At 41.0% G+C, this 45,088-nt stretch carries 36 protein-coding genes; 15 read left to right on the top strand and 21 right to left on the bottom strand.

What is annotated here, in order from left to right:
- Positions 1–23: 23 nt before the first annotated feature.
- On the bottom strand, positions 24–410 hold the full coding sequence (locus A1QO_RS12615; protein ID WP_017041037.1) for a tautomerase family protein: 387 nt from the start codon (positions 408–410) through the stop codon (positions 24–26).
- A 236-nt stretch (positions 411–646) separates the two neighbouring features.
- Here A1QO_RS12615 and A1QO_RS12620 point away from each other — a divergent pair, with 236 nt between their 5' ends.
- Positions 647–1,612, top strand: a complete 966-nt coding sequence (locus A1QO_RS12620) for an integron integrase (protein ID WP_083249896.1) — start codon at positions 647–649, stop codon at positions 1,610–1,612.
- A 144-nt stretch (positions 1,613–1,756) separates the two neighbouring features.
- On the opposite strand, the gene A1QO_RS12625 is transcribed toward A1QO_RS12620, so the two are convergent.
- The gene (locus A1QO_RS12625) at positions 1,757–2,437 is read right to left on the bottom strand and encodes an efflux RND transporter periplasmic adaptor subunit (RefSeq protein ID WP_017041038.1); all 681 of its coding nucleotides are present in this window, start codon (positions 2,435–2,437) and stop codon (positions 1,757–1,759) included.
- Between the two features lie 482 nt (positions 2,438–2,919).
- Here A1QO_RS12625 and A1QO_RS12630 point away from each other — a divergent pair, with 482 nt between their 5' ends.
- The 3 genes from A1QO_RS12630 (at position 2,920) to A1QO_RS12640 (ending at position 8,402) form a co-directional block, all read left to right on the top strand.
- Positions 2,920–4,209, top strand: coding sequence for a hypothetical protein (locus tag A1QO_RS12630; protein ID WP_017041039.1), 1,290 nt, complete (start codon positions 2,920–2,922; stop codon positions 4,207–4,209).
- Between the two features lie 185 nt (positions 4,210–4,394).
- Positions 4,395–5,531, top strand: coding sequence for a hypothetical protein (locus tag A1QO_RS12635; RefSeq protein ID WP_017041040.1), 1,137 nt, complete (start codon positions 4,395–4,397; stop codon positions 5,529–5,531).
- Positions 5,532–5,759: 228 nt separating this feature from the next.
- Positions 5,760–8,402 (top strand): Ig-like domain-containing protein, encoded by a 2,643-nt coding sequence (locus A1QO_RS12640; RefSeq protein ID WP_017041041.1) that lies wholly within the window; start codon positions 5,760–5,762, stop codon positions 8,400–8,402.
- A 222-nt stretch (positions 8,403–8,624) separates the two neighbouring features.
- Here A1QO_RS12640 and A1QO_RS12645 read toward each other — a convergent pair whose 3' ends face one another.
- The gene (locus A1QO_RS12645; protein WP_017041042.1) at positions 8,625–9,845 is read right to left on the bottom strand and encodes an EAL domain-containing response regulator; all 1,221 of its coding nucleotides are present in this window, start codon (positions 9,843–9,845) and stop codon (positions 8,625–8,627) included.
- Positions 9,842–10,696, bottom strand: a complete 855-nt coding sequence (locus tag A1QO_RS12650) for a helix-turn-helix transcriptional regulator (protein WP_017041043.1) — start codon at positions 10,694–10,696, stop codon at positions 9,842–9,844. Before A1QO_RS12650 ends, A1QO_RS12645 begins: the two co-directional genes overlap by 4 nt.
- 816 nt (positions 10,697–11,512) lie before the next feature.
- Here A1QO_RS12650 and A1QO_RS12660 point away from each other — a divergent pair.
- Positions 11,513–11,923 carry a helix-turn-helix domain-containing protein gene (locus A1QO_RS12660; RefSeq protein WP_017035971.1) on the top strand — a complete coding sequence of 137 codons (411 nt, stop codon included), beginning with the start codon at positions 11,513–11,515 and terminating at the stop codon, positions 11,921–11,923.
- Positions 11,924–12,084: 161 nt separating this feature from the next.
- On the opposite strand, the gene A1QO_RS12665 is transcribed toward A1QO_RS12660, so the two are convergent.
- The 9 genes from A1QO_RS12665 to A1QO_RS12710 all read right to left on the bottom strand — a co-directional run bounded on the left by A1QO_RS12665 (position 12,085) and on the right by A1QO_RS12710 (position 21,107).
- Positions 12,085–13,074 carry an OmpA family protein gene (locus A1QO_RS12665; protein ID WP_017037888.1) on the bottom strand — a complete coding sequence of 330 codons (990 nt, stop codon included), beginning with the start codon at positions 13,072–13,074 and terminating at the stop codon, positions 12,085–12,087.
- 75 nt (positions 13,075–13,149) lie between these two features.
- Positions 13,150–13,512: a hypothetical protein gene (locus tag A1QO_RS12670; RefSeq protein WP_017035969.1), complete on the bottom strand. Its 363-nt coding sequence runs from the start codon at positions 13,510–13,512 to the stop codon at positions 13,150–13,152.
- Positions 13,513–13,678: 166 nt separating this feature from the next.
- On the bottom strand, positions 13,679–14,191 hold the full coding sequence (locus A1QO_RS12675; RefSeq protein WP_017037886.1) for a porin family protein: 513 nt from the start codon (positions 14,189–14,191) through the stop codon (positions 13,679–13,681).
- A gap of 1 nt (position 14,192) precedes the next feature.
- Positions 14,193–15,230 (bottom strand): hypothetical protein, encoded by a 1,038-nt coding sequence (locus tag A1QO_RS12680; protein WP_017041044.1) that lies wholly within the window; start codon positions 15,228–15,230, stop codon positions 14,193–14,195.
- Entirely contained in the window at positions 15,230–15,946 is a 717-nt protein-coding gene (locus A1QO_RS12685; RefSeq protein ID WP_017041045.1) for a hypothetical protein, read from the bottom strand. The genes A1QO_RS12680 and A1QO_RS12685 overlap by 1 nt, the downstream gene beginning before the upstream one ends.
- 1 nt (position 15,947) lies before the next feature.
- On the bottom strand, positions 15,948–18,719 hold the full coding sequence (locus A1QO_RS12690) for a CS1-pili formation C-terminal domain-containing protein (protein ID WP_026027037.1): 2,772 nt from the start codon (positions 18,717–18,719) through the stop codon (positions 15,948–15,950).
- Positions 18,719–19,273, bottom strand: a complete 555-nt coding sequence (locus A1QO_RS12695) for a hypothetical protein (protein WP_241790450.1) — start codon at positions 19,271–19,273, stop codon at positions 18,719–18,721. Before A1QO_RS12695 ends, A1QO_RS12690 begins: the two co-directional genes overlap by 1 nt.
- 14 nt (positions 19,274–19,287) lie before the next feature.
- Positions 19,288–19,800: a hypothetical protein gene (locus tag A1QO_RS12700; protein ID WP_017035963.1), complete on the bottom strand. Its 513-nt coding sequence runs from the start codon at positions 19,798–19,800 to the stop codon at positions 19,288–19,290.
- 575 nt (positions 19,801–20,375) lie between these two features.
- Complete coding sequence (locus tag A1QO_RS12710) at positions 20,376–21,107, bottom strand: EAL domain-containing protein (RefSeq protein ID WP_017041048.1); 732 nt, start codon at positions 21,105–21,107, stop codon at positions 20,376–20,378.
- A gap of 209 nt (positions 21,108–21,316) precedes the next feature.
- Between A1QO_RS12710 and A1QO_RS12715 the strand changes: the two genes are divergently transcribed.
- The 4 genes from A1QO_RS12715 (at position 21,317) to A1QO_RS12730 (ending at position 25,649) form a co-directional block, all read left to right on the top strand.
- Positions 21,317–22,381, top strand: coding sequence for an HlyD family secretion protein (locus A1QO_RS12715; RefSeq protein WP_017037879.1), 1,065 nt, complete (start codon positions 21,317–21,319; stop codon positions 22,379–22,381).
- Positions 22,371–23,357 (top strand): DUF2955 domain-containing protein, encoded by a 987-nt coding sequence (locus A1QO_RS12720; RefSeq protein WP_017035959.1) that lies wholly within the window; start codon positions 22,371–22,373, stop codon positions 23,355–23,357. The genes A1QO_RS12715 and A1QO_RS12720 overlap by 11 nt, the downstream gene beginning before the upstream one ends.
- Positions 23,358–23,472: 115 nt before the next feature.
- Positions 23,473–24,243, top strand: coding sequence for an EAL domain-containing protein (locus A1QO_RS12725; protein WP_017041049.1), 771 nt, complete (start codon positions 23,473–23,475; stop codon positions 24,241–24,243).
- A 230-nt stretch (positions 24,244–24,473) separates the two neighbouring features.
- Positions 24,474–25,649 carry a threonine/serine exporter family protein gene (locus A1QO_RS12730; protein WP_017041050.1) on the top strand — a complete coding sequence of 392 codons (1,176 nt, stop codon included), beginning with the start codon at positions 24,474–24,476 and terminating at the stop codon, positions 25,647–25,649.
- Between the two features lie 312 nt (positions 25,650–25,961).
- On the opposite strand, the gene A1QO_RS12735 is transcribed toward A1QO_RS12730, so the two are convergent.
- The 8 genes from A1QO_RS12735 to A1QO_RS12770 form a co-directional block, all read right to left on the bottom strand.
- Positions 25,962–26,945 carry a CobW family GTP-binding protein gene (locus A1QO_RS12735; RefSeq protein ID WP_017041051.1) on the bottom strand — a complete coding sequence of 328 codons (984 nt, stop codon included), beginning with the start codon at positions 26,943–26,945 and terminating at the stop codon, positions 25,962–25,964.
- 92 nt (positions 26,946–27,037) lie between these two features.
- Entirely contained in the window at positions 27,038–28,714 is a 1,677-nt protein-coding gene (locus tag A1QO_RS12740) for an amidohydrolase family protein (protein ID WP_017041052.1), read from the bottom strand.
- A 109-nt stretch (positions 28,715–28,823) separates the two neighbouring features.
- A complete protein-coding gene (locus A1QO_RS12745) occupies positions 28,824–30,014 on the bottom strand; it encodes a BamA/TamA family outer membrane protein (RefSeq protein WP_026026914.1) in 1,191 nt (396 codons plus the stop codon).
- 119 nt (positions 30,015–30,133) lie between these two features.
- Positions 30,134–32,251, bottom strand: coding sequence for a carboxylesterase family protein (locus tag A1QO_RS12750; RefSeq protein ID WP_017041053.1), 2,118 nt, complete (start codon positions 32,249–32,251; stop codon positions 30,134–30,136).
- Between the two features lie 320 nt (positions 32,252–32,571).
- Positions 32,572–34,275 carry a hypothetical protein gene (locus tag A1QO_RS12755; protein WP_017041054.1) on the bottom strand — a complete coding sequence of 568 codons (1,704 nt, stop codon included), beginning with the start codon at positions 34,273–34,275 and terminating at the stop codon, positions 32,572–32,574.
- A 358-nt stretch (positions 34,276–34,633) separates the two neighbouring features.
- Entirely contained in the window at positions 34,634–36,064 is a 1,431-nt protein-coding gene (locus A1QO_RS12760; protein WP_017041055.1) for an FUSC family protein, read from the bottom strand.
- 21 nt (positions 36,065–36,085) lie between these two features.
- Complete coding sequence (locus A1QO_RS12765) at positions 36,086–36,952, bottom strand: efflux RND transporter periplasmic adaptor subunit (protein ID WP_017041056.1); 867 nt, start codon at positions 36,950–36,952, stop codon at positions 36,086–36,088.
- Between the two features lie 11 nt (positions 36,953–36,963).
- Positions 36,964–37,176 (bottom strand): DUF1656 domain-containing protein, encoded by a 213-nt coding sequence (locus A1QO_RS12770; protein WP_026026599.1) that lies wholly within the window; start codon positions 37,174–37,176, stop codon positions 36,964–36,966.
- Between the two features lie 280 nt (positions 37,177–37,456).
- Here A1QO_RS12770 and pdxY point away from each other — a divergent pair, with 280 nt between their 5' ends.
- The 6 genes from pdxY to A1QO_RS12800 form a co-directional block, all read left to right on the top strand.
- Positions 37,457–38,317 (top strand): pyridoxal kinase, encoded by an 861-nt coding sequence (gene pdxY, locus A1QO_RS12775; protein WP_017041057.1) that lies wholly within the window; start codon positions 37,457–37,459, stop codon positions 38,315–38,317.
- A gap of 120 nt (positions 38,318–38,437) precedes the next feature.
- Positions 38,438–39,634, top strand: a complete 1,197-nt coding sequence (locus A1QO_RS12780) for a patatin-like phospholipase family protein (protein WP_017039944.1) — start codon at positions 38,438–38,440, stop codon at positions 39,632–39,634.
- 127 nt (positions 39,635–39,761) lie between these two features.
- Positions 39,762–40,670, top strand: a complete 909-nt coding sequence (locus tag A1QO_RS12785; protein ID WP_017039945.1) for a LysR family transcriptional regulator — start codon at positions 39,762–39,764, stop codon at positions 40,668–40,670.
- Positions 40,671–41,017: 347 nt separating this feature from the next.
- A complete protein-coding gene (locus tag A1QO_RS12790) occupies positions 41,018–42,397 on the top strand; it encodes a TolC family protein (RefSeq protein ID WP_241790451.1) in 1,380 nt (459 codons plus the stop codon).
- A 21-nt stretch (positions 42,398–42,418) separates the two neighbouring features.
- On the top strand, positions 42,419–43,468 hold the full coding sequence (locus A1QO_RS12795) for an efflux RND transporter periplasmic adaptor subunit (protein ID WP_017035943.1): 1,050 nt from the start codon (positions 42,419–42,421) through the stop codon (positions 43,466–43,468).
- Between the two features lie 3 nt (positions 43,469–43,471).
- Positions 43,472–45,088, top strand: a 1,617-nt coding sequence (locus A1QO_RS12800; RefSeq protein WP_017041058.1) for an efflux RND transporter permease subunit, incomplete at its 3' end; no start/stop codon positions are given.

The following is a 45,088-nucleotide window of genomic DNA, read 5'->3' on the forward strand; positions in this document are numbered from 1 at the left end:
TTTTATTCCGTTTAAGCAACTTGTTATACGTTTATTTTATATTGTAAATCGGCAACTTCGTCGCCAGTGATTCCACGAAATCCCCAGCAATGTGCAGGCTGTTCCTTTATAGTTATTTCAATATCTATAGGAAGAATATTTAGCTTAAGCTGAATGTCTTCAAATAGTGTTTTTATCAGAAGCTTCTTAGTTTCAACTTGACGACCTTCCATCATATTAATTTCAATAACAGTATAATTCTCTGTTCGACCACCAGGATAATAAAAGTCTGATTTATCCATAGGAATAAATCGATGGATTCGTTTATCTTCAGGCATTCCCAAAGCACTTTGCATTGCCCCATGAATAACATCAGATAACTTTGCTTTTATTGGATTCAGATTTTCTTTAATGCCATAAATCACAATCATGCGGATTACCCTTAAACGTATAACGCTTTTTAGACGGAAGAAATCGTGTTTAGCTCTCACGCTACCGCCTTCTATTTTTTAGAATAGGACCATATTAAATCATTTAGGTATGTAAATCAGTGCACTAGGTATTATTAAACTAATCACCTATCACAAAAAGCGGAATTTTTCCGCATAACTTACTTTTTGTTCACTATGGTCAATACATGTATAAAAACACAGTGCAAAGAACTAGTATGAAATCACCATTTTTGACTTATATAAAGGAATACATGGGCGCTCGCCATTACGCTAGAAAGACGATTGAAGCTTATCTTTATTGGATTTGCCAATTCATTTATTTTCATCATAAAGCCCACCCTAAAGATCTTGGTGTAAAAGAAGTCGAAGATTTTCTATCCGATCTCGTGATATCTAGAAATTTAGCGGCTCAATCTCAGTGTCAGGCATTAAATGCGTTGGTGTTCTTATACAAACACATTATCGCTGAACCTATCGAAGTAGATATGCGATTTCGAAAGTCGTCGAGAGGTAAGAAATTACCAACCGTCCTGACGGTGAAAGAAGTGGGTGCGCTTCTTAATCATGTAAGCGCGCATCATTTATTGCCAGTACAACTCATGTATGGCTCTGGGCTGCGCCTTATGGAATGCTTACGTTTGAGGTACCAAGATATCGATTTTGAATATTGCGCGATCAGAATATGGCGAGGTAAAGGGAATAAAAACCGAGTGGTCACGCTAGCCAAAGAGCTCATCCCGCCAATTCGGCACCAACAAAAGCAGGTGAAAATAATTTGGCAGCAGGATCGAAAGCAAGATGACTTTTCAGGTGTATGGCTTCCAGACGCACTGGCCAAGAAATACCCTAACGCAAATAAGGAGCTGAATTGGCAATATCTGTTTCCTTCTGCAAGGCAGTCGATGGACCCTAACTCTCAGTCTTATCGTCGCCACCATATTAACGAGTCGAGCGTGCAAAAAGCGGTAAAGCATGCGAGTAGAATGGCTAAAATCGGTAAAAATGTCTCTTGCCATACGTTAAGGCACTCCTTCGCAACCCATCTCTTAGAAAGTGGTGCAGACATTAGAACGGTACAAGAGCAACTGGGGCACACAGACGTCAAAACTACGCAAATTTACACGCATGTGATCGATAGAGGAGCAAGCGGAGTAAAAAGCCCGCTCTCAAATCTAATGTAGCCATCCAGTACATAAAGTTAGACCTGACATTACAGGGAAGATATTCCACTTTCTCAAGAGTGCTGTCGATAACTGTCCACTAACAGCACCAAAATAGCAAGGCGTTCAACAACCTTATATGGACAGCATCTAACACATATAGGGCTACTTATCTTGTGAATGTAATGATTCCGAAAACTGTACCTGGCATCGAAGTCCAGCGGAAAGGTCACCCTTTTTATTATCCAGTGCAATGGTTATCGCAAAGGTATTGCTGGCAGCATCAATGATCGGGTCAATAATCTTCACTTTTCCTACATGCTCTTGCTGTGAACCTAATGTAACCAAACTTACGGATTCGTTCTTTGTAACGGTTCCATAAAGTTCAGCGGGTAAAATCACTTCAGCATGAATAGGGTTAAGTGTCACTAAACGAAGAAAGGGCGTTTCATCAACAAACTCACCTGGATCTTTTATTCGTTCTACAACCACCCCTGAAATGGGGCTTCGCGTTTCTCTTAGCGCAAGTCGAACCCGTGCTTCTTTGAGCTGATAGGCGGCCAATTTTTGCTCAGTCAGCATCTCATCCTGTTCGTTTTCTGAGATCAAATTCTTTTTGAAAAGATCCGCATTACGCTGAACCTTTCGATTGGCAAACTCTAGGCGTGCAAGAACAGTATTCATTGCAGCGGTTTCAAGTGAAGAACGTAACGTCATCACCACCTCACCTTCTTTAACCTTATCCCCTCTTTGCACTCGAATGTCTTTAATCACCCCTTGCACTTCACTGCTCAGTTCCACTTCTGAACTTGGTTCAAGTAAACAACTTAATGGAGCGACGCTCATCGTTTGGGGGAAACTTTAAATATAGCTCATCCCCCATTTTCCTAAAGGTAAATGTCATACTTCTGATCAATACTACTGATGAATGTATCATTTGTGATAAAAGTCGAATTTATTACCTTGTTTAATTGATACAAGTCCCACAATGGGTTGCTATGAAATGTGTAACGTATAGTTCAAACTGTTCACACACGGCAGCAAAGGTAACTTTTCATTCGAACGTGATTCCTTTAGATAATGAACTTATTAATAGAGCACCCGAAATGTTACCTTCCTTCAATTTATTGCCCCTCACTGCACCACGTTAAAAACAATAATAAGTATTGATAACTTTTTATTAACTCCGAGTCTTAATATCCGTGTAACCTACAATCGCTCTCACAATAAATAAATATTTATGTTTATTTTTCAAGACAAGAGAGCAATACCTCTCTAGTGGCACCCCCTCTAGAATTAAAATTATTGTATATTTACAGGTGATATTGATGCTGGTTAATAAATATGTATATTCATTATTCATGCTTTCACTCGTCGCTACATTTTCTAGTGCAAGCGAACTAAAAATAGAAAATATAGGCAATTTTATATTCGGAAAAATAGACGGAGATCTAGCTACTAACTTTGATTCAAATGGCAATTTCAGATCGCTTAAATGGCTCAACGGAAATGATGAGGTTATTTCAGAAAAAGCCTATTATATCATAGAGAATAATCGCGACGAAATTAGGCTATGTATAGATAATCATACCCCATCATGCGTATCTGTAGATGATTATATGACTCAAAAGAGCCCTAAAGATACCATCTCCAATAATATAGCAAGCTTAGATGTCGTATTCTTAAACTACGACGATTTAGCTTTTGGTGTTTCACCCGTGTCTTACTCCAATTTTAGTATCACTCAAGGTGAGTTTTCATTCCTATATATGGAGAACATCGACCAAGATGGCTTTGTTACTGATAATAAAATAGATTTTGATTATCCTAATTCACTCTTAGTTGGGAAGCCGATTCTTGATTCATCAACAAGCATTAAAACTTGCTCCATTGGCGGTTACAAATATGGAGAACCTACCTACATAGAAGCATGCAGTGATGAAGTTATCTTTGATAAACAAGTATCATTAAGTATCACTAAGGTCTCTGACGGTTTAGAACAAGGACGAGTTCCTATTTCATTCGAAATTAAAGTTGATGAGCCTTTGAATCAAGACCTAATTTTAACGTTGAATTACTCTGGTTCCGCAAGACAAAACTCAGATTACACGCCTAAACCTGAAGTTACGCTTAAGAAAGGCACAAATAACTACAACCTACTAATACCTGTTGTGGATGACTCTATTCTAGAAAATAATGAAAGTGTCACCATAACTCTTTCTTCCGACCAGTTAGAAAGTTCACCCAAAGCTACTGGGTATATATATGACAATGACACTCCAACTTATGTCAATATCACAGTTAAAACAAAATGTTGGGCTTCACCAAACCCTTTTTCTCCCCATGCGAAACTGTGGACTTACGTTACTAACAATTCTGGGCATGATGTTTGGTTAAATGAGCCTCATAAAGGAAAAATAAAGATAAAAAATGGGGCTTCCAATAAGGAAATAGACTTTCAAGAAACTCGCGAGCATTCTCGCTCTTTAAATGAACATTTTGAAGATGATAAAAATGACTTCTATCTTCCACATGACTCTGGCATCTGCAAATGGAATCTAGGTCACGATGCAAATGGTGAGTGGTCAACTACCTATGTTGCTGAGGCGATTAAGTAGACTCTCAATCAATAGATGATAACTGCGCGATGGTAAGCATTAATCTTAATAGGATTAATGCTTTGATAAGCATAACCCAAGCGTTTATATACTCTGCTTAATTTTATATATTATATTGGACTATAAACCCCATTAAATAGAACATAACTTGTTACGTTAACCATAAATAAAATCTGGATATTATAATGTTTAGAAAATCAATTACACCTTTATTAACCACTTTGTTAGTTTCGACTGTTTCATATTCACATGCCTCCGATATATCAATATCCTTAGTAGAGAATACACCATATATATCAGCAACTGAAGATGGCCATAGAATACAGTATTATAATAAGCATGGTGACGCTAATGGTTATGTCTGGATAGATGTTACCACATCAGAAGTATTGCATTATGGAATATCCTACATATTAGATAAGAAGGATAAAAACAAGACAATTGCACTTTGTTCTAAAGATCGAATTTATTGCTCAAATGAAATAAACTTGACTGAATATTTCTATAATAAGAGAAATTTAAAAAGCTTAACATCCCCATTTGATTTTAACGACTATTGGGAAGTGGATAATAAAATAACAAACCAGGGACTGATTTATTTAGACACAACCCCCTTCACATCGGAAAGCAAAATCAACTATATATCAGAAGAAGACTTCTCTACTGATATTCCCAATATAGGTGCTGCTCTAGTAAGCTTTTATGACGAAGACGGTACTCTATTGTATTTTGAAACATTTAGTGATCCTGAAACCGTAAAAGCCGATGAAGATGGTGCTATATATGAAGTAGAACAAGACATAAACTTCGGTGATTCTGCCACTATAGAACTATGTACTGTGATTCTGGTAGACTCCGGAGACACCGCAATAGTAGAACCTGATTGTGATTTGAGATTGATTTCAGAAAAGATCACACCTCCTGAAGTCGCAAAATATTATTATCCACCTACCGTAAACCAATACAATGCATTGTTTGATGGTAGAGTTCCTCTTATAGAAGAGCCGACCTTAGGAACGACCTTTGTATCATCCCCTCGTATAGAATCAGACAGTAATTACTTAGAGTATTTTTGCAGCACTATTGAGGGCTCATCACCTTTGACGACTGCTCAGTTGATCGATTTTTCCACATCTGATTACTTTGACGATTTTTGGCCTGGCAAGACTGGCTATTGGACAAATGATGAAGCTCAAGACCCTAGATTTGAAATAAATGGTGGTCTAGGCGTTATTGTTACTATTTCCGGTACAGGTTCAGTCTTAGACGCAGCAAATAGTTACTATGATGGGTTCTTTATATGTATAAACAACATTGAATAATTAGTAGCCTCACTTTAAATATAATCTCTACTTTCACAGTAGAGATTATTTATGTGTATGTTTTAGTTACCGACCCTTAGTATAGTTACCTAACACTATTCTATTTGTTAGATTATTGGGTTTAACACTGATTTAACCCCTAAGTAAATAATAGATTAATTGATATTCACTAATTACTCCATGTACCTTGGTGATATTAACATTAACTACTATTCAGAGAATTAAATAATGGTTATTTTTAATACGACACATTATATCCATCCAATAATAGCGGTCATGGTAACCGCTACACTAGTTGGTTGTGGAGATAAAGAGCCTGGTCAAACATCGAATAGCACTGTGCAGTCTAAACAAGATTACAGCATAACGGCTTTAGATCTTTTTGTGTCGACAGGGTTAGATAACACCTATGAAGTGGATTTATCGAGTAAAGTGTTTACCGAACAAGGGGCTGGTTTCCAAGTCACAGAAGTCGACGTCTTATCCAAAACTAATAACTGCCAAATACAATCCATCACCAAATCGGGTTTTATCGTACAAGCGTCAGAGGCGAAAGTATGTGACTATCGTTACTACGTTCAAGCAACTCATTCAATAGACAGTAAAGCAACCTATGCCAATGAAGTATCCACATCGGCGATAGGTCGAGTCGCGGTCAGCGCAGAGCCAGACGGTACAATATTAACCCCTCTTAGTACCACAACATTAGTAGACACAACCATAGCATTCAATATTGAAGAGGCGCTGCTTAACGTGGGCTATGTTCTGAGTGAGAACTACGATTTGGTCGAACTCACTTTACCCTTCTCAACACCAGGTAGCGTTCAACAAGATCTTATCGATGATAGGGTTTTTGATTATACGCCCGCTCTCGGTTATACAGGAGTGGACAGGATACTTTACTCTTTTGAGGACCCAGCGAACAATTTGGTTCTCATGGGAAGCATAGACATAGCGATTGGGTATCATGCTAATCAAGGTTTTACCGTCGAGTATAATGGTACATTAGATGAACGAGTGAACGTAAATGAGCTCGTCAATATCGATATTAGCCAGTTTGTCTCTTCAGACGATGGCGATGACTACCAGTTGGTTTACGTTAATGTATTCAATGCCATTGCTACGTCAAAGGATCCTGATAATACGGCTAACAAGGCCATCACCTTTAAAGCCAATCGGTCAGGGTATTACTACGTGAGTTTTGCAGTCAGTGATCATAATGGCGCATATGAAATGGGGCTGTTTCGAGTTGAAGTGATAGACCCAAGTCAGTCGGCACGATGGGATGGAATCCACCTCGGAGTTGATTACTTTACCCCCCCACCTACTGCATTGGATGCTCTAGGTTCAAGCGTACCTTATACGAGCACTGCTCTTGATAGTGGCTATGAACCCGCTATCGAAATGGCGCAATATTCCCTATCCTCAGCCCTGCGTTATTGCGCAAGCCTAGATGGCAACCTAGCTACACCGAAAGAGCTCGACGCATTGAGAGCAGACACCAATGTGAGCCTCGATCATGACTGGCCAACTCAATCGCCTTATCTTGCTTACAATCCGATAGATGATGCCGTGTTGTCATATCAAATGCCAACAGGCCCAATTCTTAATGTGGTGGATAATTCAGCATTTTATGTAACGTGCGTCAAACAAGGCGTGATTGAAGTACTGGCACAATCTGACACCGAAGCAATTGCAAATGGAATCGACACAGCCGTCGTCAGTGTGAAAGTTGTATTAGCTGGTAGTCCAGCTGAAGGTGTCAATGTTTATGCTGAGTCTGATAGCAACGATGTGATGTTTAGTGATCGCGCTCTGACGGGATCTGATGGCGTCGCTTCTTTTATTTTAACATCACTTAAGTCAGAAAACGTGCAACTAACCGTGAGCTATAATGGCGTCAAAACTTCTCATACGGTTCAGTTCATTGGAGATGAGAAAACCGCGCAATTAACATCCGAAGCAACACAAAATTTTGCCTTTTACACTTCCCAACTAGGAAATCAGATAACGGCAAGATTAAACGATGAAAATGTAAACCCGGTTGTCGGTTATCAAATCGATTTTACTGTAACCCCAGAGAATCACCCTGATACTTCAGCCCCCGTACTTCCAATAATTAGTAATGAAAACACCGAGACGGATGCCAATGGAGAGCAAAGATTAAGAATCAAGTGGGATCCTAGTTATATAACACCGTCCACCGGCATGACATTCAGTGTTAAGTCCTCCTATTTAACGACAGAAGGTAATCCCATACAGTCACTAAGTAATGTTACGTTCACAGCACCTTTAGTCCCAATCTGTGGCGGTCAACTCAATGATACGAATCCTGAAAACGCCAAAGGAGCCTGTTTGAAGGTAATCAGCATTAATAATGGACTTTGGTTTACATCCTCACCAAGTCTTGCAGCCCTAACTTTGTTGGAATATGAGAAGCAGAATACCAAAGATAATGAGGGGAGAACTTATGCTTCCATTTACAATTACACAGAATACTCTCAGTTAGGCCCAAGTAATGGGCAATTTGCCAAATTCCGACAAGACGGTGTTAACGTTTTGCCCCCGAATAACAGTGCCGAAGGTCAAGCAGGAAGTGGCGGACAACTCGATCGTTGGTGCCAGCATCTAGCAACAATATACTTTGCAGGGAGAGAGAGCTGGCGTAGACCAACAAAAGATGAATTGTTCACATTCGCCAGTGAAAAAGGAGACTTATTCATAGAGTTCGGATGGCCGGTAGGCTTGTATACCTGGACAAGTACACTGGATGAGTTTGGTTACAATTACTATGTCGTTAATATCCAAGAAGACATAATCAGTTACAATATCCCTGACGCAGACCATCTTGCCTCTTGTGTCTCTGACTGAGGCATTTTAATTTTATCAAGTAGGTACAGACATTAACTGAATATCCAATAGGTGTTAAAGCGTTCGTTTATTGCTCTAACACCGTTTTTCAATAAAGGAATTAAAACTATAACAGTCCTCAGCAATAAGCGAAAGTTTGGAGGGGTTTGACAGGTACGTTTATTCTTATTTAACTTAGCAATGGTCAAACTGGAGTCTAAACTGCCTATTTAATATTTCTCATTATGTAACCATGCAGGAAAGATCTGCACTTTTGACAACTTTTTCCGCAATAGTAATTTCCTCTATTTTTTTTACCGCTTCCCTGGGCATAAGAGGTACGCCGTGAAGATAACCTTGCTGTATGCAGTCGCCATTAACATTGATAGCATGAAGTGCTAAAGAGGTCTTTTCATCGTCAACGCCCTCATATACAACTCGAAAGTTGTTTACTGACTCTAGGACCTTTACGTCATTATCTATTTTCAAACCATCTGTTTTACCAATGAATTTCCAAGTTAGTTTCCTATCAATTTTTATCTCATTAATAGGTAGACTGATAATATTTTCGAGATTGGACAGGTTCGAACCAAAATCGTCTATTGATATTTCAAAGCCTACAGTTCTTAGTTTCAATATACTAGTAGCCAGTTCACTCTGAAAACCATCTTTAATATATTTTTCTTTCAATTCCAATACTATTGTATGTTCAACATCACCTTGTTCATAGAAGTTCAATAGATGATTAACAACGTCTTCGTCCATTAATAAAAATGGATCTATATTTATAGAAAACCGAATCGATTTATCCCGCATACAAAAAAAATGTTCGTAGTCACTTCTGAACCGATCGATCATTATACTACAGAACCGTTTTTGTTTTCCTATCTCATCGATTTCTGGCAAGAAACTACTAAGAGGAAGCGTTGAACAGTTACCGTCTGTCCATCGGGGTAACACTTCAAAACCAGTAATAGTATTGTTTTTTGATATGACTTGTGGTTGGTACAACAGGTGAATAGGTAACTCTTCCCTAAAAATGTCACATACAATCTCTTTATTGCCTTCTGAACATACTTCATTTTCGGTCAAACAGTTAGCTACCAATTTTCCCATTTGATCTGGCCAAACTGGTTTTACTAACGACGCAACGACATTCAAGCTATACAGTTCAGCGAGCATTCCAGCTGAGCGAACAATCGTATTATCTAACCCAGAAATAATGACCAATTTAGATTTAGCGCTATGATTAGCCATCATTCTAATTAAATCGAAACCATCGCCGTTAGGCATCATCAAATCGGTGATAACTAGGTCAAATCCTCCTGCATTAATTTTCAACATTGCATCGTAAGCATTCGTTGCAAGGCAAACCTTTATATTTTTAACCGAACGAAACAATGATTTTTTTATAACTTCCCGTGAAATTTCTACACCATCTACAATCAAAATTGATTTTTTCATTTTTTTGACATCCTATACTTTGATATTATAGACATCCAAGCTCGGTTCTTCTTTATTTCCTTCGAACTTAACTCCATTACTTTAACAATAGTCCCTTTTATATTAACGCTAGTATATTCCAAGCCAATAGAATATAGAATATTAAACATTCTCACATTATTCACATGGATCTTAATAATCTTATTCGGATCGGTACTCTGAATATACTTATAAACGAATCGTCCTAAAGTTGGAATGAACGATGAGTAATGTGTGCTATTACATGAAACTATTAAATCCACTTTCTCATTACCATCAATATCCTCACCAGTGTAATCTAAAATTAGTCTACTGTTGGAGCTCAATAGGTGCCCTATTATTTGCCCATTAACTAGAACAAACATTAGCTCACCTGAATATTGATTTATTATCTTTTCAATCACGGATCTTCTCGTTTTTCCGTTATCCTGCATCGAGACTAGAATCGCATTATTTTCATAGTTGAAAATGACATCTATTAAGTGTAAATAACTACCTATAACCCCAGAGTTGCTTGCGGTTATTAACACGACATCAGGATTAAAAATAGTATTTTCATCCGTATATGCATTAGTGTTTAACTTGCTATAAAGGGCTTTCAGCTCATTGCCATCACTGTTATTGCACCAAAAATCAAATATGTTTATGCCTAGTAATTCGAGTAGTTCGTTCATTCTCTTCAGATGAGGGGTTGTAACCCCCCTTTCCCACCGGCTAAGAGTGACGACATCTAAACTATAAAAATTCTGGCTACTTTTTTGAACCAAATCAACAAATTGAGTTTGAGATATTCCGTTTTTAGTTCTAAATAATCGAAGCGTTTCTGCGAACATTTTAAACCTACCTCTATTTATCAATTTTTATATAATTCTATTATCTCCACTTGTCGACTTTACACATTGGCATATAAAAATAACTTAATTTATTAGTGCCTATATGAATAAATTTAATTATATCTAATTCGACCACATCCATTGACAGAGCTAGATCAGATTAAAAAAACCTATTTTCACTCTCTAATTTGATTAATGAAACACTGTGTTTATAGTCATCAATAGTACTATTCTTGACAAGGTAAGTGAGGGATAACGAGCTTATTACCATTAGAGTGTTAATTAGCACTGTTTTTTACCATCGCATACTCTTCAGAAGTGAGATTGTAGACCAGATATATGAATAAATTATTTTACCATTATTTATTTTGCATAATGCCTATGGTGGCACTAGGCTTTTTATATACATTTGCAAAAGGAATATTGCTATGCATTACATTACAATAATGACCGGGGCGATATTATTTTTATCGTTTAGTTCAGTAGCGGGCAGTGTCAGTCTTCGCTGGGTGGGTAAGGTCCCAACCTTAAGTTGTGCTGAGGCCCCCCTTTCCAATCAGATAGATTTCGTTACACTAAAAAATAAATGCCCTAGTGAATTTGTAAAAAAGGCAGTTCAATCGGAGCCAAAAAACATCAAGATGTTCGTTTCATTCAATCTCTGATGATCTGTTTATTCGGTACTATCTAGTAACAATACCTACTGTGGAAGTGACATAAGCAAAATAAAGCAGTAAAGATATAAAGTGCTCTAGATAAAGACTGATGTTCCATTAAAATATTGATGATTATTTAATACTTTAATGGGACATACTTATGATAGTGGAATTGAATCATGGGACGCTTAAGATCAATGTGTACAGCGGCCATCTTAACCAGAGTGCCAAGTATACGACGTCAATAGAAGCTCAACTTAACCAAAGTGAGTATCTACTGTTATCAACTTTGTTTGCTAACATGGGTCAACACATGACAAAGCAACAACTTAAACTTGCTGGCTGGCCTAATACAGTGGTATGCGACAACTCGCTTAACATGTCAATAATGACATTGAGAAACAAACTCTATGAATTAGGCGATTTTTGGGAAATCCATACAATCTATCGGCTTGGTTACAGTTTAAATATTCATAGTGATTACAAGAAAGTAAATATTGAAACCAACCTATTTTTAGGTACTTCCGCCAAAGAAATTAACCCCAGTGTCGTTAGTTTGTTGACCATTTAACCATTTTAGTTTGCTTCAAATAAAATCATGCTTTACAAAGAAGCCTTGTGTAGGATGAGTCGAATCCTACGTTGTCCATACCTCTGAGTAGATGCCTCTAAATAGCAAACAAATAAGAAGTTAATGAGGTAAACAGTTCTAAATTCTAGCGTAGCTATGACTTAGTTTTTAGTTTGGTAATCAAACTCAAGAATAGTCACTTCCACACGACGGTTTGACGAACGTCCAATCTGTGTTGCGTTGGTCGCCACGGGGTTATTTTCACCTGATCCTATGATCAAGATCTGGTTTACATCAACACCCAGTGCTATTAACTCATTAGCGACTGAATCCGCGCGTTGTTCAGAAATTAACTGATTATACCGTTGTGATCCTGTTGAGTCTGTATGCCCGACTAATCTCACCTTGGCTTGTTTGTATGAATTTAGAATATTAGATATTTCAACAAGACTATGTTTGATTTCTTCGGTTAATATTGCGCTATCAGATTTAAAGTTATTTGCGTTCAAACTGTATGTTTTGAACGTTTCCTTAGTAATAATACGACGCGTCGGTATGATTGGCTCAGAAGCCTTATCAATAGTTTTACTTGGTTTATGCTGTACAGAAATATATTGTGAAGCTTCATGTTTCCCGCCAAAGTTATACACTAGTCCGAGGGTTAAAGAATTTCCTGACGGAACAAAGGCATCATGATTAATATGACTTAAATGTTGGTATTCTATTCGAACCGAGATATTGTCGTTTGAAAGGACTTCTAATCCTGCCGCCCCTAGATAAGAATAATCGTCTTCTTTACCATAGTGAACAATCCCCACTCCTAATTTCGTGTATAAAAAAAACAAGTCAGAAATAGCGAGGTTCAATTTCGGTGCCACTGTGTACGCCACCATTCTCTGTTGAGGTAGATCGGATGTCGATAACTTCCCTAGCTCATCATACCCAACTTCAATTGAAAGCGTTTCCCACACGTCATAACCTATGATCATACCGAAAGCTTTATCTTCATCGTTGCAGTTTGATATTGATAAGCATGTTTGGTTCAACCATGATTTACCCGCTTTAGCACCGATGTAGGTGTTAGATAAGGCACTACTTGATACGCTCAAGAATGTACTTGTTATCACTATGGCGACTATCCTATTTTTCATGTTTCATTCTTCCTTTATACCGCTTTGGGCATGATAAAAATACGTGCAATGGGATGTCATAGCTGACGGGCCCACTCATTGAGCGAACCACACCATGATTGATAAAAGCGAATTTAGTGATCGATTGCATTTGTCATTTCTAGATAGCACATCGACGTCGGTTAGCTTAGAACCAGCACCTTGATTTACTGACACCTTCTTTGATAAATCGGTTTTATCATTAGCGCGAAAGCCGGTTGACACCAATAGGTATTGCGCACTGATGCTATAATTTTGCAGGGATGGCATTGAGCTCTCTAATACTTGGTCCGTTTCTTTATCTCCGCCCCCCAAGCCTATGGCAGCTGCTACCGCTATTGTTGACCAAGATTTCTGCTCTCTATCGAATATACTCTCGTTAAGCCTTTTACATAATGGCTCGGTAAAAATGGTAACCAATGCACCTCAATGTATATTGAGCATATTTTTATTGAATAATTCATAAATGCTCACTTAATTCAGATCTTGGCACGAGCCATGATCGCTTCCCCATCGATGAGATAGATGAACAACGTTAATAGTTAAGCCAGTGATCGCATGTAAATTAAAAACCTTGGTTTATATACTATTGGCTTCTTGAGGTAGTACTCATCTCATCACTGGTTGGAAATCGGTAAACAAACGAAAAATTCAACGCGTATAAATCACTTTGGCTAGCCTCTATATCGAAAATAGACTGGTAGCCTAACTCTGCAAACCAATGTTTTGTTAATTGGTAGTTGATCCCTAATACCGCAGTAGGATTCGCATCACTGTTCATAAAAGCAAATCCTCCACCCACGTATAATGAGGCGTAACCACTCACTGGAATTTTCCATTTTAACTCAGTAAGCACAGGGGTAATGTCTGAAAGACTATTCGTAAAGGCTCTATAGTTCCCATACCCCACTTCTAGAAGCACATTTTTATTCATGTTATAGCCCAGTGTTGCTTTATAGCCCAGGGCCTCAGAAGACAATTCATTGGTGTCAATAACAGAGAACATGACACTCGAACCAATTTGGAACGGCGAGAGATCATTACCAGAGAATGCAATCGTAGGCAGAATAATTAGTGCTAATAAATAATCGTGTTTCATACTATATACTCGGATCTATCATTATAGTCACTTGATCAGTGTATTCCCCTGACGTAATCACCGTCCCGTCCACGTCATAACTGAACATTAGATTAAACTCTACACGGCTACTGGGACCATTTCCTACTCCAACATAGGTACTATGATCTGGAAGTAATAGTTGACCATCATCGACTAATTTCACTGTCTGACATTGTGAACAAACAATGCTATACGGGATTGTTATATTAAAGTCAGATGAATTAATAAGAGAGTACTCATCATCTAGCATAGTAAGTTTTATTCCATCATCAAAATACCCTATTGCCTCAATGAAATATTCTGTAGAAGACGTTATTCGACGAGTACTGGAATTATAATTGGGTACCATTACGCCATCACCCGTCACATTGACCCTATCCAATTGAACAGGGTCGTACTTAAGGCTTATGATCATTATTTCATTGATATTACGAAATGTAGTAATACCATGATTTTCATAGTAGTAACGAATTATTATGGGTATTGATGCCGAATACAAACCTGGTGTCTTTCCTCTTAATACTGAAATAATATCTTGGTCGTCGATACTAAATAGTGGTCTAAAGAAAACAAATGGGCTCGATTTTCCGGCATTATTCAGTTTATACGATGAAATGCAATTGTCGCCCTCTACACTCACAATGGGTAATGTCACAGTATCTAGACGACACCCACTCCCTGTACCTGTGTCAGACACCGAATACTCGATACCCGACGCATTGTACTGTATGCCTAAGATCTGTATATCTAACGGTTCAGTCATGACGCCATCGCTACCAGTTAGTTTTATAGTTTCAGGCGGAGAAGCTGCGAATGTTCCTGCTTTCCAAGACGTTGATGTTTGGAGTAAAGGGGGGACTTGCCACTCACTTGGTGCCATCTTTCCATAAGCCATGGTCACGTTTTCCCAACTCACACTTCCGCCTCTAACTTCTCCCCTAAGACCAATTGATGCTTGTGCGGACAATACTGCACTCAACCCAATTAAAACGGTAAAAAATCTTACGTTACCCTGCATCAGTTATTACCTCGCTTTACTGATTCTTTTTGTGAGTAACTTTTATCATGAGAGGTAACGGTAATATTGAGTTGTTCACTTTGTAATTGAGGAGGTAAATTAAAGGTCTTTTCTCGCCCTGCAATTAACGTAAACTTTTGTCTGCAATTCGATGTAATTTTTTCATCACAGTTATTGACAAACACACTGAGCATCGTATTACTATCGTTTTTTACTGTTAACGTTTCACCGTTATTAAAAATCTCGTATGAATAGATAGGGTTAGTTGTTGGAATAATATAGACAGGAGAGAATCCATAATTAATTTCGATACCACTGACCTCTTCCCCTTCTGGATTGTATTTACTTGGGGCAAAAGGCAACATAAACATAAGATCACGCGACCCGTCACAAGTTGTGTTGTAACAAAGACTCCGTACACCCACCGCTTTTTCTTCACCTGGTTTTAATACCAATTTCTGGTGTGTCAGTGAGATTTTCCAATCTTCAATGTTATTGATATCATATGGCGTTTTAACCAAATAAACACCATCGTTGACATCTAATTCTTGAACCTGTGCCTCTACAAAAATAGGATTAGTTTCATCATTTTTCAGCGTGATAATTCCGTTACCTTTCTTATCACTAACAATAAACATCTTATCTACTGAAAATGCAAAAGACTGAAGAGAACAAAACAGCGCTATGAAAGGTAATCCTCGAATGATGTTTTTCATCTTAATCTCCATTTTTAGTTTTTGTAATCGGATAATATTCCACTGAATCGGTATAATAATGTTTTTGTGCGAGCCTCTTTATTTCTGAAATTTCTTTTCTGTGCTGATTAAAACTGTCTTTAACATCATTAGGAGATTGAGCTATGTAGATGGCTTTCTGCTGACCTATATCTTTCTGTATGACTTGATAACCCAGTGATTCAAATAACTTGATATTGCTATTTAGCGCCAGTGACTCTTGATAAACACCTAGAAAAAGTACTTCCAGATTCCGGCCGTCAATATCAACAAGTAGTGGTTCACTACGATCAAAAATTGATAGGCAATAGTTTTGACCAAAATTCATTAGGTTTGTTGAATGGAACTCATAGGGCAATAAACAGCGGGTATTTTTTGATGTTAATGCGAAGTCTAATCCCTCAATAACAGTAACGCGATAAACGCCATCGGACATTTTATTTACTTCTATACACCCCTCTCCTTCACACTCAATGCCGAAAACTGGCTTCTCAGCTATATTTTTAAATGCACTGATAAATGAAACGGTACGGCTTACTTTTGGGGACAATGACATCACCGTACCAGGCTGAGCATAAACGTCTAACTGTTTAGTTCCAGTACTATAGAGATCAACGCTTTTTGAATCGAATGACGCTTTATATTCATTGTAAGCTTCGACTGGCATGATGGTTTGATCGTCATAGACGATAAATTGCCTGTTTCTTTTTCCACCTTTCTTCAACGTGAAATACCCTTTTTCGTCAATCTCTTGGCCGTTCGAGAGGCCATGATCAATGGAAACGTCTACTATCGCGTAAGCGGCCGATGATTTGTCCGTAAAATAAATGTCACCGTTGGCGACAACCTGTGTGCTTGATAAACCAAGATTGATACCATAATAACCATTGGTAGAGGCATGGGCAGATATATTCCCGCGCGCATATGACGTGTTACCGTTAGCACTTGCTAGCATGCTTTGGTAGATAGTGTTGATACCCCGATCATAGGTATTACTGACCTCTAAAGACGTAGCCACAGAATCAGAGTCAATCACATTACTTTTTCTCAGTGTTGTCTTAAGGTATGCGACACCTCGTGTATTTGAGGTTTCCCCTAAGATAGCCTCTATGGTCGTTGAAAGCGGGATACTCCAAAGAATACTTAAGGACATTTCGTCGCGAACATCTGTTACATCTAGGTTTACATTAAGTCTGGAATCCAGTAGAGCAGGCGTGGTGTAACCAATTGAAAGCAGTTGGTATTGCTGGTCTGTGAATGTGCCTATTGCATCCAGTAATTTATCGTCATTAATGGAGTAAATTGCATAAATAGATTGACCATGACCAAACGAATAAGTTGTGTTTAAAGACACCCTAGAAAAATCCGCATAGCCATACATATATGAAGCCAAAAGATCTCTGTTTTGATTATTGAGTTGCTCGTATGCAAGACTGAGAAAAGGAACGCTAATGCTAGCATTCATGTGGGAGGCGTCTTCGAACTGACGAAACACTGCTTCGGATGAACCCCCCCAATCTAATAGGCTATAGGATCCCCCTAAGTTAAACATCGTTCCTTGCTTTGAGGCAATGCCACCCATACCTAAGTTGAAAGAGGGCCATAGTTGGTAATTGACTAATCCCTTCGCGTACGGATCACCTTCAATATCGTTTACACTCTTCATTCGATTGTCATAATGATTCGTTTTGAACAAACCGGAAGATAAAGCGAAGTCAGCATTGCCTACAGGTAAACTGTCACTGCTATTATTGTAGATTTGATAGGTTTGAGTTGTCGTTGTAACCCCACTACCCGATTTTACTTCAAGTAACACTTCATAACGGCCCCTGGGCAAAGAACTATAGGGAATGGAATGCACGCCCTCTTTGACGACATTTTGATGTATTATGCGCGCATTACGATAGATATATACATTGCCACTCGTGGGGGCATAAAAAGTGAGTAACTTATCGCTATTATCACCACCCATCAGTAAGTTTTTAGAGCTACCAAACGTGATTGAGCTTTGTGATATGCGAGTATTCCCGTTAAGAAAGTCCGTAGTATTGACTTCTGGATCATAGGAAAAATAGCCCGCTTTTAATAGATATGAATCTACATCTAGATGGTAAGCCGCCTCGTATAGTTCTGAACCACTTTCGCTATTATTTAGATAAAAATCTGTTTTTAAATACCCATAAGGCATACCCACAGTGAGTTTGTCATTAAATGATATGACTGAATTTTGATTTGAATAATCACTGGCATAGAGATCAAACGAATTTATGATACCATTATGTTCGTTTTTCGCATCGTAATACAATTTATTCTCTTGAATCCCATTACTTTCTATATTCAACACGTTAGGAGAAACGAATAGGTAAACTTCTTTATCATTATAGTTGAGAACTATTTCATACGTATCAGGGTAAATTACACACTCATTCAACACCCCTGTACAATTTGATGTATCTCTTACCCCAGTTATGAAATCATCTATAATTATTGACTTATATTCATCGTTGATTTCATTATTTTCAAGATACCTCGTCAGATTAATCATCGAATTTACATCATGAACATCCAACTTTATCCTATCAAATGACGTAAAAAACACGATCGGCTCCGACATGGTTCCATCAAGGTTCCTCAGCTTTAATGATGATTCACTCATGTTAAATAAATTTTCAAATCCTTTCGGAATTGATTCAGAGAAAACTAATGATGTATATATAGATAAAAAAGCAATACATAATCTTCTACACTTGATCATTACACATCGATCTCTATATTAAATGTTATAGCACCATCGCATTCTTCCGTGACACCTGATGTTATAATCTCACCGAATGGCCTAAAAACCATTTGGACAATATGATCGCCACTTTTATTCTCTCCATCATCATCGACAAAGGTTAATATTTCACTACTTTCCGACTCGCTAATATATTCACCATCAAATAACACAGAGACAAATTCATTCTGTTCATTTTTATCACCCGAATAATCCGTACAAGTTGATGAATTCCTTGTGAGTGTTGATATGTAAGTTATATTAGGTTGTTCTTTTGGTATATTCGTATAAATTTTAAGACGTACCAGCACATCTTCAAAACCGCTGTTATCATTTTTTGTATTTAGACTAATTGTATTTGGTTCAAACACAACGCTAGATATAGAGTCACTATATAAATTATTAACATCAACTACGCTTGATAACGGAAAAATTTTATATTCTGCGTGCACTGAAGCATTAACAAGTAACATAATTATGGGGAAAAATTTCATATTGGCGCCAAAAATGGCTCGCAATACACTACGAGCCAACGAATACTTAATAATTAGGCTTTTTCTGCCATCAGAGTCACACTAGCTTGAACAATAGACCCGCCAATATCTGCTACTGGTAACTGCGCTGTTTGTGATATTTTGATTGACACCGTTTGAGCTTGAACAGGATCACTTTCTGGTGAGAAGGCTTCACCATTAACAAAGACTGAAACCTGTGAAGAAGCGTGTTCTAAACCATCGTATGTGACTTTACTATCATGATATGACCAGTTAGCGTTAGATAGTTCACCGACGATTGGTGTATCGAGATCTCCCTCATTTACATGAGCTTCGAGGATAAGCGCATCAGAACTAAAAACCCCCATTGAGTCAGCCGTAATCCCACCGATTTGCGCCTCTTGAACACCATTAAGTCCGGTAATCACTAACTCATTATCATTTCCTGTTACTGGCACCTCGCCATACCAGGTGACGGTAGCTGGTGCAGCGGCGTAAGCACCAATACTCGTGGTTAAACCTACTAACAACATAGAATTTAGAACGTTTTTGTTGACAATTTTCATTTATAATCCTTATTAAATTTTAGCCATGATTTCATATATAAATCCGAACCTAGGATTCATTAACTCATTGGTGCACATAAACACTATTCAACATTCCATTCCAAAAATATTGAGCATTTATAAAAATCATTAGATTTATATGCCATTAAATAGAGTGTTATTATTAAACCCTGAGATAGCACATAGATATCTCAGGGTTTGATCGAAAAACATGGTAATTTATTGATGATTAATTATCTGTTGTATATTTAGGAATAAAATGAATGAAAAGGGATGGAAGGTGATGAAAGAGAATGACCTCAATTGAGTCGATTTAAAATGTGAACTCTATTTCCAATAGATCTTTAGGGGTAACTAAGCCCATTACTTGCAAGTGGTTTTCTCTTCATATTTAAAAAGATTTAAAAGGAATGATATTTCAATGTCACTTAGTGAAGTGTTTATACCACCCTCCCGATTAGTCAATTCTTGATTTATTATTACTTCTATGTCCTTTAACTCTTTAACCGTTAAGTTTGGTAGAAAGCTAATTATTGAATTTAATTCCATAGTTTTAATCCTAAAATTAATTTTTATCAAATAATGATTTTTGGCTTATCGATATAGTATCCCTGCATCAGAGCAAAAGGAAAAAAGTCTCTTACCAATGAATATTGAAGCTTATCTTCTATTCTTTCAACAATGACTCTCATATTTTCATTAACAGCCTGGGATATAATGCTAATCAAATCACTAATTTCATAATCATCAATACACAACTTAACCACACTAAACATAGAGCTAAACTGATTTATAGAAATGTGATCATGTGTACTCGGTTGGTAATCATCGAGTACCAAGTCAACACCGAGTTTTTTTATTTTTTTAAACGGGATTTTATCCCATTCGCAGCTTCTTTCTGTAATTTCAATGAATAGACTTACACCAACACTTCTGTATTGGCTAACTAGAGAGGCTATTCGATAACTGGTCTGTTCTTCTTTTAGGGCCGCGGGTTCAATATTCATAAAAATAGTTTTGAATCGCTCAGACAAAGCAGATTTATTCAATTTCATCCAGTCAATTTGTTCAATTGTGAATTTTTTCACCATAGCTTCTGACAATGATAACTCGTCATAGAACAAATCTACATCGTCCACATTTTCCGGACGAAACAGTAATTCTACTGTGCCATGGGGATGTATATTTTCGTGTCTAACACCTAAGGTAATCAATTGAGAATACACATTGAAATTCTGACACGAAAAAGTGAAGGGAGTAAAGCTTGTAGCACTATGATTGACACCTTCAATCGTATTTCTATACATAATCTCATTCTCAATTTCTGATGACCGATGCGCTGATTATCTTAATTAGAAATAACTCTCACAAGTGAACGGCGTGTTTCATTCATTGCAGTGTAGACTGACTCCGAAATAGTACGCACCTGAGTACAGGTTATAGAAAGATATTGATAGCTTGATGCTATCTGTTTTCCAATTTAATATAGGTGTTTTGTTTTCTAAGAGTCGAATCCATGTCTGCCGCTGAAAAATCATCTCAAAAATTAAGCTTTTTCATCATTGGTATCGTGCTGTTTATTTGGTTCTACAGCCTTTGGGCGGATCGTGTTACACCCATGACAGGAACGGCTAGAGTTCATTCTTACTTAGTGAGAGTTGCAACAGAAGTCTCTGGCAATGTCACCGAAGTATTGGTCAAAAATAACCAGGTCGTAGAGGCAGGCGATATCTTATTCAAGATTGACGCTAGAAATTACGAAATTGCGTTAAAGGTTGCCCAAGCAAATTTAGCATTGGCAGGACAAAGCATCGGTGCGAATACTGCAGCAGTTGAAATCGCACAGGCTAAAGTGGTTGATGCACTAGCCGCTCGTGATAATGCGAGAGAGCAGTTCGCCCGAATCGCCGAACTTGCCAGTAAAGGAGTCTTGAGCAAAGCAGAATTAGATAATACGAGGGAATCTCGCGAACGTACACAAGCCGCGCTTGAAGCCGCTGAAGCCTCATTAACACAAGCAAAACAGAACTTAGGCCCAGAAGGCAGTAACAACCCGCAAATTTTATCCGCAATGGCAAAATTAGAACAAGCTCAATTAGATTTACAGCGCACTCAGATTACGGCCCCTTCAAATGGTATCGTCACGAATCTTCAATTGACCTTAGGGCAAAAAGCATCAGTAGGGTCACCGATGCTGACTTTCATCGACCCGCGAGAGGTTTGGATTTCTGCCTCTTTACGCGAAAACTCTATCGAATATATAAAAGCAGGACAAAATGTTGAAATTGTACTCGATGCACTACCAGGCCGCGTATTGCAAGGTAAAGTAGACAGCGTTGGCTGGGGAACGGGTGGAAGCAATAACGTTGATCAAGCGACTGGATTTCTAGTTGCTGACTCCAATTCTCTCGGGGCACAGCGCTACCCCGTCAACATTGTTTTTGACCATGGAGAAGTGCCCGATAATATTCGTTTTGGCTCTAAGGCAACGGTTGCTTTTCATACCGAACAAAGCCGATTGGGTGAATGGCTATCGGTGCTATGGATGAAAATCGTGAGTATTTGGACCTATGTTTCGTAGTCCAGCCAATCCGGTTATAAGAATCGTATTTGTTCCCATACTGTTGTTGTTTTATTTGCAACACAGTGGGGCGGTTTTGCCTATTTTATCGCCGGTGTTTGTGGTAATTTTTTTAACCTTGATGCCCTCTAAACCACCCACTAATTTGTTGTTCAAGCTGCTGATCATTCTTTTTTTTGTCAGCTTTATTCTGGTTTCTCTTGCCGGTTTGCTACTTGATTCTCCCACAGGCTACGCTCTGTTTAGTTGGTCTGTCTTTTTCTGGAGTTATTACCGAAGCCACCAAAACTCAAAAGACATACTTGCAACTTTAATGTTGATGGTGGTCATTATTATGACCGTTATGAGTAAACAAATGAACTTACCTGTCGATGCCCTGCCCTGGTTAATGTTTCAAGATTTACTGATCGCTATCGTTATCACTTCACTGGCCTTTTGGGTCTTTCCTGGCGATGAACGAGATATTCAGCCCGATGAGCAAAGTACAGAAGCCGCCACAGCGCATCTTGGTCTAATAGCCTTTAAAGCAACTGCCATGTGGTTGGTTTTAGCTGCATTATTAGGTACAGGGAGTTCACAAGTCATACTTATCGCTATTACCATCAGCAGTATGATCAAAACCCACCTTCCGCACGAGCACAAAACCTTTACTCAGAACAAGCTGGTTACAACGGTCATCGGTATTTTATTTACGATGCCCGTTTTGCTCTTGTTTACCGTTAGCGTGCCGAACTGGGTGGTTATTGGGGTGACCATTTTTTGCGGAATTCAACTCGCTTGCTACGCGATTCGACGTAAAGTCACAATGAGTATCTATCAGTTGCTGTTCACCAATTTTACTGTTTTAACGTATCAGATCATTAAACATCAGGGCACGGAATCACTTTCCGCTGAGCTCATGCGGTTAGTCTCTATTTCCTTAGCTATTTTTATCGGCGCTATTATTCTCAACCTTGCGAAGCCTCATTTCGAGTAAAAACCCTCTAACACTATTAATTTTAATGATTTTTTACACTTTGTTGCATTTGCACTAGTACTCAATGGGAACTCAACTAGAATAGAGTATAACAACAAGAATTAAGGCTAGGTATATGAAAGGAACATTACTCGACGGCAATAAAGTTACTTGCGGTCATTGCCGCAACGATGAGCCGCTTGATTTTGATTTTACTATGGCTTTTCAACCTATCGTAAATTGCCAAACTGAAAGCATCTTTGGCTATGAGGCATTGGTTCGAGGGCTTAATAACGAATCTGCGTATTCTATTATTTCAAAAGTAAACGATGACAATCGTTACCTATTCGACCAACTGTGTCGCATTAAAGCCATCGCGTTAGCAGCAAAGTTAAACATCTCCTCTATGCTTAGTATCAATTTTTTACCTAACGCCATCTATCAGCCTGAGCGCTGCATTCGCACTACCTTAGAGGCCGCGCTTAAATACGACTTTCCCGTTGAACAAATTATGTTTGAATTCACCGAAGTTGAAAGAATAGAAGACAGTACCCATGTACAAAGAATCGTTGCGTATTATAAATCTCTCGGCTTCAAGACTGCGATCGATGATTTCGGTTCGGGTTATTCTGGTCTCAACTTACTGGCAGACTTTCAAACCAACATCGTTAAGTTAGATATGGGCTTGATCAGAAATATCCATACCGATAAGGCTCGTCAGTCGATTGTGTTAAATTGCTTGAATATATTTAGTGACCTAAACATCACCCCTTTAGTGGAAGGTATAGAGAGCGTTGATGAATACCTATGGCTAAAAGAAGCTGGAGTTGAATTGATGCAAGGCTACTATTTTGCCAAGCCCGCCTTCGAAAGTTTACCTGTGGTCAACTTTCATTCTCCGCAGTAAAAGTATCGTCACAAAATAGCAGGATATTCGAACACATCACGCCTTCGTGGGTAAAAATCGCCCTAACTTATGTATTCAATTCAATGAATCCTATCTTTTTAACCATTGCCTTGTTCGTTTGTAGGGGCCCGTCCTCTATACACGACTATTGGTTACGCTTGAATGAGGATACTATTGAATTAGAATGCCCCTCAAACATATATCGCCTTGGTGATTGAGAAACAAACAGAATGAAACAAACAAATCATATCGAACAATGCCAGCAAGAAATTTTGAGCTTTTCTGACCGATTACATCAATCTGGTTGCGCGCCTTACTCGGTAGCTCAATACACTCAAGCTTATGCAAAACGCCAGAACATTGATGTCTCTATTGATGTGACCCCGACAAAAGTCATCACTATTTTTGAGCAACCCACGCAAAAAGTCGTGATGGAAAACAAAAAACCACCCTCGGTTAACTTACGTGATTTAGTCGCAACGCTTAAAGGGCTTTCGACTCATTCCCATTACGAAGGTTCAGAAACCTACTCGAATCGTACCTTGTGCTTTGCCAATTTATTGCTTCCGCCATGTTATTTAATGTTAGTTGGCAGTACTTATCTGGCGGTCGGTTTATCCATTATTCTGGGCGCTATAGCCTGGCTAGCACAAATTTTCCTGACTGGGCCAAGAAGCATTCTTGTCGAGTTCTTTGTCGCCTTAGTAGCCAGTTTTTTAACCGGTATGATAGCGGCACAGGTTCCCGGCTTACCAACATTGGCACTGTGCATTTCTTCCATTGTCCTTTTTATTCCTGGGTTAACCGTCACCAACGGCTTAGCCAGTCTTGCTCTCAATGACTTTCGGTCAGGTATCGAACTGCTTGCACAAAGCGCACTCATAGTAATGAAAATATTCATCGGCATTGTTATGGGGTTAGGCTTAGCCAACATAATCAATCAACCATTATCGGTACCGGTATTTATTGATGAAATCCCATTCGTTCTTCATGTCACCGCACTGATCGGGATTTCTGTCGCTATTGGCCTTATTTTCAACGCAAGTATGACAGAAATTCTCTTAGGCCTTCCTGTCGCGGCAATTGGCATGTGGGGGCCACATTGGTTTACTTCCGATTGGGTTGTAGGTACATGGGTAAGCACAATACTCATTACGCTTTACGGGTTGGGGATGGGAAAATTGCGTCACGTTCCACCACTCATATACATTATTCAAGGGATCATCATTCTTGTCCCCGGTAGTCGAATCATTGTCGGAGCAAGTGAGTCCTTCTTTGCGACCTCCATTTTACCCATTCCGAATATTGGTCTGTCCGCCTTGCTGATGTTTGGCGCGATTATGGCGGGACAAATCATGGTTTATTCTATATTTAGTCGTCATTTTGATTCCATCATTGAGGAATAACCATCGATCTAACAATCGCTGATCAACACGCCCCAATAACCCACGATTGAGTCTTTATCTGCTTTTTGACGTTAACCGATTCTGAGAAGGTACTGATGAACAGAGTCTCGAAAATCGATAAGACTATTTTGTTTCAGATGGCGAGGGGAATGAGCAATATGGATTTGGAAAAACCGAATAGAATCGAAAGTAGCCAATAATTCAATAAGATAAGGATGCTTAGGATGAGTCAATGCAAACTAGGCAGAGGTAAGCTAGGTGTAGGCAAGCGCTAGGTTGATAGGCTTGCCATCTACTCCATTTCCGTTCTAACTACGCCACCAGTGCGTTCAGTTTTTTACGCATACTCTCTTTATCAAGGCCACCTTTAGGTCCAATGAAGACTAACCGTGACGAACGAGATTCATCATCTTCCCATGCATCTCCAACCGTCACATTGGCTCGCTGGCCCGTGCACTGAAATACACAGCGATGATCAGGACGATCGGTTAAATTTAAAATACCTTTCATGCGATAAGCATCAATTGAAAACTGTTGCAGTAGAGGATACAAACTTTGTAGATTAAGTGGTTGATCAGTTTCAAAGCTGAATGTTTCGAAATCATGGTTCACGTGATGACAGTGCTCATCATGACAATCATGGTGCTGGCATTCCTTTTGATCAGCCGCTATTTTGTTAGTGACAAAGCGTGTACTTTCAGGGGCATCAAATAAGATAGGTAAATCCACTTCGCCGAATGAAATATCAATCAATTTAGCAAACGGAGCTTGTACACGGCACCATGCTTTGACTTGCTCTAGTTTATCCGTATCAACTAGGTCAACTTTATTAACCAGAACAATGTCAGCCACTTGAATTTGCTGCTTCGACAACGTCTCCATTGGGCCTTCTAGCCCTAGAATGTTTTCCGCATCGATCGTCGTCACGATTGCATTTAAAGGTGCGTGTGCTTGCAGTTCCGGATCTTCAAATTGAAGTGCCACTTCTTTGGGTTCTGCAATACCTGAAGTTTCAACAATAATATGGTCTGGGCGTTCCTCTAATGCGAGTAAACGCATTACCGAAACGACGAGGCCTTCTGCAAGGTTACAACAGATACAGCCATTCTCTAGGCTGATCATGTTTTCACTCTTAGATTTAACCAACTCAGCATCAACATTAATTGAACCAAAGTCGTTGACGATCACAGCCATGCGCATTCCATTTGCATTGGTTAATATATGGTTTAGTAGGGTCGTTTTCCCTGCTCCTAAAAATCCGGCTAAAATTGTTACTGGAATAGGCTTCTTGCTCATAGCATGCTCTCTTTCGGTTTTCGTTGTCTATATTTACTCGGTAAGCAATAAAAAAGGTTGAGCTAATGCCCAACCTCTTAAGTCAGGAGAACTTAGCCCGTCACTTTGTTACGAACCGCTTCACCTGGGTTTGAGTCTAGCAGCAGTTCACCGCCTTCAATGATGGGCGTACCATTAACCAGTACGTATTCCATACCCGTTGACAGCGCATTGGGTTTTTCAAATGTTGCCACCGCTTTGACTTTATCAAGTTTGAAAATAACTAAATCAGCGTCTTTACCTACTTGAATACGGCCTTTATTTGCCATTTGTGGCACTGCGTCCTCAAGAATACGACATGCGTTTAAGCTCGTTCGTTCCATCGCTTCTACTAGTGTTACGGCTTTGTATTCATTGACATATTTTTCAATAAATCGAGAGAAACAAGCAATCGATCTAGGGTGAGCTATTGCGTTACTTGGTAGCGGCCATACATCACCTTCTATTAATGTACCTTTATCATCCATCCAAGGCATTGCATCAGATGCGATAGCTGCACCTGGGAACAATACTGAACGATCCATTTTTGCGCGATCTTCTTTGTTCTCATCGGGTTTTAAGAAGTGCATGACAACAACGGTACCGGGCGCTGATGCTTGTAGTTCAGTGACTTTTTCTTGGTTGAGTGCTTTACCATTCGCTTCCATGTAGCTCGCGCTTGGGACGCCCCAACGTTGTAACCAATCATCGCCACGGAAAACTTCTGCGCCAATTACTGAAGAGCCAGCGCCATAAGGGTAAGCTTCAGTAGTAATGGATAACCCCTGATCAATGGCGGATTGAACTAAATCGGCACAATCTTCGATATCTTGTACTGACGTGCTGTTGAGGTGACAAATGTGCATGTGTGCACCCGTTGTCGCCGACAGGCTAATGAGTTCTTGGTATGCTTCAAAGCTTGATTGTGGCTCTGCGCTGTTTAGGTAACGAACGTGAGTGTAGGTTGGTACTTCATAGCGTTTTGCTAGTTTAGCAAGATCATAGTACTCTTTGTGGCCATAACCTGGTGCGTAACCCGCGTTAATACCAATGCCTAAGCCCCCCTCTTTAAGACCTTGCTCAACCGAGCCCAGAATTTGTTTTAATTCATCTGGGGTTGCTAGGGTATTTTGCCAATTGTTTTTAGAAAAAGCTTTCTGGAACCAAACAATCGTACCATCAGGAGCAGGCATCGTAGGTTCTTTTGCTTGAATACGAGCGTAAGTCCATGCTACAGAAGCGCCGTAATTAATCGGGCGACCTTCAGCAGCAGTAATATCGTAGTACGTTCCGATTGGGAATAGACCAGATTCCATCTCAAGAGCGGTGGTTACGCCATCGAATGCTTGAGCACGGGCAGCAGGAAGTTGTTGTCCGTGAGCGTGCATATCGATAAAGCCAGGTGCAACCACGAGACCTTCAGCATCGATGATTGTTTTGCCTTGCAGCTTTTTGTCTGAGATTGCAGCAATACGCTTGCCTTTAATACCGACGTGACGAATTGCGTCGAGTCCGGTTTCAGGATCAACAACACGGCCATTTTCGATAACGACATCAAATGGCCCTTTCTCGTTAGGCATCAGTTTGATGTTTTGGCCAACCAGTTTTTCAGGGGCTGCATGTAAAACAGAGGCAAAAGGCAGTGCCGCCGCCCCAACCGCTAACTTAGTCAAAGTCGAACGTTTATCTGTATCGACACCATCAAGTAATACTTGCGTAGCGTCCAATTCGTTTGGGTCGTAATGTTTCATATTGATACCTGTTATGTTTGTTGTAAAAGAATGCTAGTTCATGATTGCTATGAAAACTATGCAGTATGTGGCAAAATCAATCGATTGTTTAACACCCACCTTTCCACCATTAGAATCCACTGCCAACCGTAATATAAAACGCGCTGTCATCGTCACTAAAAGCGAGGTCTACCCCCATGTGTAACCCATATCGGCGAGCTATCTGGTAGCGAAATCCAGCACCATACGCATCGACACTTTCATCATCTGACAGACTGCCCTCTACTGTCGCTTTACCAAGGCCATAAAACGCAGAAACGGTCCAACGATTATCAATCGCATAAGTCACTTGAGATTGAGCCGTTGCAATTTCATCCCCTTGGTACCGATAGGAAGCAATACCACGTAATTCAACATAGGGACGAACAGTCGGGGGTAAATAGTGCTCTTGCGTATTGAAGTTCTGATAGTTACCCGCAAACGCTAAGGTCCAGCGCTCAGCCACTGGAATATAGACTTCACCATTAATATTCAGGTTTTGATAATTCCAGTCACTGCCAATTTTTTCGTCATACACCATGTATTCTGCGTTAACCGAATAACCATTAGTCGGGAAAAACATATTGTTTCTGGTATCGTATTCCGCGACAACACCCAGCCCAGAGGTCACCGAGCTTTCGCCCATAAAATAGTGAATAACGCCATTGATAACGTTATTCACATCTTCATTACTGGTCTCAAACTCTACCGAGCTCTGGCCAATAATCTGTTTCACACCCAGCATCAATGGTGTGTTTGCCACTCGAAATTGGAGCTGCTGAAGCGCAGCGACTCCCGAGGTTTTTGTGCCGAATTGAATCGTTTTGTTGTACGACGCACCTATACTGAACTCTTTGAAAATATCGAGGTTCGCCTTTCCAGCGCCAACGCCACCCGTATATCGAATGGTATCTTTTAGCCACGAATGTCGATGGCCAGCAAATGCAAACCAAGTCCCGTTCTCTGTCCCCGCAGCCCCTGCTAACGTAATCGCCGCTGGCATCAACTGGGCGCCTCCATCTAGGGATGTCATTGCAAGTTGTTTACGGGCATTTTTTTCGTCTTCACTTTCATGAAGAAACAACCCGATAACACCCCCGCCCAAACCAACCGCAGGTTCCGTGATTAAGATGGGAATAGGCAAGAAACCATAAGCGTTTTCGGCTAGGTGCTCACCGAGATCAAGCTTATTATCAATGGGATCATAAAATGATGCGTGGCCATTCGGAGCGAGTAGAGAAAGTGACAAAGCCAAAGCAGAAGTCAGCCTAATAGTATTCATTTTTGAACCTTTGAAATATAAAGTGCCGGGCACCCAGCACGAGATTGAGTCATTACCATGCACAAGAGAAATAGACATCTCGATACTTATGGTTGGAAGTTTATAGATTGGTTGCCTGTTCAGTATGTCAATTCAGTGTCGATGAATGCATCATTGTTAGAGACTGAACTCAATACTTTTTTTAATCCGGTTAGACGACCATTTCGCAATTCTGGATCAATCCCTTCATTGGTGTATCTATCCCAATCATACTCAAGGCCGATCTCACCCGCGTCATCGATAACCATGACACTATCGCTCTGTGCGCTGTACTCATAGTCAGAAAACAGGGCGTCACTAAACCACAATCGAGACATTTGGTTCATCAGTGCGACTTCGTTTGAAGAAGGATGAACTTCAGTGCCATCTAGTTTGACCGCTTTGTTAAACACAAATGGCAGTTCAGATGCGTTACAAGCTCCGCTAATACAGCCGATTGATTTGGTCACATCACCGATATCCAGGCTACCTTGCGTCTCATATGTCCACACGTTGAAGCTCGGACGATAGCCGAAGTGATAAAATGTCACAGGTTGATTCGATGCCATTGCTTTGGAGCGAGAAGGACCTGCAAACACAACATCGTTCAGTAATTGTTTGAACTCAGACATGTTGCTAAAGGCTCCACCTAATTGACCTTCTGGATTTGGCATGTAATCAGTTAACGCCAGTACTTTGTTGGTATCTTCGAGATGACCCAACCCAAAAAACAGCTTGGTAATGGCTTCATAAGCACTACTTGGTAATAGGTTTAACACATCTTCAAGCTCAATCTGAGCATGTATTTCTTCAGCGGTTAATGAGTTGATCTCATCCTCTAATACCACTAGGTTGCTTGGAGAACTCAACCAGCTTGATAGTGAAAGTACGACTGTCTCTGGATCATCAGAATTGAAAACTTCACTATCTAAATCATTGATCAGTTCTATTATTGTTGGGATAAGGAACGTCAAACTCGGTAACATTCCAAAGCCGTTGGATTCTTCACTATTAACCCCCAGCACGGTTGGAACCGTGAACTCAGTTAGAGATGGCTGCACCGTTAAGTGGTGCCCATAGTCTTTGCCAATTACAAGCTTTTTATATTCAATATACGGAGCAAAAGACATAACATTTGCCATTGGTGTATCTTCGCCTAGAACCTTCGATGTTAGACAGAGTGCACCATAATCAGCTTTATCGAGATCAATACAATCTAACCCTGTCCACGCTCCGATTTTATTGATTGGATTCAGTACTTTGGCTTGAACTGTCATCAAGTCTTGCAAAGACAGCGACTCTGTATCCTGAGTACCATGCAATTCCATACTGTAGTTCTGAACTTTACTCGCCGCGTCTTTCGCTTGAGTATAATTACGGTAATCAAATCCATAAGGATTACTTTGCATAACCGCACGTTGGAAATAATTATTCGTTTCACCCGTTACTGGCTCTTTAGATTCTTGCTGCTGCAAAATGCCGACAGACATTGCACCAGCCCCTTGACCCATGAGTACAACATTGTCCGGGTTGCCACCAAAATCTACGATGTTCTGGTTTACCCATTCTAGCGCTCGTTTTTGATCGCCAAGGCCATAGTTTCCGCCTTCTGGATCGGTTTTCCCATCCACCCACATACTCCCCAATAACCCTAGGCGGTAATTAAAGGTAACCACTATAAACGGTTGGTCGTCGGATACGCCTTGAGCAACGACGGTATCGCCGTTAATGATGGCATCAGAACCTGCGCCATATTCAAAGTCCCCACCATGAATAAAGACATACACGGGTAATGACTCTGAACCATTGATCTCCGAAGGACGCCAAATATTAAGATTCAAGCAATCTTCAGATTGCGCTTGCTGGGTTATTTTAAGCTGTGGGCACACGGCGCCAAATTGTGTCGCATCTATAGCGCCATCAGCATTGTCTTCTAATTGACGGAGTTGACTGTGCTGAAAACGCTGCTGATCGGCGTAAGTGATTCCTTTAAACGCTTCAATGGATACGCGTTGCTCGTCACCTGCTAAGGTATTGATCACAACAGACTCTCTATTTGCCAAAAGAGTCGCGTCCCCGATGGATACTGAAACCTGCTCTGTTGGTAATGGCTGAAGCGGTTCTGGCTTAATAGGACGTGAGCTGGTTTCATCACTACCACACGCAGAAAGAGCAACAGTGATAGCGACAGCAATGAGTGAGCGATGCGTTAAATTCATGGTTGTACCCGTAAATGTGTTCGGCCATCTGACCTGATATTGGTATCATCAAACCTGAGAATCCCTATGCTCAGCCATGCTCATTTCTGGAGTATTTGAAGTATTTTTTCTTTATGGTGCGATATTAATTCACTCTTTAAATTTGAATAAATCGCTTATGCAGGACGTGACCCTACCTATATTGACTACCGTGAGTGGATGTCGCTTTTTATTTATCACAAAGACAATAGAAGGCGCCTAGTTCCCAGCCGTTAGGTCATAGCTCTTAGGTACTAGGTATTAGGTATTAGCTAACAAGCCTTCTATGTTTTACCATGAGGTTAAAAGCGGTAGCCTAGATTCAGCGTTGCTGCGCTGCGTGTTTCACCCGTGTTGTACAGGAAGGTCAAGTTATAGTGTTTACCGATTTGTTTGTTGAAACCCACTAGATACGCCCATGGTTCCATGTCGACACCAATATGATAATTGAAGGTTTCTCCGCCGATCTCTATACCATCAAGGGTTCCGTCCATATACGATTTAAGCCCCTGATATTCCGCACCAACAAAAATTTGCGCACGGTAATCCACCAACTGATAACCCAACATAGGTTGAATGGTAGCGATAGGTTCACCCCAATTATCTGACCCTTTGAGGCGCGTCGCAGTATACGTACCGGTGACGGAAGCAAAGAATTCGCGATAACCGACAGATAATGTCGTGCCAACCCCCATAACATCATATTCTAGATGCAACGGTACGTTGACACGGCCACTGTTGCAGAGCGCACCGATGCTTTCGATATCGCAGAATGCGTCGCCTAATCCCGACCATTTGTCGTTCAACTTATCTTTGATACCTTGTCCAATCCCTCCGGTATATTGAGCATCCACATTTGCGTCAACGTTCACTTTACCCACCACACCAAACACATTCCAAAATGGCAGAATATTCACATCCCCTCGAATCGATAAACTTTCAGCCTTTACACTGCCTATTGATTCCGTCGCATCAAACAAATCGTTCAGGTCTGTGCCCATAACGTTAAAATCCGTAAAGCCAAAGTCCATATTCTGATTTCGGTAGGCAACAGAAACACCATATGGCAGTGGAATATCAATCCCTTGCCTACGAACCATGTCACCCATTAAGGGAAACACGCTGTCCAATTTGACTTGTACTTCTCTTACTCGTGGATCTGATACTTCCGCTAGACGAGCTTCGTTTAGCACACTGACGCCCAGGTCATCTTCATAGAAAGCAACGGGCTCAGTCGTTGAGTGCATTTTTACCGATTTGTTTTTAAGAGAACCGGTGGCTTCAATGTCTTTCTTCGCAATGATGACCTTACCACTGGCTAATTCAGCAAACGTGATCGTTTGTTGATAGCTATCGACCGCGTACTTGCCATATTGAAACGGCTTACTGTTGGTGATCGTCATTTTTAGCGGCTTACTGTCTTTCACTTCTATAGTGACAGTAAGAAACCTGAAATAAGCGATGTCCTGCGGTAAACCGTACTTGGAATAGTTAAACTTCACTTCAACCACACCGTCATCTCGTTCTGTCGCTCTGACACTTTTTGGATCATAGCTTTGGGCATAATTGCGCAATCGATATTCAGTTCGAGTGTAGTTTTCAATCTCGTTAATCATGTTTTTTTCATTAGCGAGCTCGTCTGCATTATATTTAACGCGTAAATCGATATTGCCCTTGGTATCGGTATTCTTTATCAGGAAAACCGACAGCTCACTCACTTCATCACCAACTTGGACAAAACGTGTTGCATGCTCCACAAGATGTTCACCTTGAACCAATGAACTTAAACCTAACTTAGGGAGATCATCGTCGATTCCATATTGTTGAAAAATCTGTTCGCCTTCAGACAATCCGTTCACTTCAAGATGCGTGTCATTAAGCGTGTCTGCTGAAAAGGCATTAGAGGAAAACGTACCAGCAGAAAACGCCAAAACAATTGAACTAGCAATGATAGAGATAGAGCGCTTAGTATTATTCGTCTTGTTATATATTGAAGAAAGTGTCATATCTTTTTCTCTCAACTGATGCTCAAGGCTATGAGAATCCAGCGGTATAAAATTGAGCGAACACCCTTGTTCTGCTGTATTTAATTGCCAAGCTTTGGAGTGTTAACGCCTACTGGCAACAAACACACGTCTCTTGTCGATGAGAGAATTTTAATAGGGAATGTAACTATTGGTGAATCGCTTATGACGGATCTCGTCCTCACATGTATTGCGTATAAAAAGCCCCCACATTCAGCAATGCAGAAGCGACTATTCCGAAAAGGCTATTCCGCAGAAGCTATGCCAAAGAAGCTATGCCCAAGAAGCTATTACGGGACGACGATATAAAGACTTGATGACATCAACTAAACCCGTGAACTCACGAGCTAGCAAGTTCGATTCGTGTTTGAAATAGTCTGATGTAAAAACTGGACACTGCTAATGCAACAAACACACAAATGATCATCATGAGTGGTGTCACAATCTCATAGGAGGGCGTTAATTGAAGTGCTCCCATGGTAAACACCACCAGCAAATTTCCCCCCAGTACTTTCTGGATGGCTAAATCAGGAATACTGCCCACTTTCCACACCAAGATACTATTCACAAAATAGAACCCCGCCAACTGCCATGTCTCAGTCAGCTCTGGCATGATGAGAACATATTCAGCAAGGAATATTACCCCCCAAGCCAGTACCCCAAAACTGGCATGCTTAATTGCGTTGTCGGGCAAAGTGACCAAGATATTGGCAAATATAGAGGCAACCATTGGCATAATGTAACCACCCGGTATTGGCAATAAAATCCACAATGCAAAGCATGTTAACTGGATACTGACCGCTTTCGCTGCGCTAATAAGCCGTTGCTTCAACGGGACTGAAAAGGCTGACGATGGCAGATCAGGTAGAGGATAGTGTGTTTCAACTTTGCTCAACCATGCCGCCAATTTTGTGCGGGTACTTTTAGGTGACATCAAGCTTAATGACAACAAGGCGTGGCCTTCGGCAATATGCGCCTGAACAGCAGATGACGCTTGGGTGTTATGGTGCAGTTCCAGCAGAAAATCGATGTGTGTTATTGCTCGTACAATAAGTTGCCACGTCGCTCTTTCTTCATGTAACCGATGACTGCCATTTAAGGGAAGGCTTAGAATATCGTTTAATTTGGCTAAGCGGCGATGTAGCGCATTTTGACTCTCTTCCCACTGACGACGGTTGTTAAGGTTATGCCCACCTCTGAGACCCTGCCCTTTTTCATGTCGAAGGGTATCAAGCTCAAAGCCCGCACATTGATGAAGCTGGCTCACCGTGTCCCGAATTAAACTGAAAAAAAGATCTTCTGTTTTTCGCGGCCAGATAAAACGAAAAACTAACGTGTAAACAATCACCCCAAGTACCGTTTCTTGAAAACGCAATACTGCGATATTAAAGGTCGTTACACTGTCGAAACCGCCAATACATGAAATAACGGTGCAAACCACAAAGCCAATCGTAAATGCGTATCCTAGTCTGTAATGCGACGACATAAAAACACACAGCGCTAAAAACATCGTCAGAAAGAAAACAAATAGAACATGTTCTTGTGCAAACATGATCAACAGAAATGTGGCATAGCCAGTCCCCAACATTGTGCCTAGGATCCGGTTCTGTCCTTTCTTAACCGCGTGAGAATAACTCTCATTGGCCGCCACAATAAACACAGTAATGGCGGCCCAATAGGGTTTATCCCAACCCAGCCATAAAGCGGTTATGATCGCAAAGGAGACGGCAATGCCCACTTTGATCGCTTCTTTGGTCGATTCACTGTACATATTCTTCCCTTAGCATTGAGTTCAGTTGCGTTTAATAATCTTGATCGACGCAGTCGAACCGACGCGCAGTTGAATATTTTCTGGTACCTTCGTCAATTTCACTTTTACGGGAATACGTTGCGCTAAGCGGATCCATTGAAAATTCGGATTTACATTCGGTAAGAGATCGTTGCCTGTACTACCGTCTTGTTTTGCTATCCCATAACCTATGCTTTTGATTTCTCCCTCAAGCAACACGTCTTTGTGAGTCAGTAGGGTCACCATAGCGCGATCTTGCGGATCGACGCCTTGTAAATCGGTTTCTTTGAAAAAGCCCTCTATCCAGAAACTGTGTTCATCAATCAATGCCACCACTGGGCTATTGGCGATCACTTGAGAACCGACCCGTAAAGTAAAGTTGGTAATATAACCATCGGCAGGTGCATAGACTTTGGTAAAGGATAAGTTCAATTCGGCTTCGTCAACCATCGCCTTGGCGATCTCTTGATTGGCTTTTGCCGTTTCTACCGCAACCTCCAAATTGTTGAGCGTCAATATCGGTAAAGACCCAGGAGTAAGACGCTCTAGGTTAAGCGCCCTTGCCTCTTCATTTAGAGATTTTTTTAAAAGAGCACTGGCTTGGTGCAGAGACGCCTGCGCTTTATGTAGAGCCGTTCGGTAAACACTGTCGTCAATCTCAAACAGTAACTCGCCTTGTTTAACTTTGGAGTTATCTTGAATATGAACGTCGACGACCTGACCGGTCACTCGTGGCGTAATTTCAATAATGTACGCTCGAACCTGTCCATCTCTTGTCCATGGGTTTTCAGTATATAGGTTGTACTGCGTAATCAGGCCATACCCTGCTACTAACGCGAGTATGGTAGTGAGTAGATAACGTTTAATCACTGATTGTTCCTCTATAGAACAGGGATAAAATGGCTAATGACAACCATCAAGATAATCATGAGGCTTAGATCAACAATCGCTGGTGCAGCAAAATGTTTATACAAACCAAACTTGCTGCCGATCAGAGCGATCGTGCTGGTCAGGGCGTAAGCAAGCGCACTAACAAGCAGTAATGGTGGGAGGTATATCTCTCCGAAAATAACTTCATGGGGCATTGAATTCAACGTTTGCTCGGATACTTTTAGGGACATTGGGTGAAGAATACAAGCAGCGCCACCACGGCCTAACTCGCATATGATGGATGGCATCCTACAAATCTCCATTCACCCATTCACCCATTCACCCATTCAAAACAACACGACAACGTCTGCGGTGAGGCACACTTTATTCGTAGGGTTTGATCCTCTATTTGAGAGTTATCCGATTCATTATTGCTCATTATTATGGTGGCCTTGAAGCCAATTCAACGTGTTACTTGGCGGATGTTCATCTGAGGAAACCTTAATGAAAGGTATTATGTCTATTCAATCGCACTTTGTTTTCAGCCATAGCGGAAACAATTCAGCGGTCTTTTCAATGCAGCGAATGGGAGCAGAAGTATGGCCTCTACATATTGGCCAATACGCACACCATACTCACTGCGTTCCAGAAATGGTTGGACATCACTACGGCGCTAGCGATATAACCGAATTAGTGGCAGGTCTGGACAACATCGGCCAGCTCGATCGTTGCGCCGCGGTAGTGTCAGGCAACATCTGCACGGTTGAGCAAAGCAACGCGATCGCAAACGTCGTCAGCCTCGTTAAGCAAAAGAACTCACAAGCGCTTTACGTTAGCCATCCAATGATCGATTTTGATAATAATGAGCAGCCGATAATAAAAACCTCCGTAACCATAGCTCGTGACCTCTGTTTTATTGCAGATGCTTTGGTCATCGGTCGCGATGAATTAACTTGCCTGGCGAACATGGACATCGGCACGTTAGAAGAGGCGATAACAGCCTGCCAAAAAGTCATGGATAAAGGTCCGAAATTTGTTCTTCTGAAAAATTTTCCAGGTTTTGAGGACCTCAATTCAACCATGATGCTAAGTACCCCCAAAGCTTGTTATTTAGCTCATCGTCCTTATGTTCATTTTGATCAACCTGTGGTGGGCATCGACGAAATCATTACCGGCCTATTTACCGCCGGATTAGTCAAAGGAATGTCACCGTTTCTCGCTTTTGAGCATGCTAACAATGCCGCTTACGGTGTGTTAAAAATCACGGAAGAACTCGGCGGGTGGGAGCTGGACATCATTAGAGCACAAAATGAGTTTATTGAGCCCAGTTATCACTTCCATCCAATGAAAGTGGCGCCCAGTTAAAGTCGCGCTCAATCAAAACGGTATCTTAACACTGTACTTTAGCAAAGACGCTGGCTTTAAAGCGCAGTGAACCCATTAACATCACTAAAAGGAGTCGGTGATCAACAAAAGAGTCGAGCTATGAAACACAAAACATCGTCCCCAATATTTCTATTTCTCGCACTGTTGTTAACGGCGTGCAGCTCACCACACACCTTAGATACGCGTGTCACCGAAGACAACTACCGATCCGTTTCTATTTCGGCCACATCGAATAAAATAGAACAAGACTCGAAACAAACAGAAGAGCCTTACCGCTTTTGGTTTACTGAATCTTTAGATTTTCTCTACGATGAAGCAACTCAGTCGACGCCGTTGCATGTGGATGGTGATCGCTTGAATATTCTTGCTCTGTCAGGTGGTGGAGCAAACGGTGCATTTGGAGCGGGACTGATCAACGCACTGTACGACAATGAACAACTTGAAGACTATACCGTCATCACAGGTATTAGCGCTGGCGCTTTGGTCGCCCCGTTCGTTTTTGTCGGTGGCGAAGATATTCCAAGACTCAAAAAGGTCATGCTAGGCATCAATGACGCCATGCTGCTGGGTAAACAAAACTTCTTAAACACCCTTTTCAAAGACGCGTTCACCAATGGAGAAAGCCTCTATGATTTTATTGAAAGTGTCTATACCCCAGAAATGATCCAAAAAATTGCACTAAAACATCAATCTGGGCAACGCCTGTTTGTGGGTACGACTCAGTTTGACTCTGAAAGGCTCATGGTTTGGAACATTGGTCGCATAGCAGACAGTGACCTCCCCAGCAAAGTCGGCTTGATACACCAAGTATTGGCAGCCAGCGCTTCCATTCCTGGTGTGTTCCCACCTCAATTCATTGATGTGATTGAGAATAATAAACACTATGAAGAGCTGCACGTCGACGGAGGGCTGGCGACACAGATGTTTTTCGACATTGCACAAACAGATTTCACGAAAGTCAGTCAAGCGCTTGGCTTATCGACAAAACCCCAAGTCCATGTGATCCGCAATGGTGTCTTTAATCTGCCCTACCAAGCGATACCGGACAAAGGAATATCACTGCTGTCACGCAGCCTACAAAGCATGACCGTTAGACAAGCTAGAGGCGATCTCTACCGGATGATGTACTTCTCTCAGCTTAGTGATTTAGATGTGTCTTTCACTTACATGGGGGAGGACTTCAATGGCACTAAAGCGACAAAAGACATGTTCGACTTACAATATATGAACGCCCTATATGACTATGGTTATCATAAAGTGAACCAAAGTGGCCCTTGGACAACAGTGATCCCTTAACCCAGCAATGGATGCTCGCCCAAGCCAATTACGTGACTCAAATTTGGTACTAATCCCTCGGCCAGCCTAGCATTTTTGTTAATAGATGATATGTTCTAAAAAGGAATTTTATAAGAGAGCATGGGATATGAATTTTAGCCTAGAGCAACTTCTAGCATTTGTGACGGTATACGAGCAACTTTCTTTCAGCAAAGCCGCCGTCCAATTAAATAAACACCGTACGACCGTTGGGCAGGTCATTACCAATTTGGAAGACCAACTTGCTGTCTCTCTTTTTAATCGCATTGGACGCTCCGTCGAACCTACCGAAGATGGCCACTTGTTGTACCATTATGCCCGACAAGCGCTATCTCAAGCTCAAGTGTTTGATAAGGTGGCGCTAAGCCTTTCATATGGAACGATGGAAAGCATTACCGTTGCCTACCCTAGTATTTTACCACACCAGATTTTATCGAACATTCGAGTTCAACTCGCTAACGACTTTCCAATGATGCGAGTGAACTTCTTGGTCCGAACAAAACAAGAAATCAAAGAAGGGATAGAGAACGGTGACTTTCAATTTGGTCTGGTGAATATTCATAAAAGCTCTGCTATGCAGAATCTTGATACCACGTTTCTAGGCCATATTGAATTTGTCCCTTTTGTACAAAAAGGCAGTGAATTAGCTCAGCTACCTGACGATCAAGTGTTTGGCGCTTTACAGAGTAGCCGTCAGTTTGTTCTTAAATCTCTCGTTGATGAAGGGATGAAAGAGAAACTGTTGGTATCAGCCCAGCATGAAGACGTGGATCAGCTCGCCTTAGTGATTAAATTAGTTCAAGAAGGATTAGGTTGGGCATGGTTACCCAAAGCCCTGTCAGAATCTGAGTATGTAACCGATAACATTCAAGAGCTTAAAGTCAGTCAGATGAAAAATGGGTTTAAATTTCCGATTTCGCTATGGTCACCACACTCGAAGCAAATTGCGGTGGTTAGGCAATCCATTTCAAAAGCCATCGAACAATACATCGCCCACTTTCGACAATTACAAAACTAGCCCCTTATTTTCTATTTAGGCACAGAGTACCGAGTGATAGACGGGCTCGGTACTCTTTGCCTTTGGAGCTTTACTGTGCCTTTGGCGTCTTTCTCGTTTTGCTGCGCCTCAATCGCCTGGAGAGCGTTATCTGTCTTCAACGGTATCTCATTAAACTGACCTTTAAATCCATCCAAATAGCACACTTCACACTACCGCTTTACTGTCACCAAATGACCTATCACCCCCCTTATTGAGCGTCTATTCTTCTCATCACATTAACCCGCGATACTTTTCAAATAGATAGGGAGGTCTGCTTGAATCGTTAAATCGTACCGATTTACTCGCTAAAATATATTGATAGGAACATGATGAATAGAAAATTATCTCGCTTAATACTCTCATTAATAGCGGCAGGCTCGTTTTCTACCCACGCAGCAAGTAACCATTCTACCGACACCATAATCAGCACCACCGATTTAGAAAATCTCTATAATCTCGCAATTCAAAATGACCCGTTACTTCGCACCGCGGAGCTTACTCAACAGAAATCAAGCTTTGCAATTGATGGAGCGAAAGGACAACTACTGCCTCAAATTAATGCGTATTTTAACTTAAGTGCCTTCGTTGATTCAGACTCTGTAGAATCGACTTATGGTGGCAATGGTGCGATAGGTAATGTGGGCATCACCCTAAGTCAATCTATCTACACGCCCGCAGTACAGGCCGGTATTTCTATAGCAGGTAAAGACAATGAAAGTGCCGAACTTCTTGTCACTAAAGCGCATGAAGCACTCATATATCGAACGACAAAGAGTTACTTTGATGTGCTTAGAAACCAAGCATTACTCGACACGGCTAAAGCCAATGAAGAAGCGTTGGCGCAATACCTGAGCATCACTCAACACCGTAATAAAGCGGGCATATCTTCAGAGATAGATCTATTGCAAGCTCAAGCACGTAAAGACCAATCTGAAGTCGCGGTATTAGAAGCGGAAGTACAATATCAGCTTGCACTTGATTCTTTGCAAACTCTATCTGGTCAAGAGTTTCAAGCAGTTCAACCTTTAAAAACCGATTCTTATACTGCTCACTTTCCTAATTCAGCGTCTGGGATGTCTTGGCTTGACGCATCAATGTCCAACAATCGAGATATTCAACTGGCTGGGGTCGCTGTCGAACGAACCAAAATAGAATTAAGTCGAGCAAAAGCGGGTCACAAACCGACAATTTCACTGCAAGCGCGCTTAAACCAACGATTCCTAGGAGACATAGAGTCGACGGCATCTGGCAATAGTATTGATAACAATGAATCTCTAACTTCTGGTGATTTAGCGCTAGTGATGAATGTGCCTATTTACAGTGGGTCTTCGTTAACGGCTTTTGTCGATATCGCCAATAGCGATGTCGATATCGCTTACCAAATCCTAGAGCAATCGCGTCGTGAAACACATCAAAACATCCGTTTTGCGCTGCGTCTTGTTGAATCATCGATAAAGAAAGTAGATGCGTTTCAACGCAACGTAAATTCACAAGAAAAAGCACTCATTTCGGTTCAAAAAGGCTATGAATTGGGCGCTCGAAATATGAGTGAAGTTCTCGATTCCACCCGTGATTATTACCTTTCTGAATCACAACTCTACAACGCTTACTTTACCTATATTGAAAGCGCACTGCTGGTGAAATTCATTGCCGGTGAAATCTCAGATCAAGATATTCGTTCATTGAACGCCAGTATCAAAAAATAACCCTCATTTAGGAAAACCATAATGAATAAAACTCATATGCTTTGCGTATTAGCAACGGCAGTCTCAAGTATGTCTTACGCTGCTGGCGTTCCTGTTACCGCGAAGGAAGCAGAGCTTACGGCAATAAACCCTAGCAAAAACATTATTGCGCGATTCGAGTCTCAAGCACACACTTCAATTACGCCTAGAGTCTCTGGTTATCTTGTTGAACAGTCGGTAAGAGATGGGGCTATGGTTAAAAAAGGGGATGTACTGTTTGTCCTCGATAGCACCCTATATGTGCATAATCTGAGTTTTGCAAAAGCGCATGTTAAGCAGGCTCAAGCGGCCTATAAAAGTGCTCAACTGCATTATCAACGAGTGGTACAGCTACAGGGCCCAGGGGGCTCAACGCAGTCAGATTTAGAACTTGCACAAGCTCAATTAGACTCAGCGCAAGGCTCTTTAGTGGCGGCTGAAGTCAATTTGGAAAAAGCAGACTACGACATCGAATCGACAATAATCAGAGCCCCTTACGATGGTCAAGTCGGTAAATCCAAAGTGTCTATCGGCGATCAGGTTTCTCCTGCGTCTGGTGCGCTGATCGATATTGTTCAGTTATCACCAATGAATGTTACCTTCAACATGGATTATGCGACATATCAATCTTTTGAGTTGGATAATGCCGAGACGTCTTCAGTGAAGCTCACAGATAATCAAACCGCTACCGAAGTTAACTATGTCGCGAACAAAGTAAACCCAACCGCTGGGACTATCCAAGTGTCTGCGTCTTTTGATAATCACCTTTTGGGTTTCAAGCCAAATAACGTCACTTACGTCACCGTTGAAAACACTCAGTCAGTCTATGGCTTTTGGGTGCCCCAATCTGCACTTATGCAAGACATGACCATTCAATACGTCTATATCATTGATGACAATGGCACAGCACAACGTCGTAATGTTCAAGTCACTAAACAAGAAAAAGGACAAGCATTTATTACTGAAGGGATTGAGACAGGAAGCCAAATCATTACCGATGGCTTAATTCGCGTTCGACCTAATGCACCCGTTAGCGTGCAAAACGAGGAATAATTCATGTTGAGTCGCTTTTTCATTTTTCGGCCAAAATTTGCCTTTGTCATTTCGATTGTTTTAACCCTAATAGGGGCAATTGCGATCAAACTGATGCCAATTTCTGAATACCCTGAAATTACCCCCCCTGTGATTAACGTTGTCGCCTTGTACCCTGGAGCAAGTGCGGAAACCATTGAACAAGTCATCGCTGCACCAATAGAAAAAGAAGTCAACGGCGTTGATAAAATGCTGTATATGGATTCCCGTGCGGCCAATGACGGTACTTATATACTGAAAGTGACATTCGAGATCGGTACTGATCCCGATATGGCACAAGTCAATGTACAAAACCGCGTCGCCGCTGCCCTATCTGCGCTTCCTCCTATCGTGAACAACCTAGGTGTCCGAGTTAAGAAAGCGTCATCAGATACGTTAATGGCGATTGCGATTCATTCTCCAAATGGAAGTTATGACCGCCAGTATTTGGATAACTGGATGGCCTTGAATTTGGCTGACCGCCTTTCTCGCGTGGCGGGCGTGGGCGACATGACATTGCTCGGTACTGAGTATGCAATGCGAGTCTGGTTAGATGTCGACAAAATGACAGCTCTAGGGCTTTCTACTCGCGAAATCAATAACGCGATTAGCGATCAAAATAGCCAATTCCCCGTTGGTAAACTCGGCGCAGGTCCATTCGACGACGACCGCATGCTGCAAATCCCTTTGCTAAGTCAAGGCCGTTTAGAAACCGTTGAAGAGTTTGAAAGCATCATCGTGAGAACGCAAGCTGACGGCTCTAATATCTACCTGCGTGATATTGCGGATATTGAATTGGGTGACAATCGATACGAAACCAATACGGTACTTAACGGAAACCCAGCCGCATTAATGACGGTGTCTCTGGCACCTGGCGCTAATGCACTAGAAACAGGTAAAGGGGTGAAAGAGTTACTGAGTACCATGCAATTCCCCGATGACGTGACGTATGCATTCCCATTTGATGTGACTGAGTTTGTCTCAGACTCTATTTACACAGTGACAGAAACACTGGTTATCGCCATCATTTTGGTTATTTTGGTCACCTACTTATTTTTAGGGAGTTTGCGTGCGACCTTAGTACCAGCGATTGCTATTCCTGTTTCTTTAGTGGGTACGTTCTTCTTTATGCACACCTTTGGCTTTACGATCAATACCATTACTATGTTTGGCATGATCTTAGCGATTGGTATCGTGGTCGATAACGCTATTTTGGTTATCGAAAACGTCGAAAGTGTCATGCACAAAAACCCTGGGTTTTCATCGGCAAAAGCGACGTATGTGGCCATGCAAGAAGTAACGGGGCCTATTATCGCGTCGACATTAGTCATGCTTGCTGTGTTTGTCCCAATCAGCTTATTACCTGGAATCACTGGTGTCATGTTTGCACAGTTCAGTGTGACGTTATGCATCTCCTTGGTCATTTCAGCGGTGAATGCTTTAACCTTGTCACCTGCATTGTGTTCGCTGATCATGAAGCGTGAAGATCCAGCGAAATGGTTTATCGCTTTCAATCGTGGTTTTGACAAGATCACCGCCATTTACGGTAAAGCGGTTTCGATTGTTGTACGTAAAACAGCCGTACTCGCTATTGTCTTCGGC

Source organism: Vibrio genomosp. F10 str. ZF-129 (genome assembly GCF_000287055.2).
In the GTDB taxonomy this organism is placed as follows: Bacteria; Pseudomonadota; Gammaproteobacteria; order Enterobacterales; family Vibrionaceae; genus Vibrio.

Bases quoted from the DNA above. Each gene is read 5' to 3' on its own strand.
- A1QO_RS12615 (WP_017041037.1), bottom strand. From the start codon at position 410: ATGATTGTGATTTATGGCATTAAAGAAAATCTGAATCCAATAAAAGCA.
- A1QO_RS12620 (WP_083249896.1), top strand. From the start codon at position 647: ATGAAATCACCATTTTTGACTTATATAAAGGAATACATGGGCGCTCGC.
- A1QO_RS12625 (WP_017041038.1), bottom strand. From the start codon at position 2,437: ATGAGCGTCGCTCCATTAAGTTGTTTACTTGAACCAAGTTCAGAAGTG.
- A1QO_RS12630 (WP_017041039.1), top strand. From the start codon at position 2,920: ATGCTGGTTAATAAATATGTATATTCATTATTCATGCTTTCACTCGTC.
- A1QO_RS12635 (WP_017041040.1), top strand. From the start codon at position 4,395: ATGTTTAGAAAATCAATTACACCTTTATTAACCACTTTGTTAGTTTCG.
- A1QO_RS12640 (WP_017041041.1), top strand. From the start codon at position 5,760: ATGGTTATTTTTAATACGACACATTATATCCATCCAATAATAGCGGTC.
- A1QO_RS12645 (WP_017041042.1), bottom strand. From the start codon at position 9,845: ATGAAAAAATCAATTTTGATTGTAGATGGTGTAGAAATTTCACGGGAA.
- A1QO_RS12650 (WP_017041043.1), bottom strand. From the start codon at position 10,696: ATGTTCGCAGAAACGCTTCGATTATTTAGAACTAAAAACGGAATATCT.
- A1QO_RS12660 (WP_017035971.1), top strand. From the start codon at position 11,513: ATGATAGTGGAATTGAATCATGGGACGCTTAAGATCAATGTGTACAGC.
- A1QO_RS12665 (WP_017037888.1), bottom strand. From the start codon at position 13,074: ATGAAAAATAGGATAGTCGCCATAGTGATAACAAGTACATTCTTGAGC.
- A1QO_RS12675 (WP_017037886.1), bottom strand. From the start codon at position 14,191: ATGAAACACGATTATTTATTAGCACTAATTATTCTGCCTACGATTGCA.
- A1QO_RS12680 (WP_017041044.1), bottom strand. From the start codon at position 15,230: ATGCAGGGTAACGTAAGATTTTTTACCGTTTTAATTGGGTTGAGTGCA.
- A1QO_RS12685 (WP_017041045.1), bottom strand. From the start codon at position 15,946: ATGAAAAACATCATTCGAGGATTACCTTTCATAGCGCTGTTTTGTTCT.
- A1QO_RS12690 (WP_026027037.1), bottom strand. From the start codon at position 18,719: ATGATCAAGTGTAGAAGATTATGTATTGCTTTTTTATCTATATATACA.
- A1QO_RS12700 (WP_017035963.1), bottom strand. From the start codon at position 19,800: ATGAAAATTGTCAACAAAAACGTTCTAAATTCTATGTTGTTAGTAGGT.
- A1QO_RS12710 (WP_017041048.1), bottom strand. From the start codon at position 21,107: ATGTATAGAAATACGATTGAAGGTGTCAATCATAGTGCTACAAGCTTT.
- A1QO_RS12715 (WP_017037879.1), top strand. From the start codon at position 21,317: ATGTCTGCCGCTGAAAAATCATCTCAAAAATTAAGCTTTTTCATCATT.
- A1QO_RS12720 (WP_017035959.1), top strand. From the start codon at position 22,371: ATGTTTCGTAGTCCAGCCAATCCGGTTATAAGAATCGTATTTGTTCCC.
- A1QO_RS12725 (WP_017041049.1), top strand. From the start codon at position 23,473: ATGAAAGGAACATTACTCGACGGCAATAAAGTTACTTGCGGTCATTGC.
- A1QO_RS12730 (WP_017041050.1), top strand. From the start codon at position 24,474: ATGAAACAAACAAATCATATCGAACAATGCCAGCAAGAAATTTTGAGC.
- A1QO_RS12735 (WP_017041051.1), bottom strand. From the start codon at position 26,945: ATGAGCAAGAAGCCTATTCCAGTAACAATTTTAGCCGGATTTTTAGGA.
- A1QO_RS12740 (WP_017041052.1), bottom strand. From the start codon at position 28,714: ATGAAACATTACGACCCAAACGAATTGGACGCTACGCAAGTATTACTT.
- A1QO_RS12745 (WP_026026914.1), bottom strand. From the start codon at position 30,014: ATGAATACTATTAGGCTGACTTCTGCTTTGGCTTTGTCACTTTCTCTA.
- A1QO_RS12750 (WP_017041053.1), bottom strand. From the start codon at position 32,251: ATGAATTTAACGCATCGCTCACTCATTGCTGTCGCTATCACTGTTGCT.
- A1QO_RS12755 (WP_017041054.1), bottom strand. From the start codon at position 34,275: ATGACACTTTCTTCAATATATAACAAGACGAATAATACTAAGCGCTCT.
- A1QO_RS12760 (WP_017041055.1), bottom strand. From the start codon at position 36,064: ATGTACAGTGAATCGACCAAAGAAGCGATCAAAGTGGGCATTGCCGTC.
- pdxY (WP_017041057.1), top strand. From the start codon at position 37,457: ATGAAAGGTATTATGTCTATTCAATCGCACTTTGTTTTCAGCCATAGC.
- A1QO_RS12780 (WP_017039944.1), top strand. From the start codon at position 38,438: ATGAAACACAAAACATCGTCCCCAATATTTCTATTTCTCGCACTGTTG.
- A1QO_RS12785 (WP_017039945.1), top strand. From the start codon at position 39,762: ATGAATTTTAGCCTAGAGCAACTTCTAGCATTTGTGACGGTATACGAG.
- A1QO_RS12790 (WP_241790451.1), top strand. From the start codon at position 41,018: ATGATGAATAGAAAATTATCTCGCTTAATACTCTCATTAATAGCGGCA.
- A1QO_RS12795 (WP_017035943.1), top strand. From the start codon at position 42,419: ATGAATAAAACTCATATGCTTTGCGTATTAGCAACGGCAGTCTCAAGT.